This is a genomic window from Brevundimonas sp. VNH65 (assembly GCF_049445955.1).
GTDB lineage: Bacteria > Pseudomonadota > Alphaproteobacteria > Caulobacterales > Caulobacteraceae > Brevundimonas.
The window spans coordinates 1-57,483 of the sequence record NZ_JBMSDX010000012.1; the positions used below are offsets into that span (position 1 = coordinate 1).

The 57,483-nt window shown below is 69.3% G+C and carries 48 protein-coding genes and 1 tRNA gene (1 of these 49 only partly in view); 25 read left to right on the forward strand and 24 right to left on the reverse strand.

The window, feature by feature from the left end; all coding sequences use genetic code 11:
* Positions 1–156: 156 nt before the first annotated feature.
* Positions 157–438, forward strand: coding sequence for a hypothetical protein (locus ACO2Q1_RS15445; protein WP_423330382.1), 282 nt, complete (start codon positions 157–159; stop codon positions 436–438).
* 2 nt (positions 439–440) lie between these two features.
* On the opposite strand, the gene ACO2Q1_RS15450 is transcribed toward ACO2Q1_RS15445, so the two are convergent.
* From ACO2Q1_RS15450 to ACO2Q1_RS15460, 3 genes are all read right to left on the reverse strand, one after another.
* A complete protein-coding gene (locus ACO2Q1_RS15450) occupies positions 441–2,243 on the reverse strand; it encodes a 2-oxo acid dehydrogenase subunit E2 (protein WP_423330383.1) in 1,803 nt (600 codons plus the stop codon).
* Between the two features lies 1 nt (position 2,244).
* Positions 2,245–3,318, reverse strand: coding sequence for an alpha-ketoacid dehydrogenase subunit beta (locus ACO2Q1_RS15455; protein ID WP_423330428.1), 1,074 nt, complete (start codon positions 3,316–3,318; stop codon positions 2,245–2,247).
* 226 nt (positions 3,319–3,544) lie between these two features.
* Complete coding sequence (locus ACO2Q1_RS15460; RefSeq protein WP_423330384.1) at positions 3,545–4,792, reverse strand: 3-methyl-2-oxobutanoate dehydrogenase (2-methylpropanoyl-transferring) subunit alpha; 1,248 nt, start codon at positions 4,790–4,792, stop codon at positions 3,545–3,547.
* Between the two features lie 167 nt (positions 4,793–4,959).
* Here ACO2Q1_RS15460 and ACO2Q1_RS15465 point away from each other — a divergent pair, with 167 nt between their 5' ends.
* The 16 genes from ACO2Q1_RS15465 to ACO2Q1_RS15540 all read left to right on the forward strand — a co-directional run bounded on the left by ACO2Q1_RS15465 (position 4,960) and on the right by ACO2Q1_RS15540 (position 20,966).
* On the forward strand, positions 4,960–5,448 hold the full coding sequence (locus ACO2Q1_RS15465; protein WP_423330385.1) for an Lrp/AsnC family transcriptional regulator: 489 nt from the start codon (positions 4,960–4,962) through the stop codon (positions 5,446–5,448).
* An 8-nt stretch (positions 5,449–5,456) separates the two neighbouring features.
* Positions 5,457–6,776 (forward strand): hypothetical protein, encoded by a 1,320-nt coding sequence (locus tag ACO2Q1_RS15470; protein ID WP_423330386.1) that lies wholly within the window; start codon positions 5,457–5,459, stop codon positions 6,774–6,776.
* Between the two features lie 10 nt (positions 6,777–6,786).
* Entirely contained in the window at positions 6,787–7,725 is a 939-nt protein-coding gene (locus ACO2Q1_RS15475; RefSeq protein WP_423330387.1) for a pirin family protein, read from the forward strand.
* Positions 7,726–7,773: 48 nt separating this feature from the next.
* Positions 7,774–8,103: a YerC/YecD family TrpR-related protein gene (locus tag ACO2Q1_RS15480; protein ID WP_423330388.1), complete on the forward strand. Its 330-nt coding sequence runs from the start codon at positions 7,774–7,776 to the stop codon at positions 8,101–8,103.
* Positions 8,100–8,981 carry an ATP phosphoribosyltransferase gene (gene hisG, locus ACO2Q1_RS15485; protein WP_423330389.1) on the forward strand — a complete coding sequence of 294 codons (882 nt, stop codon included), beginning with the start codon at positions 8,100–8,102 and terminating at the stop codon, positions 8,979–8,981. The genes ACO2Q1_RS15480 and hisG overlap by 4 nt, the downstream gene beginning before the upstream one ends.
* Entirely contained in the window at positions 8,981–10,315 is a 1,335-nt protein-coding gene (gene hisD / locus ACO2Q1_RS15490) for a histidinol dehydrogenase (protein WP_423330390.1), read from the forward strand. The genes hisG and hisD overlap by 1 nt, the downstream gene beginning before the upstream one ends.
* Positions 10,316–10,484: 169 nt before the next feature.
* Entirely contained in the window at positions 10,485–11,918 is a 1,434-nt protein-coding gene (gene hisB / locus ACO2Q1_RS15495; protein ID WP_423330391.1) for an imidazoleglycerol-phosphate dehydratase HisB, read from the forward strand.
* 163 nt (positions 11,919–12,081) lie between these two features.
* Entirely contained in the window at positions 12,082–12,690 is a 609-nt protein-coding gene (gene hisH, locus ACO2Q1_RS15500) for an imidazole glycerol phosphate synthase subunit HisH (protein WP_423330392.1), read from the forward strand.
* Positions 12,684–13,409 carry a 1-(5-phosphoribosyl)-5-[(5-phosphoribosylamino)methylideneamino] imidazole-4-carboxamide isomerase gene (locus ACO2Q1_RS15505; protein ID WP_423330393.1) on the forward strand — a complete coding sequence of 242 codons (726 nt, stop codon included), beginning with the start codon at positions 12,684–12,686 and terminating at the stop codon, positions 13,407–13,409. Before hisH ends, ACO2Q1_RS15505 begins: the two co-directional genes overlap by 7 nt.
* Positions 13,410–13,608: 199 nt before the next feature.
* Entirely contained in the window at positions 13,609–14,376 is a 768-nt protein-coding gene (gene hisF / locus ACO2Q1_RS15510) for an imidazole glycerol phosphate synthase subunit HisF (protein WP_423330394.1), read from the forward strand.
* 163 nt (positions 14,377–14,539) lie between these two features.
* A complete protein-coding gene (hisIE, locus tag ACO2Q1_RS15515) occupies positions 14,540–15,166 on the forward strand; it encodes a bifunctional phosphoribosyl-AMP cyclohydrolase/phosphoribosyl-ATP diphosphatase HisIE (RefSeq protein ID WP_423330395.1) in 627 nt (208 codons plus the stop codon).
* Between the two features lie 41 nt (positions 15,167–15,207).
* Positions 15,208–16,668, forward strand: a complete 1,461-nt coding sequence (gene zwf, locus ACO2Q1_RS15520) for a glucose-6-phosphate dehydrogenase (RefSeq protein ID WP_423330396.1) — start codon at positions 15,208–15,210, stop codon at positions 16,666–16,668.
* Between the two features lie 174 nt (positions 16,669–16,842).
* Positions 16,843–17,547 (forward strand): 6-phosphogluconolactonase, encoded by a 705-nt coding sequence (pgl, locus tag ACO2Q1_RS15525; RefSeq protein ID WP_423330397.1) that lies wholly within the window; start codon positions 16,843–16,845, stop codon positions 17,545–17,547.
* Between the two features lie 3 nt (positions 17,548–17,550).
* Positions 17,551–19,455 carry a phosphogluconate dehydratase gene (gene edd / locus ACO2Q1_RS15530; protein WP_423330398.1) on the forward strand — a complete coding sequence of 635 codons (1,905 nt, stop codon included), beginning with the start codon at positions 17,551–17,553 and terminating at the stop codon, positions 19,453–19,455.
* A 193-nt stretch (positions 19,456–19,648) separates the two neighbouring features.
* Entirely contained in the window at positions 19,649–20,629 is a 981-nt protein-coding gene (gene glk, locus ACO2Q1_RS15535; protein WP_423330399.1) for a glucokinase, read from the forward strand.
* Positions 20,630–20,702: 73 nt separating this feature from the next.
* Positions 20,703–20,966, forward strand: coding sequence for a hypothetical protein (locus tag ACO2Q1_RS15540; protein WP_423330400.1), 264 nt, complete (start codon positions 20,703–20,705; stop codon positions 20,964–20,966).
* Between the two features lie 320 nt (positions 20,967–21,286).
* Here the strand turns inward: ACO2Q1_RS15540 and ACO2Q1_RS15545 are convergent, their stop codons facing one another.
* The 7 genes from ACO2Q1_RS15545 to ACO2Q1_RS15575 all read right to left on the reverse strand — a co-directional run bounded on the left by ACO2Q1_RS15545 (position 21,287) and on the right by ACO2Q1_RS15575 (position 29,336).
* Complete coding sequence (locus tag ACO2Q1_RS15545) at positions 21,287–21,658, reverse strand: hypothetical protein (RefSeq protein WP_423330401.1); 372 nt, start codon at positions 21,656–21,658, stop codon at positions 21,287–21,289.
* Between the two features lie 181 nt (positions 21,659–21,839).
* The gene (gene hmgA, locus ACO2Q1_RS15550; RefSeq protein ID WP_423330402.1) at positions 21,840–23,135 is read right to left on the reverse strand and encodes a homogentisate 1,2-dioxygenase; all 1,296 of its coding nucleotides are present in this window, start codon (positions 23,133–23,135) and stop codon (positions 21,840–21,842) included.
* 313 nt (positions 23,136–23,448) lie between these two features.
* Positions 23,449–24,786 (reverse strand): N-succinylarginine dihydrolase, encoded by a 1,338-nt coding sequence (gene astB, locus ACO2Q1_RS15555; protein ID WP_423330403.1) that lies wholly within the window; start codon positions 24,784–24,786, stop codon positions 23,449–23,451.
* Between the two features lie 211 nt (positions 24,787–24,997).
* Positions 24,998–25,273 carry a hypothetical protein gene (locus tag ACO2Q1_RS15560; protein WP_423330404.1) on the reverse strand — a complete coding sequence of 92 codons (276 nt, stop codon included), beginning with the start codon at positions 25,271–25,273 and terminating at the stop codon, positions 24,998–25,000.
* A 47-nt stretch (positions 25,274–25,320) separates the two neighbouring features.
* Positions 25,321–26,736: a succinylglutamate-semialdehyde dehydrogenase gene (astD, locus tag ACO2Q1_RS15565; RefSeq protein ID WP_423330405.1), complete on the reverse strand. Its 1,416-nt coding sequence runs from the start codon at positions 26,734–26,736 to the stop codon at positions 25,321–25,323.
* A gap of 172 nt (positions 26,737–26,908) precedes the next feature.
* On the reverse strand, positions 26,909–27,916 hold the full coding sequence (locus ACO2Q1_RS15570; protein ID WP_423330406.1) for an arginine N-succinyltransferase: 1,008 nt from the start codon (positions 27,914–27,916) through the stop codon (positions 26,909–26,911).
* Positions 27,917–28,079: 163 nt separating this feature from the next.
* Positions 28,080–29,336 (reverse strand): hydrolase, encoded by a 1,257-nt coding sequence (locus ACO2Q1_RS15575; protein ID WP_423330407.1) that lies wholly within the window; start codon positions 29,334–29,336, stop codon positions 28,080–28,082.
* Between the two features lie 118 nt (positions 29,337–29,454).
* Between ACO2Q1_RS15575 and ACO2Q1_RS15580 the strand changes: the two genes are divergently transcribed.
* Together ACO2Q1_RS15580 and arsC are read left to right on the forward strand one after the other, a co-directional pair.
* The gene (locus tag ACO2Q1_RS15580) at positions 29,455–29,937 is read left to right on the forward strand and encodes a hypothetical protein (protein WP_423330408.1); all 483 of its coding nucleotides are present in this window, start codon (positions 29,455–29,457) and stop codon (positions 29,935–29,937) included.
* A complete protein-coding gene (gene arsC / locus ACO2Q1_RS15585) occupies positions 29,937–30,278 on the forward strand; it encodes an arsenate reductase (glutaredoxin) (protein ID WP_423330409.1) in 342 nt (113 codons plus the stop codon). The genes ACO2Q1_RS15580 and arsC overlap by 1 nt, the downstream gene beginning before the upstream one ends.
* A gap of 291 nt (positions 30,279–30,569) precedes the next feature.
* On the opposite strand, the gene ACO2Q1_RS15590 is transcribed toward arsC, so the two are convergent.
* The 3 genes from ACO2Q1_RS15590 to ACO2Q1_RS15600 form a co-directional block, all read right to left on the reverse strand.
* Complete coding sequence (locus tag ACO2Q1_RS15590) at positions 30,570–34,826, reverse strand: translocation/assembly module TamB domain-containing protein (RefSeq protein ID WP_423330410.1); 4,257 nt, start codon at positions 34,824–34,826, stop codon at positions 30,570–30,572.
* On the reverse strand, positions 34,823–36,583 hold the full coding sequence (locus ACO2Q1_RS15595; RefSeq protein WP_423330429.1) for an autotransporter assembly complex protein TamA: 1,761 nt from the start codon (positions 36,581–36,583) through the stop codon (positions 34,823–34,825). The genes ACO2Q1_RS15590 and ACO2Q1_RS15595 overlap by 4 nt, the downstream gene beginning before the upstream one ends.
* 205 nt (positions 36,584–36,788) lie before the next feature.
* Positions 36,789–37,025 (reverse strand): hypothetical protein, encoded by a 237-nt coding sequence (locus tag ACO2Q1_RS15600; protein ID WP_423330411.1) that lies wholly within the window; start codon positions 37,023–37,025, stop codon positions 36,789–36,791.
* Positions 37,026–37,182: 157 nt separating this feature from the next.
* Between ACO2Q1_RS15600 and ACO2Q1_RS15605 the strand changes: the two genes are divergently transcribed.
* Positions 37,183–38,940: an ATP-binding protein gene (locus ACO2Q1_RS15605; protein ID WP_423330412.1), complete on the forward strand. Its 1,758-nt coding sequence runs from the start codon at positions 37,183–37,185 to the stop codon at positions 38,938–38,940.
* Between the two features lie 72 nt (positions 38,941–39,012).
* A tRNA-Lys gene (locus tag ACO2Q1_RS15610) sits at positions 39,013–39,089 on the forward strand.
* A gap of 164 nt (positions 39,090–39,253) precedes the next feature.
* Here the strand turns inward: ACO2Q1_RS15610 and ACO2Q1_RS15615 are convergent.
* From ACO2Q1_RS15615 to ACO2Q1_RS15645, 7 genes are all read right to left on the reverse strand, one after another.
* Positions 39,254–39,979, reverse strand: coding sequence for a TetR/AcrR family transcriptional regulator (locus ACO2Q1_RS15615; RefSeq protein ID WP_423330413.1), 726 nt, complete (start codon positions 39,977–39,979; stop codon positions 39,254–39,256).
* Positions 39,966–41,555 (reverse strand): AMP-binding protein, encoded by a 1,590-nt coding sequence (locus ACO2Q1_RS15620; protein ID WP_423330414.1) that lies wholly within the window; start codon positions 41,553–41,555, stop codon positions 39,966–39,968. The genes ACO2Q1_RS15615 and ACO2Q1_RS15620 overlap by 14 nt, the downstream gene beginning before the upstream one ends.
* Entirely contained in the window at positions 41,552–43,237 is a 1,686-nt protein-coding gene (locus ACO2Q1_RS15625; protein ID WP_423330415.1) for a carboxylesterase/lipase family protein, read from the reverse strand. Before ACO2Q1_RS15625 ends, ACO2Q1_RS15620 begins: the two co-directional genes overlap by 4 nt.
* Complete coding sequence (locus ACO2Q1_RS15630; protein ID WP_423330416.1) at positions 43,234–44,574, reverse strand: spinster family MFS transporter; 1,341 nt, start codon at positions 44,572–44,574, stop codon at positions 43,234–43,236. The genes ACO2Q1_RS15625 and ACO2Q1_RS15630 overlap by 4 nt, the downstream gene beginning before the upstream one ends.
* A 4-nt stretch (positions 44,575–44,578) precedes the next feature.
* Entirely contained in the window at positions 44,579–46,864 is a 2,286-nt protein-coding gene (locus ACO2Q1_RS15635; protein ID WP_423330417.1) for a TonB-dependent receptor, read from the reverse strand.
* A gap of 213 nt (positions 46,865–47,077) precedes the next feature.
* Positions 47,078–47,746 carry a thiamine phosphate synthase gene (gene thiE, locus ACO2Q1_RS15640; protein ID WP_423330418.1) on the reverse strand — a complete coding sequence of 223 codons (669 nt, stop codon included), beginning with the start codon at positions 47,744–47,746 and terminating at the stop codon, positions 47,078–47,080.
* A gap of 31 nt (positions 47,747–47,777) precedes the next feature.
* Complete coding sequence (locus ACO2Q1_RS15645; protein WP_423330419.1) at positions 47,778–49,673, reverse strand: beta-propeller domain-containing protein; 1,896 nt, start codon at positions 49,671–49,673, stop codon at positions 47,778–47,780.
* Between the two features lie 142 nt (positions 49,674–49,815).
* Here ACO2Q1_RS15645 and ACO2Q1_RS15650 point away from each other — a divergent pair, with 142 nt between their 5' ends.
* Complete coding sequence (locus ACO2Q1_RS15650) at positions 49,816–50,001, forward strand: (2Fe-2S)-binding protein (protein WP_423330430.1); 186 nt, start codon at positions 49,816–49,818, stop codon at positions 49,999–50,001.
* A 165-nt stretch (positions 50,002–50,166) separates the two neighbouring features.
* Positions 50,167–50,652 carry a bacterioferritin gene (gene bfr, locus ACO2Q1_RS15655; RefSeq protein ID WP_423330420.1) on the forward strand — a complete coding sequence of 162 codons (486 nt, stop codon included), beginning with the start codon at positions 50,167–50,169 and terminating at the stop codon, positions 50,650–50,652.
* Between the two features lie 78 nt (positions 50,653–50,730).
* On the opposite strand, the gene ACO2Q1_RS15660 is transcribed toward bfr, so the two are convergent.
* From ACO2Q1_RS15660 to ACO2Q1_RS15675, 4 genes are all read right to left on the reverse strand, one after another.
* A complete protein-coding gene (locus tag ACO2Q1_RS15660) occupies positions 50,731–52,425 on the reverse strand; it encodes an alkaline phosphatase D family protein (RefSeq protein WP_423330421.1) in 1,695 nt (564 codons plus the stop codon).
* Between the two features lie 11 nt (positions 52,426–52,436).
* The gene (locus tag ACO2Q1_RS15665) at positions 52,437–54,962 is read right to left on the reverse strand and encodes a TonB-dependent receptor (RefSeq protein WP_423330422.1); all 2,526 of its coding nucleotides are present in this window, start codon (positions 54,960–54,962) and stop codon (positions 52,437–52,439) included.
* 122 nt (positions 54,963–55,084) lie between these two features.
* Entirely contained in the window at positions 55,085–55,807 is a 723-nt protein-coding gene (locus tag ACO2Q1_RS15670; protein ID WP_423330423.1) for an ABC transporter permease, read from the reverse strand.
* The gene (locus tag ACO2Q1_RS15675) at positions 55,807–56,760 is read right to left on the reverse strand and encodes an ATP-binding cassette domain-containing protein (protein WP_423330424.1); all 954 of its coding nucleotides are present in this window, start codon (positions 56,758–56,760) and stop codon (positions 55,807–55,809) included. Before ACO2Q1_RS15675 ends, ACO2Q1_RS15670 begins: the two co-directional genes overlap by 1 nt.
* Before the next feature lie 92 nt (positions 56,761–56,852).
* Here ACO2Q1_RS15675 and ACO2Q1_RS15680 point away from each other — a divergent pair, with 92 nt between their 5' ends.
* Together ACO2Q1_RS15680 and ACO2Q1_RS15685 are read left to right on the forward strand one after the other, a co-directional pair.
* A complete protein-coding gene (locus ACO2Q1_RS15680) occupies positions 56,853–57,371 on the forward strand; it encodes a DUF2975 domain-containing protein (protein WP_423330425.1) in 519 nt (172 codons plus the stop codon).
* Positions 57,371–57,483: the 5' end (the start) of a helix-turn-helix domain-containing protein gene (locus ACO2Q1_RS15685; RefSeq protein WP_423330426.1), read on the forward strand. It continues 139 nt past the right edge of the window; only the first 113 of its 252 coding nucleotides appear in the window; it begins with the start codon at positions 57,371–57,373; the stop codon falls past the right edge of the window. Before ACO2Q1_RS15680 ends, ACO2Q1_RS15685 begins: the two co-directional genes overlap by 1 nt.

Below are 57,483 nucleotides of genomic sequence, written 5' to 3' on the forward strand. Positions count from 1 at the left end.
CAGATCGGCCGGCCTGCTGCGCTGGTTGATGGCTGCGCAGACCGGCCTCTTGCCAACCCCAACAACCCCAGCTCAGATCAACGACGGACTCTTGTTATGGCTGGATGAGAAACGGGGGTCACGTCACCCTACAAGTCGCGGCCCAAGTTGAAGACCATGCTCGCATCGATGACAGGCTCGATCCAAGACGCTGAAGCCAATGCTGCCAGGATCGTTGATGAGCACAACGCGCTCGTCCACGCCGACCCCGTTGGCGCTTTTCGCCACGCGTCGTTGATTAATAGACGCCTTAGTTTCAGCCCTTCGAAATCGATTGGTGAGCCGGAGCGCTGCGACCGACTGAGTCTGGAAGCTGCGAGCTGGCTTGCCGTTCTCACGGCTCGCGCTTCTGCGATCTTCCCCAACGCTTCCGACTTCAGCGAAGAACTCAGCAGCTAACATCACCCCATCCACAACGTCGCGGGATGCTCGAGCAGGCCCTTGATCCGCTGCACGAACACCGCCGCGTCATGCCCGTCGACGATGCGGTGATCGAAGCTGGACGACAGGTTCATCATCTTCCGCACGACCATCTGGCCGTTCCGCACCACGACCCGCTCCTCGATCTTGTTGGGACCGACGATGGCGACCTCGGGGTGGTTGATGATCGGGGTGTGAACCACCCCGCCCAGGGTCCCCAGCGAGGTGATGGTGATGGTCGAGCCGCTCAGTTCCTCGCGTTTGGCCGAACCATCCTTGGCCGCGCCCGACACCCGCGCGATTTCGGCGGCGGTGTCGTAGGGGTCGCGCGCCTCGGCGTGGCGGACCACCGGCACCATCAGCCCGTTCGGCGTCTGGGCGGCGATGCCCAGATGGACCGCATTGTGTTGCGTCAGGACGCCGGCCTCGTCGTCATAGGTGGCGTTGATCTGCGGCTGGTCGCGCAGGGCCACGACGATAGCGCGGGCGATGAAGGGCAGGACGTTGAGCTTGGGCTTGCCCGTCGTCTTGGCCTGGGCGTTCAGATGGGCGCGCAGTTCCTCCAGCGCCGTCATGTCGATGTCCTCGACATAGGTGATGTGCGGGATGCGCCGGACGCTCTCGGCCATCTTCTCCGCGATCTTGCGGCGCAGGCCGATGATGCGGACCTCGGTGGTTCCCTCGGCCGGGGCGTAGAGGCCGCCGGTCGTCGTCGGCGCCGAACCCTGCGACGGCGCCCCGCCCCGCGCGATCCAGGCGTCCAGGTCCTCATGACCGATGCGACCCGCCGGACCCGAACCCGGCACGAAGGTCAGATCCACGCCCAGATCTCGCGCGCGGTTGCGCACCGCAGGCGAGGCCAGCGGCCGCTCCCCGGCGGCGCGGCCGGTGAGGGCGGGGACGCTCAAGCCCTTCCCCCTTGATGGGGGAAGGGTTGGGATGGGGGTGACGGCGGTGGGAGCCGCAGGCGCCGAGGGCGATGCGGCCGTGATCGCTCCGCTGACGGCGTTCTGACGGCCAGCGCTGTCACCCCCAACCCCAGCCCTCCCCCCATCAAGGGGGAAGGGGGCCGATTGTGCGGCGGGAGCGACATTCCCCGTCCCCTCGACCCGGAACGACACCAGCGGCCCGCCCACGGCGACCTGTTTGCCGGGCTCCCCGTGCAGGGCCACGACCACGCCCGACACCGGCGAGGTCATCTCCACGGTGGCCTTGTCGGTCATGACCTCGGCCAGCAACTGGTCCTCTTCGACGACGTCGCCGACCGCCACCTTCCAGCCGACCAGCTCCGCCTCGGCCGTGCCCTCGCCCACGTCAGGCAGTTTGAAGACGTAGTTGGCGGCGGCTGCCGCAGCGGAGCCCTCCCCCTTGATGGGGGAGGGTTGGGTGGGGGTGACGGTGGCAGAAGCAAGGGATTCGTCCGACGACACGGGACCGGCGGCGTCCTGATGGCCGGCGCCTTCACCCCCATCCCCGGCCCTTCCCCCCTCAAGGGGGAAGGGAGAAGAGTCTTTGGCCTCGCCCCCATCCGCATTCCCCTCCCCCTCGACCTCGAACACGATCAGGTCGCCGCGCACCGCGGCCATCTGTCCGGGCTCGCCGTGCAGGGAGAGGACCACGCCCGCGACCGGGCTGGTCAGTTCGACGGTGGCCTTGTCGGTCATCACGTCGGCGACGATCTGGTCTTCCTCGACCCGGTCGCCGACCGCGACGTGCCAGGCGACCAGTTCCGCCTCGGCCGTGCCCTCGCCCACGTCGGGCAGTTTGAAGACGTAACGGCCCATCTCAGCGCCCCCCCGTCATGACCGATTTCAGCGCATCCGCGACCCGTTCGGGGCCGGGGAAATATTCCCACTCGAAGGCGTGCGGATAGGGGGTGTCCCAGCCGGTCACCCGCGCGATCGGCGCCTCCAGATGATAGAAGCACCGCTCCTGCACCAGGGCCGACAGCTCCGCGCCATAGCCCGACGTCTTCGGCGCCTCATGCACGATGACGCAGCGGCCGGTCTTCTTCACGCTGGCCTCGATCGTGGCGATGTCCAGCGGCACCAGGGTGCGCAGGTCGATGACCTCGGCGTCCACGCCCGCATGTTCGGCGCCCGCCAGCGACACCCAGACCATGGTGCCATAGGCCAGGATGGTCACATCGGCGCCCTCACGCACGACATTGGCCTGTCCCAGCGGGATCGAATATTTGCCGGTCGGCACCTGGGCCTGGTCTTGCGCCTTCCACGGGCTGACCGGCTTCTGGTGCCAGCCGTCGAAGGGCCCGTTGTAGAGCCGCTTGGGCTCGAAGAAGATGACCGGATCGTCGTCCTCGATCGCCGCCGTCAGCAGGCCCTTGGCGTCATAGGGGCTGGACGGAATGACCACCTTCAGCCCGGCGATATGGGTGAACAGGCTTTCGGGGCTCTGGCTGTGGGTCTGGCCGCCGAAGATGCCCCCGCCGTAGGGAGACCGCACCACCATCGGCACGGTGAACTGCCCGCCCGAGCGGTAGCGCATCTTGGCCGCTTCCGAGACCAGCTGATCATAGGCCGGATAGATGTAGTCGGCGAACTGGATCTCGACGACCGGACGCAGGCCGTAGGTGGCCATGCCGATGGCGGCGCCGACGATGCCGGTCTCCGAGATCGGGGCGTCGAAACTGCGGGTCAGGCCGTGCTTCTTCTGCAGCTTGTCGGTGACGCGGAAGACGCCGCCGAAATAGCCCGCGTCCTCGCCGAAGCTGAGCACCGTCGGGTCCTCGCCCATCTTGACGTCCAGGGCCGAGTTCAGCGCCTGGATCATGTTCATGGGCGCGGTGGCCGGCGCCTCGGGCGCCTCGGCGGCCGGGGTGTTGTCGACGCGATCGGCCATGTCGGGCTCGACGCCGTCGGTGCGATCGGAATTCGAAAAGGTGTCGGTCATCAGGAAACACCCTTCAAACTCACCGTCACCCTCGGGCTTGTCCCGAGGGCCCATGGCGGCGTCAATTGCGAGCGAGAGACGTCAGACCTCAGCGGCCGAACGATCTCTTCCATTTTCGCGGGGCGGATGAATGGGTCCTCGGGACAAGCCCGAGGATGACGGAGTTGGAAAGACATCAGATTCCCACCTCGCGACGCTGTTCCAGCAGACGCCAGTCCTCGGTCGCATAGACCTCCTCGAACATCTCCTTCACCGACGGGCGCGACTGACCCAGGGTGCCGATGGCCTCGGACTCCTTGCCGGCGGCGCGCACCTGTTCGACCGCGTCCTTCAGGGCGGCCTGATGGCGCTCGTCGTCCCATTCGCCGATGACGGTCAGATGCTGGCGCAGACGTTCGATCGGATCGCCCAGCGGCCATTTCTCGTGCTCGTCGGCCGGGCGATAGGCGCTGGGGTCGTCCGACGTCGAATGCGGCGCGCCGCGATAGGTGAACAGCTCGATCACCGTCGCGCCGAGGTTGGACCGCGCCCGCTCCTCGGCCCACTGGGTCGCGGCCCAGACGGCCAGGAAGTCGTTGCCGTCCACCCGCAGCGCCGGCAGGCCGTAGCCCACGGCCTTGGACGCGAAGGTGGTCTCCAGCCCGCCCGCGATGCCCTGGAAGGACGAAATGGCCCACTGGTTGTTGACGACGTTCAGGATCACCGGCGCCCGATAGACGCTGGCGAAGGTCAGGGCCGAGTGGAAGTCGCTCTCGGCCGTCGAGCCGTCGCCGATCCAGGTGATGGCCAACTTGTCGTCGCCGCGATAGGCCGACGCCATGGCCCAACCCACGGCCTGCGGATACTGGGTGCCCAGATTGCCCGAGATGGTGAAGAAGCCATAGTCCTTGGCCGAATACATGATCGGCAGCTGGCGGCCTTTGATCGGGTCGGCGGCGTTGGAATAGATCTGGTTCATCATCGTCGCCAACGGATAGCCGCGCGCGATCAGAAGCCCTTGCTGGCGATAGGTCGGAAAGCCCATGTCCTCGCGGCTCAGGATCAGCCCCTGGGCCACGGCGATCGCCTCCTCGCCCGTGCACTTCATATAGAAGCTGGTCTTGCCCTGGCGGTGGGCGCGGTGCATCCGGTCATCGAACGCCCGCGTCAGGATCATGGCCTGCAGGCCGCGCCGCAGGGTGTCGGGATCGAGACGCGGATTCCACGGCCCGACCGCATTCCCCTCTTCGTCCAGAACGCGGATCAGGCGGAAAGCCAGGTCCATCATGCGCACCGGCTGGCTGTCGACGGGCGGCCGTTCCACCGCGCCGGGCGCATCCAGCTTCAGGTGGCTGAAGTCCGGCGCGTCGCCGGGCCGGCCCGAAGGCTCGGGCACGCGCAGCGACAACGGCCGGGAATTGCGGCTTTCGGCCTTCCTGGTCACCTCTGAACCTCCGGATGAGGGAGCCAGTCGGTTCGGCTGGCCCGTCCGACTTTTCTTGTGTAACTCCCTGATAGCAGACCGACCGGGCCAAGGCTTGTGCAAATCCGCCTTGCTTTCTTCGGTTTTCGGCTATTTTATTGCGCGATAACGACCACGGGAGAAACGCATTGGCCGACGAACTTGATCCTATCGACGCCCGCATACTGGACATCCTGCAACAGGACGCCGGGCTGTCGGTCGCCGAGGTCGCCGATCGCGTGGGCCTTTCGGCCTCGCCCTGCTGGCGCCGGATCAAGAGACTGGAGGACTCGGGCCTGATCCGCAAGCGGGTCACCCTGCTGGACGCCACCCTGCTGGGCCTGGACTTCGAGGTCTACGCCATCGTCAAGCTGAACCTGCCGTCCAGCGACAATCTCAAGATGTTCGAGGCCGCCGTCGAGGGATGGCCCGAGGTGGTCCAGTGCGCCACCATCACCGGCCGCGAGGACTATGTGCTGCGCATCGTCACCAGCGACATGCACGCCTTCGACCTGTTCCTGCGCGAGAAACTGCTGACCCTGGGCATCGTCTCGGACTGCGAAAGCCACATCGTCACGCGCGGGGTGAAGAACGTCACCACCCTGCCGCTCGGCATCATCACGCCCCACATCCGATAGGGCGGAACATGGGTTTCGGCCACCTCGCCCTCGCACTGGTCCTGTCCGCCGCCGAGCCCGCTCCCCATTCCCCGCCATCCCGGCCTGTCGCGGCGCCTGCAGCGCCCGAGACGGACCTCGCCGCCTTCGGGCGGCTCAGGGCCGAAGGCGTGGCCGCCTATCGGGCCGGAGACCTTCCCACCGCCGCCGCGCGTCTGGCGGAGGCGGAACGACATCTGCCCAACCATCCGGGCGTGATGCGGCTGCGGTCGCGAATCGCGGCGGCGCGGGGCGACCTGCCCGAGGCCCTGGCGCAGCTGGATCGCTACGCCCGCGCGGGCTTGACCCTGGACGTCGCGGCCGAACCCGTCCTCGCCGCCGCGGCCGACACGCCCGGCCATGCAGAGGTGCTGGCGCGGCTACAGGCGAACACCGCCCCCGTCGGGGCCGATCGCCTGTCGGTCGTCGCGGCCGTGCCGGGATCAGGCCTGGTGGAAAGCCTCGTGCGCGACACGAGCCGGGGCCGCTGGCTTGTGTCCCGTGTCGCCGGCCGTGACATTCAGGCGCTCGACGACACAGGTCGCCTGACCGCCTTCCTGACGCCCTCTCCTGCAATCGAGGGCGTCTTCGGCCTGGCGCTGGATGCATCAGCCGCGCTGATCTGGGCGGCGACCAATCCCGCTCCGCCCGCCGCCCATGGCCGCGAGACGCCGGGACCCGCCGCCGTTCTGGCGATCGACGCCCGCACCGGCGAGGTGCGCTCCACTGTCCCCTTGCCCCCGAGCGAGAGACCCCGCGGCGTCGGCGACATTCTTCGCACGCGCGACGGCCGGCTCTATGTGTCGGACGGGCTGACGGGCGAAGTGTTCGACCTCGATCCGACATCCGGAGCCTTAGGTCTCTTCATCGCGCCCGGCGTCCTGGGGTCGCCCCAGGGTCTGATCGAGACCCCCGACGGGCGGAACCTCATCATCGCCGACTATTCGTCCGGCCTCTGGCTCGTGCCGCGATCAGGCGAGGCGCCGCGACGGCTCGTCGCTCCGGACACGGCGGTCCTGATCGGCATCGACGGCCTGATCACCGACGGGACCGCCGTCTACACCCTGCAGAACGGCGTCGCGCCGCAACGGGTGCTCAAGCTGGTCCTGGACGAGACATGGACCCGCATCGACCGTGTCGAGGTCCTCGCCGCCAATCTGCCCGAACTGGACGAGCCGACGACCGGCGTGATCTTCGAGAACGACCTGGTCTTCGTGGCCCGTTCCCAGTGGAGCGATTTCGAATCCGATGGCAAGCTGAAGACACAGGAACCGGCGGCGGCCCTCGTCGCCCGGCTGCGACTGAATTGAGGACGCCCAGATGATCGAGATGGTGATCGACGCCCGTCGCAAGGATCTGGGCGGGTTCGAGGTCGGGCGGGTCCTGCCCTTCCATTCCCGTCGCATGGTCGGCCCGTTCATCTTCCTGGACCAGATGGGGCCGGCGGAGTTCGCGCCGGGATCGAACGCGATCGACGTGCGCCCGCATCCGCATATCGGCCTGTCGACCCTCACCTATCTGTTCGAGGGCGAGATCATGCACCGCGACAACCTGGGCTACACCCAGGCCATCCGTCCGGGCGAGGTCAACTGGATGACCGCCGGCAAGGGCATCGTCCATTCCGAGCGCACCGATCCGCTGAAGAAGTCGCAAGGCGGCCCCATGCACGGCATGCAGGCCTGGATCGCCCTGCCGACCGAGGCGGAGGAGGCCGACCCCGCCTTCTATCACCATGCGGAGGCCGCCCTGCCGTCCTATGAATCGGGCGGCCTGTTCGCACGGCTGGTGGCGGGCGAGGCCTACGGCGCCTCCGCCGACGTCAAGATCTCCTCGCCCCTGTTCTATGTGCATTGGGAACTGAAAGAGGGCGTCCGCACCGCCCCGCCTCCGGGCCGGGGGCAGGGCGGCATGAGCGAGCGCGCCCTCTATGTCGCCAAGGGCGGGATCGAGATCGCCGGCCGCGAATATCACGCCGGCCAGATGATCATTCTGGAGCCCGACGCCGAACCGACCCTGAAGGCCCTGACCCAGTCCACCGTCATGGCCCTGGGCGGCGAACCGGTCGGCGAACGTCTGATCTGGTGGAACTTCGTCGCCTCGTCCCAGGACCGCATCGATCAGGCCAAGGCCGACTGGAAGGCCGGGCGGATGAACCTGCCGAGCGAGGACGATCTGGAGTTCATTCCCCTGCCCGACGACCCGGCGCCGGCCCGCGCCGCCCCCGCGCCGGTCGAGCCCAAGCCGACCGATCCGGTCTGACGTCGACCCTATTGACCGTTCCATCGTTACAGCATAGTGGAACGCGCCATGAGCAATGGCGCGACACGAACGGGTATTGAAAAGGCGGCGGCGGACCGCCTCGCCCTGTATGACGCCCTGCTGACGCTGCGCACCCCTGACGAGGTCGACGCCTTCCTGGCCGACCTCTGCACGCCCTCCGAACTGCGCGCCTTCGCCGAACGCTGGGCCGTCGCGCGCCTGCTGGACCAGCAGGACCTGTCCTATCGCGAGATCGGCGCCGAGGCCGGCGCCAGCCCCACCACCGTCGTGCGCGTCGCGCGCTTCCTCAAGGACATGGACAACCGGGGCTATCGCCTCGTGCTGGACCGACTGAAGACCAGGAAGACCCGATCATGAGCACTGTTCAGGGGCGGCTGCGTATCGCCGTCCAGAAATCCGGCCGCCTGTCCGAGCGCAGCCTCGACCTCGTCCGCGACGCCGGCCTGCGCGTGGTCAAGGGGAACAACGACCTCCTCTACCGGGTCGAGAACTATCCCATCGACCTGCTGCGCGTGCGCGACGACGACATCCCGACCTTCGTCGCCGACGGCGTCTGCGATCTCGGCATCGTCGGCGAGAACGTGCTGGAGGAGGTCCGCAACGGCGGCCCCAACGCCGAGGTCGTCATGCCCCTGGGTTTCGGTCGCTGCACCCTGAAACTCGCCATCCCCCCGACCCTCGCCTACGACGGTCCGGCCTCGCTGGAGGGGCTGCGGATCGCGACCTCCTATCCGAAGATCCTGCGTCGCTTTCTGGATGAGCGCGGCGTCTCCGCCGACATCGTCACCATGCGCGGCGCCGTCGAGGTCGCCCCCCGGCTCAAGCTGGCCGCCGCCATCTGCGACCTCGTCTCCACGGGCGCGACACTCGAGGCCAACGGACTTCAGGCGCGCGAGACCGTGCTGGACAGCCAGGCCGTGCTGGTCCGCTCGCCCGTGGCCCCTGAGCCAGGCCTGCAACACCTGCTGGACTCCATCATCGAGCGGATGTCGGGCGTCGTGTCCTCCCAGGGCGCCAAATACGTCATGCTGAACGCCCCTCTGGCGACGCTGGACCGCATCACCGCCCTGCTGCCCGGCGCCGGATCGCCGACCGTCATGCCCCTTTCGGGTCGCGACGACGCCGTGGCCGTCCACGCCGTCTGCCAGGAGGCCGTGTTCTGGGAGACCCTGGAGAAGCTCAAGGCCGAGGGCGCCTCCGCCATCCTCGTCCTGCCCATCGAGAAGATGATGTGATGGCCGCCGCCGCTTTCAAACGCATCGACTGGGCGTCGCTCGACGACGCCGGAAAGCGCGAGGCCCTGGCGCGTCCGGCCCAGCGCACCGCCGCCGATGTCTCCGACGTCGTGCGCGCCATCCTCGACGACGTGCGTGCGCGCGGCGGCGCGGCGGTGACGGACTGGTGCCTGAAACTGGACAAGGCCCCGCCCCGGCGCATCGCCATCACCCCGGCGACCGTGGCGGACGCCCGCGCCGCCCTGCCCCCCGCCGACGCCCGCGCCCTGACGATCGCGGCCGAGAACATCCGCATCTTCCACCAGGCGACCCGGCCGGAAGACACGCCCTTCATCGAGACCACCCCCGGCGTGCGGTCGAAACGGGTCTGGCGGCCGATCCGCTCGGCCGGCCTCTATGTGCCCGGCGGCACGGCGCCGCTGTTCTCCTCCCTGCTCATGCTGGCCATTCCGGCGCAGGTGGCCGGTGTGGGATCGCGTGTCGCCGTCACCCCGCCGTCGAAGGATCCGGCCCACGCCCTCGGCGTTCACCCGGCCATGATCGTGGCGGCGGCCGAGGCGGGCCTCGACGCCCTCTGGCTCATCGGCGGGGCCCAGGCCATCGCCGCCCTGACCTTCGGGGTCGAGCTTGAGGACGGGATCATCCCGGCCTGCGACAAGCTGTTCGGCCCCGGCAACGCCTGGGTCGCCGAGGCCAAGAAACAGGCGAACGCCCTGCCGGGCGGCCCCGCCGTGGACATGCCCGCCGGACCGTCCGAGCTGATGGTCATCGTCGACCGCGATTCCGCGCCCGAAATCGCCGCCGCCGACCTGCTCAGCCAGGCCGAGCACGACGCCGACGCCCAGGTGATCCTCGTCTCCACCAGCCGCGCGACGATCGACTACATCCTGACCGAGGTGGAGGCCCAGATCGCGACCCTGCCGCGCGAGGCGGTGGCCCGCGCCTCCCTGGCCGAGGCCCGCGCCGTGCTGGTGCGCGACCTCGACACGGCCTGCGAGGTCGCCAATCTCTATGCGCCGGAGCACCTGGCGATCCAGGTCGAATACGCCGACGAACTGGTCGATCAGATCCAGGCGGCCGGGGCGATCTTCGTCGGCCGCTGGGCCGCCGAGACCCTGGGCGACTACGCCGCCGGCCCCTCCCACGTCCTGCCCACCGACGGCGGCGCCCGCACCCTGGGCGGCGTCGCCACCGCCAGCTTCATGACCTCCATGTCGGTCCAGACCGTCACCGAGACCGGCGCCGCCCGCCTCGCCCCCATCGCCGCCCGCCTCGCCCGCCTCGAAGGCCTCGAAGCCCACGCCCGCGCGGCCGATCTGAGGGGGGAAGGATGATTCGCAATCTCTCCCTTCTCCCCTCGGGGGAGAAGGTGGCCCGTCAGGGTCGGATGAGGGGGCTGGTCCAGCATTTCCTCATCTCGACGACCGGCCTCGTATTCACCGCCCCCTCATCCGTCAGGCTCCGCCTGCCACCTTCTCCCCCGAGGGGAGAAGGGAGTTTCGCATGACCCTCCCCGCCCCCTTCCCGCCGCTGGTCGCCGGCGCCGACGGCCTCGACCGCTATCCGTCCGACCCGGCGGCCCTGGCCGCCCGCATGGCCGAAATCTATGGCGTCCCGGCCGACCATGTCCTGCCGGTGCGCGGCCTGACCCACGGGCTGGAGCTGGTCTGGCGCATCGCCGCGCGTGAGGGACAGTCGGTTCAGGCCCCCGACGCCGCCCCCTATACGGATCTCGCCGCCCTCTACGCCCGCCCCGGCGTGTCGGGACAGCCTGCCGCCATCGTCATCCGTGCCCTCGGCTCGCCCGAGGCCGTCGCCGAGATGGCCGGCCGCGTCGCCCCCGCCCTTCTGGTCGTCGATGAGGGCCTGATCGAGTTCGCCGACACCCCTTCGGCCGCGACGGTCCTCAACGAGGCCCCAAACCTCGTCGTCCTGCGCAGCCTGTCGCTGGCCTATGGGCTGGCGGGCGCCCGCGTCGGCGCGGCCCTCGCCCAGCCCGACGTCCTCGCCCGCCTCGCCTCGGCGCTTGAGCCCTACGCCCTGCCCGAGCCCCTGATCCGGCTGGCCCAGCAGGCGCTCGATCCGTCGCGCATGATCGAGACCGCCGAACGCATCGCCGGCGTCAAGCGCGAGCGCGCCCGCCTCGCCCGCGAGATCGGCCGCCTGATGCCGGTCGAACCCGGCGTCGGCCCGATCCTGATGACCCGGCCGGACGACCCCGAAGCCGTGACCGCCGAGCTGGCGAAATACGGCGTGCCCGCCGACCGTTCCGGCGACCGCCTGCGCCTGCCGGTCTCGCTCAGGCCCGAGGTCAACGACCGCCTTCTGGTCGCCCTCGGCCTCAACCCGCCCCGCGCCCGCCCGGCCCGCACCGGCCAGTCCGTGCGCGACACCAAGGAGACGCGGATCGTCTGCGCCGTCGATCTAGACGCGACCGCCCCGGTGAAGATCGAGACCGGCGTCGGCTTCTTCGACCACATGCTGGAGCAGATCGCGGCCCACGGCGGCTTCTCGATCCGCCTGTCCTGCGAGGGCGACCTGCACACCGACCCGCACCACACCATCGAGGACTCGGCCATCGCCCTCGGTCAGGCCCTGAAACAGGCCCTTGGCGAACGCCGCGGCATCGCCCGCTACGGCTTCGTCCTGGCCATGGACGAAGCCCAGGCGAATGTCGCCATCGACCTGTCGGGTCGCCCCTATCCCCTGTTCGAGGGAAGCTTCGCCACCCCCTACATCGGCGACTACCGCACCGACCTGACCGCCCACGTCTTCCGCTCCCTCGCCGAGGCCATGGGCGCCGCCGTCCACATCAAGGTCACCGGCGACGACGACCATCACAAGACCGAGGCCGCCTACAAGGGCTTCGGCCGCGCCCTGCGCCAGGCCATCCGCATCGAGGGCGACGCCGTGCCCTCGACCAAGGGGGTGTTGTGATGGGCGGCGCCGCTTCCCTTCTCCCCTCGGGGGAGAAGGTGGGCCCGAAGGGCTCGGATGAGGGGGCTCTGTCCGCCTCGCTAACGACAAGAAGGAGTCTGGGTCTGCCAGCCCCCTCATCCGTCAGGCTTCGCCTGCCACCTTCTCCCCCGGGGGGAGAAGGATGAAGGTCACCGTCCTCGCCTACGGCGCCGGCAACGTCGCCTCGGTCCAGTTCGCCCTGGAGCGCCTCGGCGCCGCCGTCCGCCTGACCGCCGACCCGGCCGAGGTCGCCGAGGCCGAGCGCCTGATCCTGCCCGGCGTCGGGGCGGCCGGTTACGCCATGCAGCGCCTCAACGACCTGGGCCTGTCCGGGCCCGTCCGCGCCTTCTCCCGCCCCCTGCTCGGCGTCTGCCTCGGCCAGCAGCTGCTGTTCGGGACCAGCGAGGAGGGTCAGCAGGCCGGCGATGTCGACCTGCTCGGCTTCATCCCCGGCGCCGTCCGCCCCTTCAACCTGCCCGCGACCCTCCCCGTCCCCCACATGGGCTGGAGCCGTCTGAACGACCTCGCCGACGACCCGTTGCTGGAGGGGGTCGAACCCGGTTCGTACGCCTATTTCGTCCACGGCTTCGTCTGCCCCGACGGCCCCGCCACCCTGGCCCGCGCCGACTACGGCGGTCCCGTCCCGGCCGTGGTCCGAAGCGAAAACCGCTGGGGTTGCCAGTTCCACCCCGAACGCTCCGCCGCGGCCGGGGCGCGCATCCTGCAGAACTTCCTGAGTCTTCCATGCTGATCTACCCCGCCATCGACCTGAAGCACGGCGCCTGCGTGCGCCTGCTGCACGGCCGGTTCGACGCCGTGACCCGCTACGACGACGCGCCCGCCCGCCGCCTCGCCCAGTTCGCCGCGGAGGGGGCTGAGTGGGTCCACATCGTCGATCTGGACGGCGCCGAGGCCGGTCGCGCCATCCAGCACGCCCTGATCGGCGAACTGGCCGCCAGCGTCGATGTGAATATCCAGTCCGGCGGCGGGGTCCGGTCGCGTACCGACGTGGACGCCCTGCTGGCCGCCGGGGTCAGCCGCGTGGTCGTCGGCTCCCTCGCCGTCACCGCCGCCGATCAGGTCGGCCAATGGCTGGCCGAGCTCGGCCCCGAGGCCCTGACGCTGGCCTTCGACATCAAGCTGGAGGACGGCGTTCCGGTCCCCGCTCTCAAGGGCTGGAGCCAGTCCTCAGGCGTCGACCTCTGGACGGCGCTGGACCGCTATCCGCCTGGAACCCTGACGCACGTTCTCATCACCGACGTCGGCCGCGACGGCGCCCTGACCGGCCCCAACCTCGACCTGCTGGCCGAGGCGCGCCGTCGCCGTCCCGATCTGAAAATCCAGGCCTCCGGCGGCGTCTCCTCGCTCGACGACCTGACCGCCTGTCGCGACTTCGGCTGCGACGGCGCCATCGTCGGTCGCGCCATCTACGAGGGCCGGTTCACTGTGACCGAGGCGGTGTCGTTGTGATGTTCCTCAAACCGCTCCTCCCCCACCGAGCATCCCGGCGAAGGCCGGGATCCAGATCCAAGTTCGGATATCTGAGTTTTGCCTCCCTCTGGTCTGGACCCGACTCCCTGAAATCGAGAATCGATCTGGATCCCGGCCTTCGCCGGGATGCTCGGACCTTGAGCTCGGGCGATCCGGTCATTCCCCAGAGCGCCGCCGCATGACCGCCCGTCGCATCATCCCCTGCCTCGACGTCAAGGACGGCCGGGTGGTCAAGGGCGTGAAGTTCGTCGGCCACACCGACATGGGCGACGCGGCCGAACTGGCCGCCCGCTATCGTGACGAAGGCGCCGACGAGCTGGTCTTCTACGACATCACCGCCAGCCCCGAGGGCCGCACCCTCGACTACGGCTGGGTCCGCGACATCGCCCGCCTGCTCGACATCCCCTTCTGCGTCGCGGGCGGCATCCGCAGCGTGGATCAGGCCGCCCGCTGTCTCGACAACGGCGCCGACAAGGTCTCGATCAACTCCCCGGCCCTCGAACGTCCCGAACTGATCGCCGAGATGGCCGAACGCCTCGGCGGCCAGTGCGTGGTCGTCGGAGTCGACAGCCGCCTCGAGGACGGCGACTGGGTCGTCCACAAATACACCGGCGATCCCGACGCCCGCCGCCGCGCCGGCAAACGCACCCTCGACTGGATCGAACAGGCCCAGGCCCTCGGCGCCGGCGAGATCGTCCTCAACTGCATCGACCAGGACGGCGTCCGCAAAGGCTATGACGTCGAACAGCTCGCCGCCGCCCGCGCCCGCCTGACCATTCCCCTCGTCGCCTCGGGCGGCGCCGGCGCCCCCGAGCATTTCAGCGACGTGTTCCAGCAGGCCGACGTCTCCGGCGCCCTGGCCGCCAGCGTCTTCCACACCGGCGCCATCGGCATCCCGGACCTCAAACGCTACCTCGCCGGGCAAGGTCAGGAGATGCGGATATGATGATCATGACTCACCTTCTCCCCTCGGGGGAGAAGGTGGCTCGCGCAGCGAGACGGATGAGGGGGCTGTTTCAACAGTCGCTCATCTCAACGGATGAATCCGTCTCTGGCAGCCCCCTCATCCGGCCCTTCGGACCACCTTCTCCCTCGAGGGGAGAAGGACAATGACCCTCGACCCCTCCACCCTCGACTTCGCCAAGGGCGACGGCCTGATCCCCGTCGTGGTTCAGGACGCCGACACCCTCCAGGTCCTGACCCTGGCCTATATGGACCGCGCCGCCCTGGACGAGACGATCGCATCAGGAGAGGCCACCTTCTTCTCCCGTTCGCGTGGCGGGCGCTGGAGGAAGGGCGAGACCTCGGGCAACCGTCAGACGGTCGTCTCCATCGCCCCCGACTGCGACGGCGACGCCCTGGTCCTGGCCGTCCGCCCCATGGGCCCGGCCTGTCATCTGGGCACGACGTCCTGCTTCGGCGACGCCGACGCCCCGGGCCTCGGCCGGATCGCCGCGCTGGAGCGCACCATCGCCGCCCGCGCCTCCGAGGATCCCTCGGTCAGCTACACCGCCCGCATGATCGCAGAAGGCCCCAAACGCCTGGCCCAGAAGGTGGGAGAGGAAGGCGTCGAGACCGCCCTCGCCGGCGTCGCCGGGCCGGACACGGAACTGGCCAGCGAGGCTGCGGATTTGATCTATCACCTGCTGGTTCTGTTACGCTCGCGTCACTTGTCGTTTCAGGCGGTGCTGGACGTGTTGGCGGAACGCGCGCGACCGGCCAAAGACACGCGGTAAAAGGGGTCTTCTGATCCCGCATGATGGGAAGAGGAGCGAGCATGGCGGCCTTGGTGCTGTTCGGCGGCGGCGGCGATCTGGCCATGCGGATGCTGCTGCCCTCGCTCTACTTCCTCGACCATGAGGGCCGTCTCGCCGACGGTCTGAAGATCATCGGCGCCGCCCGCTCGGACGAAAGCCGCGACGAATATGTCGAGAAGGTCCGCGCCGCCTGCCGGTCCAAGGCGGAACCCGACGGCGTCTGGGACGCCACGACCTGGGCCCGGATGGAGGCCCGCCTCGACTATCTGGCCGTCGACGCCACCAGCCCCGAGAGCCTGAAGCCCCTCAAGGACAAGGTCGGCGACGGTCCGATCACCTCCTTCCTCGCCGTCTCCCCCTCCCTCTACGCCCGCATCGTCTCGGCCATGAAGGCGGCGGGTCTGGCCGAGGACAATTGCCGCGTGGTGCTGGAAAAGCCGGTCGGCCGCGACCTGAAATCCTTCCTGGAGATCGACGACGCCGTCGCCGACGCCTTCGACGAGGATCAGGTCTTCCGCATCGACCACTACCTCGGCAAGGAGACGGTCCAGAACCTGATCGCCCTGCGCTTCGGCAACACGGTGTTCGAGCCCCTGTGGAACGCCCAGAACATCGACCACGTCCAGATCACCATCGGCGAAACGGTCGGGGTCGGCGACCGCTGGCCCTACTATGACGAATACGGCGCCCTGCGGGACATGCTGCAGAACCACATGCTCCAGCTGCTCTGCCTGGTCGCCATGGAGCCGCCCTCCGACCTCGACCCCGAGTCCGTCCGCAACGAAAAGGTCAAGGTTCTCCGGTCGCTCCGCCCCATCACCTTCGAGGAGGCCGAACGCGTCACCGTACGCGGCCAGTATGTCGGCGGACCGTTCGAGGGCGGGACCGTCAAGGGCTATGACGAGGAGCGCGGCCTGGATTCCGACACCGAGACCTTCGTCGCCATCCGCGCCGACATCGACAACTGGCGCTGGGCGGGCGTGCCCTTCTTCATGCGCACCGGCAAGCGGCTGCCGGAGAAGCGCACCGAAATCGTCATCCAGTTCAAACCCCTGCCCCACTCCATCTTCGACTCGGGCGACCGGGGCGAGGTCGAGGCCAACCGCATGGTCATCGAGCTTCAACCCGAAGAAGACATCTCCCTGACGGTGATGAACAAAAAGGCCGGTCTGGACGCCCGCATGCAGCTTCAGCCGATCAAGATGAGCCTGACCTGGGGTTTCCGCGGCAAGGACGAGACCCCGCCTCGCCGCCGCATCGCCTATGAGCGTCTTCTGCTCGACGCCCTGAACGGCGACTCCACCCTGTTCGTCCGCCGCGACGAGGCCGAGCAGGCGTGGAAATGGGTGGACGAGGTCTCCGAGGCCTGGACCGACGGCCACGTCAAACCCATCGAATACGCCCCCGGCTCCTGGGGCCCCACAGAGGCCGACTACCTGCTGGAACGCACCGGCCGCGCGTGGAACACGACCGATGCGTAGACTTCACGTTCTCCCTTCTCCCCTCGGGGGAGAAGGTGGCGGGCGAAGCCTGACGGATGAGGGGGCTGCCCAGTCAGGCCTCACTCGTCAGAATAGGACCAGGCTCAACCCGCCCCCTCATCCGGCCCTCCGGGCCACCTTCTCCCCCGAGGGGAGAAGGATCGGACGTATGCAATGACCGCCATCATCGCCCTCCCCACCCTCGACGCCTGGTCCGCTGACATCGCCGCCCGCCTGGGCGAGACCCTGGCCGCCGCCGTCACCGACACCGGCCGCGCGGTGTTCGCCGGCGCCGGCGGCACGACCCCCGCCCCCATCTACGCCCGCCTGTCACAGGCCGATCTCGACTGGTCGAAGGTGACCGCCACCCTGGTCGATGAACGCTACGTCCCCGAGACGTCCCCGCACTCCAACGCGGCGGCGATGAAGCGCGACCTGCTGACCGGCCCGGCCTCGGCGGCGACCTTCATTCCGCTCTATACGCCGCAGGTCACCGTCGACCGCGCCGCCGCCGTCGCCGCCCAGGCCCTGGCCGGAGCTGGGGGGCGTTTCGACGCGGTCCTTCTCGGCATGGGGGAGGATGGCCATATCTGTTCCATGTTCCCCGAAAGCCCAACCCTGAAGACCCTGCTGACCCCGACGCTTCAACCGACCGTGCTCGGCGTCCCCCACGGTCGTGACGGCATGGCGCCGACGATCGAGCGGCTGTCGATCAACCTGCCGTATCTGGCGCAGGCAGGCCGGGTGATCCTGGCCCTCAAGGGCGCCGCCAAGCGCGCCGTCTTCGAACGCGAGGCCCAGGGCGATCCGGCCATCCAGCCCATCGCCGCCCTGCTGGCCGCCGAAGTCCCCCTCGAAGTCGTCTGGACGGAGGCCTAACCCATGGCCCAGTTGCATCCGACCGTCGCCGCCGTCACCGCCCGCATCGTTGAGCGGTCCCGTACGACACGCGCCGACTACCTCCGGCGCATGGACGCCGCCCGTGACAGCGGCGCCGGACGCGCCAAACTGTCCTGCGCCAACTGGGCCCACGCCTTCGCCGGCCAGACCCTGGCCGACAAGCTGACGTCGATGGACGGATCCAAACCCAACGTCGGCATCGTCACCGCCTATAACGACATGCTCTCGGCCCATCAGCCGTTCGAACGCTATCCCGGCGTGGTGCGCCAAGCCGTGCGCGAGGTCGGCGCCACGGCCCAGGTCGCGGGCGGCACCCCCGCCATGTGCGACGGCGTCACCCAGGGCCGCCCCGGCATGGAGCTCAGCCTGTTCAGCCGCGACGTCATCGCCATGTCGGTCGGGGTCGCCCTGACCCATGACGCCTTCGACGCCGGTCTGATGCTGGGCGTCTGCGACAAGATCGTGCCGGGCCTCTTCATGGGCGCCCTGGCCTTCGGCCATCTGCCGGTCGTCTTCGCCCCCGCCGGTCCCATGCCCTCGGGCATCCCCAATGCGGAAAAGGCCCGCGTCCGCGCCGAGTTCGCGCAAGGGCTGGTCGGCCGCGATGTCCTTCTGGCCTCGGAGATCGGCTCCTACCACTCGCCCGGCACCTGCACCTTCTACGGCACCGCCAACTCCAACCAGATGATGATGGAGCTGGGCGGTCTGCACCTGCCCTCCACCGCCTTCGCCCATCCGGACACCGGCCTGCGCGACGCCCTGACCAGCGCCGCCGCCAAACGCGCCGTCGAACTGGCCCGCTCGGGCGAGGCCCGGATGGCCGACGTCGTGGACGAGAAGTCGATCGTCAACATGATCGTGGCCCTGCTGGCCACCGGCGGCTCGACCAACCACGCCATCCATCTGGTCGCCATGGCCCGTGCCGCGGGCGTCCTGATCGACTGGACCGACATGGACGAGCTGTCGGCCGTGACCCCGCTTCTGGCCCGCGTCTATCCCAACGGCTCGGCCGATGTGAACGCCTTCCAGGCCGCCGGCGGGGTCGCCTTCGTGGCCCGCGAGCTGGCCGAGGCCGGCCACATCCACTCCGACGTGATGACCGTCGCCGGCCCCGGCATCCACCACTACTTCCAGGAGCCGTCCCTGATCGACGGCGAACTGGTCTGGCGCGACGGCGTCGCCGAAAGCCTCGACACCACCATCCTGCGCCCCGCCTCCGACCCGTTCGATCGCGAGGGCGGCCTGCGTCTGGTCAAGGGCGACCTCGGCCGGGCCGTCATCAAGGTCTCGGCGGTCAAGCCCGAGAACCGCATCGTCCAGGCCCCCGCCGCCGTCTTCGAGGCCCAGGAAGACGTCCTCGCCGCCTTCAAGGCCGGACAGCTGGACGGCGACGTCGTCATCGTCCTGCGCTTCCAGGGGCCGAAGGCCAACGGCATGCCCGAACTCCACTCCCTCTCCCCGGCCCTCAGCGTGCTTCAGGACAAGGGGTTCAAGGTCGCCCTCGTCACCGACGGCCGCATGTCCGGCGCCTCGGGCAAGACGCCCGCCGCCATTCACGTGTCGCCCGAGGCCCTCGCCGGCGGCCCCCTGGCCCATGTGCGCGACGGCGACATCGTCCGTCTCGACGCCGAGGCCGGGGTCCTGACGACGATCGACGCCGGCGACATCGCGACCCGCCCGGCCGCGCAACGCTCCACCGTCCACGCCGAGGGTTCGTCCTGGGGTTACGGCCGCGAGCTGTTCGGGTCCTTCCGTCAGGTGGTCACCACCGCCGAGGAAGGCGCCACCGTCTGCTTCCCGCCGCTCAGCGACATCAACACCGGCGCCGCCCGCCACGACGACACCCCGCCCAATCCCAATATCGTTGACCGGACCGTGGACGCATGAGAACAGCGCCGAATCTTCCTTCTCCCCTCGGGGGAGAAGGTGGCGGGCGAAGCCTGACGGATGAGGGGGTTGTGTCTTCGCGCCTTGAATCAGCCGCCGAGCCCGACTTCAACCGCCCCCTCATCCGAGCCCTCCGGGCCCATCTTCTCCCCCGAGGGGAGAAGGGCCGTCTCATCCTCAGTAAGGTTCAACCATGACCATCGCCTGGGACAAGACCCTTCTCGTCGGCGACGTCGGCGGCACCAACGCCCGCTTCGCCCTGGCCCATATGGCCAACGGAAAGCCGACGCTCGAGCATCACGACAGCTTCCCCGCCGAGACCTATCCGACCTTCCTCGAGGGGGTGAAGGCCTTCATCGACGGCTGCGAGGTCAAGCCGACCGGCGGCGTCATCGCCGTGGCCGGCCCGGTCACCGACGGCGAGATCGACCTGACCAACTCCCCCTGGCGCGTGTCCGAAAGCGAGCTCCAGACCCTGGGCCTCAACCCCGTGCGCCTCATCAACGACTTCGAGGCCCTGGCCTGGGGCGCGCCTGTCGTCGGCGCCGACCAGCTGGGCGATCTGGGCGGCCCCGAAGAAGGCGACCCTGACAGCGCCATCGCCGTCCTCGGCCCGGGCACCGGCTTCGGCGTGTCCGCCCTGGTCCGCGACGGGCGCGGCGGCGAGATGGCCATGCCCAGCGAGGGCGGCCACGCCTGCTTCCCCCCCGGCGACGAGGTCGAGGACGAGATCCTGCGCATCCTGCGCCGCCGCTATGACCGGGTCTCGATCGAACGCCTGATCTGCGGCCCCGGCCTGCTCAACATGCACCGCGCCCTGGCCGAGATCGACGGGCGCGAGACCCATATCGACGACCCGGCCGAAATCACCAAGACGGCGCTGGCCGACCCCGACAGCCCCTGCGGCCACACCCTCGCCCGCTTCTGCGCCATCCTCGGCGCCGTGGCCGGGGACATCGCCCTGACCACCGGCGCGCGCGGCGGGGTCTATATCGCCGGGGGCATCGCCCCGCGCATCCTGCCCTTCCTCCAGGCCAGCCCCTTCCGCCGCCGCTTCGAGCGCAAGGGCCGGTTCCAGGAATACATGCAGGCCATCCCCACCCGGGTCATCCTGCACAAGCACGCGGCCCTGCTCGGCGCCGCGCGCGTGGCCTTCGCGGACATCGGCGGGTAACGCCGTCGTCACGACGGCGTGAACCCTTTGGGCGCGACGGCGTTTCCTCTCCACGCAACAAGGAGGAAACCAGATGCGTAAAGTGATCATCGCCGCCGCCGCCACCTTCGCCTTCGCCGGCCTGGCCGCCTGCGGCGAAAGCGCCGCCGACAAGGCCGCCGAGCAACAGGCCGACGCGCTGGAGGCCCAGGCCGCCGCGACCCCGAACGAGGCCGAGGAGAAGGCCCTCAATGAGAAGGCCGACATGATCGAGCAACAGGCCGGCAACGCCGACGGCGGCATGACCACCTCCAATACGCCGAACACCTCGCCCAGCCAGACGCCGCCGACCCAGTAAGGTCACCGTCCGAACGACAGAGCCCCCGCCGAGCAATCGACGGGGGCTTTTTCATGGGGTTTGCATTTTTTGCAGGGCCTACGCCCGCCCCTCCCTCTCCCGGTTGGGAGAGGGACTGAGCGCACGGCGGCGCAGCCGTCGTCCTGGCGCTCAAGGGTGAGGGGACAATCGCTGCAGTCGGCGAAGCCGTGTCACCGTCCGTGCGACGACTTCGCCGACGGCTGGACCGTCCCCTCGTCCGGCCCTGCGGGCCACCTTCTCCCGACCGGGAGAAGGGAAGACGTCCACGCGCCCAACCGTTCCGGCGAGCGCCGCCCCGCTCAATCCACGCAGATCGCCGGGGTCGCCTTGCCGTTCTCGACCCGGGCGTAGCAGCCGAAGGGACGGCTGTCGGCCTGGCATTGGCCCACGGCCGCCGCCCCGGCTTCCGGGAAGGGCGCCTGTTCGACACGGCAGTCTCCCGCGCAGTCGGAACCCGTCATGCAGCGCTTGCCGGCGTCGGCGTAGCGCACCACGCACTGCATCGTCTGCGCCCGACCGACCGGCTGCATCGTCCCGCCCCGCGCCGCGCAGTCGGCGGCGGTCGGAGTCTGGACGGCGGTCTCCGCATCCGTCTCCACGGTCTTCGGCGCGCAGGCGACCAGAGACAAGGCCAGAGACAGGCTCAGCGCCGCCGTCAGAGCCCGTTTCATTCCGGTGTTCCCCGACATTCTATCTCTCGCTCCGTCACCCTCGGGCTTGTCCCGAGGGCCCATTGTTCAATCCCAAGGGCGTAAGGCCGGAGGCTGCGCCTACAGTCCCTCACCGATCACCGCCCGCCATGGGCCCTCGGGACAAGCCCGAGGGTGACGCACGGGAAAACCTGACCCTGCCCTAAACCGACCCCTTGTCGAAGCCGGTCCAGACGTCGTCGTAGTCCAGCTGCATCGTCGGGCTGGATTGCGCCCATTCCGTGGTGCGGATCGGCATGCGGGTCTCGAACATGAAGGCCAGGGTGTCGGTGATCTTCACCGACTTCAGGTCGGCCTTGACCGCCTTGTCATAGCTGGCCTGATCGGGCCCGTGGCCGCTCATGCAGTTGTGCAGGGAGGCGCCGCCCGGCGCGAACCCGCCGCCGTCCTTGGCGTCGTATTCGCCGAAGATCAGCCCCATGAACTCGCTCATCACGTTCCGGTGGAACCACGGCGGGCGGAAGGTGTCCTCCGCCACCATCCAGCGCGGCGGGAAGATGACGAAATCGCAGTTGGCCGTCCCAGGCGTGTCGCTGGGCGAGGTCAGGACCGTGAAGATCGACGGGTCCGGATGGTCGAAACTGACCGTGCCGATCGTGTTGAACTTCGCCGTGTCATAGCGGCAGGGCGCCAGGTTGCCGTGCCACCCCACCACGTCCAGCGGCGAGTGATCGAAGGTCGTGGTCCACAGCCGCCCGCCGTATTTCTGCACGCACTCGGTCGGTCGATCCACGTCCTCGAAGGCGGCGACGGGCGTCTCGAAATCCCGCGGATTGGCCAGGCCGTTGGACCCGATCGGCCCCAGGTCCGGCAGACGGAACGGCGCGCCGTAGTTCTCGCAGACATAGCCGCGAATGGCCCCGTCGCACTCCACCCGGAACCGCACCCCGCGCGGAATGACCACGACATGGCCGGGCGCCGCCTCGATCCGCCCCATCTCGGTCACGAACACCTGATCCCCCTGCTGCGGCACGATCAGCAGTTCGCCGTCCGCGCAGTAGAAGACCCGGTCCGTCATCGGCCGGTTGGCCGCATACAGGTGGATGCCTGTCCCGACGCCCGCCTCAGGATCGCCGTTCCCGCCATAGGTGACCAGCCCCTCGACCCAGTCGGTCGGCTGATCCGGCAGGGGCAGCGGGTCCCAGCGCATCCGGTTCGGGTTCGGCGGCGCCTCGGTGAACGGCCCGGACCGCACGCGCCCCTGGTTGAACGGGCGATAGGCCGGATGCTGGGCCGAGGGCCTCAGCCGGTACAGCCAAGACCGCCGGTTCTCCACGCGCGGCGCGGTGAAGGCCGTCCCCGACAGCTGTTCGGCGTACAGCCCCTTGGCATGCCGCTGCGGCGAGTTCCGTCCCTCCGGCAGGGCCCCGGGCGCCGCCTCCGTGGCGAAATGATTGCCGAACCCGGTCATATACAGCGGCGCATTGGCTCGCGTCATGTGCGTCTCCCGTCCGCCTGTTTCTTGTGGCGAGGTTTAGCGGGCCAGGCCCCGGGGTGCCAGCCCGACATCGCGGCGATAGGGAAGCGGGCTTTCATTGTCCCTTCTCCCGGTTGGGAGAAGGTGGCTCGCGTAGCGAGACGGATGAGGGGACGGTCTGGAAGTCGGCGACAGCCGCCGCATCGCCTGCGCTACGGCTCACGCCGACTGCACCGCCCGTCCCCTCACCCTTGAGCGCCAGGACGACGGCTCCGCCGCCGTGCGCTCAATCCCTCTCCCAACCGGGAGAGGGAAGTTGAGAACGTCAGGTCCGTCAAAAGCCCTCCCGCTGGAACGGATAAAAACCGCCGCCCAGATCCAGGATGGCGGCCAGACTGTCCAGCGCCTCGCGCGTCTCGATCAACAGGGCCGGATCGGCCAGGTCGGCGGGGAACAACCGGTCGCGATAGTGCCGCCCGGCCCAGTCGGTCAGGACGGCGAACAGGTCATCGTTCATCCGCATCGGATCATAGACGGCGTCCAGCTCCGCCTCGGTCAGCACGACGCGCAGACGCAGACAGGCCGGCCCGCCGCCGTTCCGCATCGACTGGCGCACATCCACATATCGCACCACCCCGATCGGGCCGTTGGACGCGACCAGTCCCTCGGCCACCGCCCGGCTGCGGTCGTTCTCCTGCGTCTCCACCGGACAGATCAGGCTCAGCCGATCCTCGCCCGGAACCTGGATCAGCATGGAGTTGAACAGATAGCTGCCGATGGCGTCGCCCAGCGGCAGGTCGGCGGCCGACACCTCCACGAACACCGGCTCAAAGCCCCTGGCCGCCGCCCGGATCGCCGCCTGGGTCGCCGCCGTGTCCTCGAACGCCATCTCGTGGAAGAACAGGGTGTCCAGAGCCCCGACGCAGACCACGTCGTTGTGGAACGTCCCGCCCGCGATGGCCGCCCGCCCCTGCCGCGCCAGGACCGCACCCGATGCTTCATGCCGGCGCATGATCGCGTCCGACGCCTCGCGCGTCTGGCGCGCGGGAAACGCCCCGTCCCAGGCCTCGAACGCCTCGCGGCCCCAGACCATCAGATTGACTCCCGGCGCCCCGTGTTCAGCGCACAGCCGCACATGATTGGCCGCCCCCTCGTCCGCCAGATGGCCGACGGACGGCAGGGCGTCATGGACGGCGAACAGGTCCGGGTCGGGAAACAGGGCGCGCAGCGACCTCTGCGTCTGCCGGTGCTCCAGCGAGCGATGCAGGTTGGTGGTCAGGTTCGCCGGGGTGAAATGCACCCGCCCGTCGGCGCTGTCGGCGCCGGGCGTCACCGTCGCCGCATTGGCCGCCCACATGGCCGAAGCGGAACAGGCGGCGGCGGCGAAGCTGGGCGCCTCCTTCCACGCCCGCTCCAGCACGGCGGCGTCGCTCCCGGCGAACCCCAGCGACCTCAGGAACGGAATATCCGGCCGCTCCTGCGGCGGCAGCACGAACTGCGGCAGCCCCAGATCGGCCAGGGCCTTCATCTTCTCCAGCCCCTGGATCACCGCCGCCCGCGGATTCGACGCCTCCCCCTTGTTGCGCCCCGACGCCAGATTCCCCGGCGACAACCCCGCATAGGAATGCGTCGGCCCGATCAGACCGTCCACGTTGGCTTCAATGGCTTTCACGCGCCCTCCCCCTGGAGGGGGGAGGGTTGGGTGGGGGTGGAAGCGCGGTGCTCGGAGGTCGTCGCGTTCACCCGGTCTTGTGGCGCCTGGGCGGAGTCTCTTGGGGTCGCCGTCAACATCGCGCCTCCACCCCATCCCCCGACCCCTTCCCCCTCGAGGGGAAGGGGAGCTTTCTGGGTCGGCATATAGATCTTGGTTTCAACGGCGAGAGTCACCAAGGGAACGCCCCGCTACCAGCCAACATTCGCTCGACCTCACCTCTAGCCATGAGACCCACAACCATGCTGGCGATGCTCAAGCCGAGCAGAACAGACAGCGCCACCATCCGTCTGGTCTGAAAAAGATCCCAAGCCCACGCCAGCACATTGCCCAGTTGGACAGTGATCCAGACGACAAAAAGCACCCCTGCGCTCCAACCAAGCAGCGCAAGACCGACCGCCACGATCAGGAAGCCAATCAGGCCTCCCAGCCAGATCCTGACCGCCAACCAGAGTTGACTGCTAAGTCTAGAGGGAGAGCTCTGGGGCCGAGACGTCACCCCCTCACCCCCCTCATCTCGCCCTCGATATTCCGCACCGCCCCCGCCTCGAAACTCGCCACCGGATAGGCGCAATAGTCGGCCGCGTACCAGGCGCTGGGCCGGTGGTTGCCGCTGGCGCCCAGGCCGCCGAACGGCATGTCGCCCGCCGCCCCGGTCGTCGGCCGGTTGAAGTTGACCACCCCGGCGCGAATGCGGCTGACGAACCGGTCCCAGTTCGCCGGATCGTCGCTGACCAGCCCGGCCGACAGGCCGTATTTGGTCGCATTGGCGGCCGCGATCGCCGCCTCGAACGTGGGGACTCGGATCACCTGCAGGAACGGGGCGAACATCTCCTCGTCCAGCACGTTCAGGCCGGTCACATCGATCACGGCCGGCTTGACGAAGGCCGGCGACAGGCCGTCGATCAGGCCCGAGGCGCGCACCACCTTCGCCCCCAGGTCGATCCGCTGCTGCAGGGCCTGCAAGGCCGCCTGCGCCGCCGCCGCCGAGATCAGCGGCCCGGCATAGGGCTCCGGCGTCGAATCCCACGGCGCGAAATTCAGTCGGTCCGACAGGGCCGCGACCGCCTCAACGATCGCATCCCCGGCCGCGCCCTCCGGCACGATCAGCCGCCGCGCGCAGGAGCACCGCTGGCCGGTGGTGACGAACGCGGACTGCACCACAATCCCGGCCACGGCCTCCACGTCCGCCGCATCCCAGACCACCAGCGGATTGTTGCCGCCCAGCTCCAGCGCCAGGATGATGTGCGGATCGTCGGCGAACTTGCGCCGGAAGTACGCCCCCGCCGCGCCCGAGCCGGTGAACATCAGGGCGTCGATCGGCTGGTCCAGCAGGGCCGCGCCGACATCCCGTCCGCCCTGGATCAGGTTGAACACCCCCTCCGGCAGGTCGGCCTCGGCCAGGCATTCGGCCATCAGCGCCCCGGTCCAGGGCGTTTCCTCCGACGGCTTGAACACCACCGTGTCTCCGGCCAGCAGGGCCGGCACGATATGTCCATTGGGCAGGTGGCCCGGAAAGTTGAACGGCCCCAGCACCGCCGCCACCCCATGCGGCCGGTGGCGCAGCACCGCCCGGCCGAACGCCGTGTCGCTGGTCCGCTCGCCCGTCCGCTCGTCATAGGCGCGGATCGAGATGTCGACCTTGCCCGCCATGGCGCCCAGCTCGGCCGTCGTCTCCCACAGGGCCTTGCCGGTCTCCTTCGAGATCGCCTCGGCGATTTCCGGCGCGCGGCGCTTCAGGATCGCCTGATAGCGTCTGACCGCGTCGATCCGGTCCTGCCTCGGCCGATCGGCCCAGTCGGGAAAAGCGGCGCGCGCGGCCGCCACGGCGGCGGCGACCTGATCGCCGGTGGAGACAGCGCCTTCCCAGACGGCCTGGCCGGTGGCGGGGTCGATGGATTTCAGGGTCATGACAATACTCCCCTTCTCCCCTCGGGGGAGAAGGTGGCTCGCGAAGCGAGACGGATGAGGGGGCGGCCGAAAGCGGAATAAACAAGGGACATGGGGATCTGCGGATTCAGCCCCCTCATCCGACCCTGCCGGGCCACCTTCTCCCCCGAGGGGAGAAGGAGAAAGAAGCTGGTCACGACTTCACCCTCACCACATCGCCCGCCTTCACCTTCAGCGCCGCCGCCGTCTCGGCGTTGATCACCGCCGTCTCGCCCTCGACGGCGACCTTCTGGCGAACGGCCCGAAACGCGGCGACGCTGGCGGTGGAGATCAGGCCGGGCAGTTCCGCCTCCACCTCGGACGCGATCTGAACCTTCAGGGCGCGGGCGTCGCGGACGGTGCGGATATTGTCCCGCTGGCAGGTCACGGTCGGCCCGGCGTCGAAGATGTCGATCAGACCGTTGGGGCGGAACCCCTCGCTTTCCAGCAGGGCCATGGCCGGCACCCCCTGCGGATGCACCTTGCCGATCACGGCGCGGGCCGGCTCGGGCAGCAGGTTCACATAGATCGGGTGGCGCGGCGCCAGGTCCAGGATGAACTGCTTGTCGGTCGAGCCGGTCATATAGTCGGCCTGATCGAATTCCATCGGAAAGAATTTGTGCGCCACATGGTCCCAGAACGGACAGGCCCCGTCCGGCGTGAACACCCCGCGCAGTTCGGCCAGCACCGTATCGGCGAACAGGTCCGGCTGGGCGCCGATCAGCATGTAGCGCGACTGGGACAACAACCGCCCCGCCCCGCCCTTCCTCCGGTCCGCCTTCAGAAACAGCGAGCCCACCTCGGTCCAGCCCGTGCATTCATTGACCAGCACCAGGGTCTGATGCTCCAGCCGGATATCCAGCGACGGCGACGACTGGGCGTTGTTCACCACGCGAAAGCTGAAGAAGGGCCGCTTCAGCCCCACCGTCGCCTTCACCGAGCCGATGCCGTCGATGTCGCCGGTGTCGGTCTCCTCCAGCATCAGGGTGTACCAGGCGTCCTGGACCTGGGCCTGGCCGGTGAAGCTGGCCCTGCTCAGTTCCAGCCGATCCGCCAGGGCGTCCGGGTCCTCCGGCAGGCTGGTGAACCCGGGCCCCGACAGGATGGCCAGCTCCAGCAGATGATCCAGGTCCCCGGGACCGGCGGGACGAACGACCAGCATCAGAGACCGCTTTCGACAAATCCTCCCCCGCAGGGGGAGGTGGCTCCGAGCCGGGCGAGGAGACGGAGGGGGCAGGCCGGACGACGGATGGCGCGAACAGCCCCCTCCACCGCTTCGCGGTCCCCCTCCCCCGTTGGGGGAGGATTGCTGTCCGCCGCTCTCATCACATCGACTCCATACGCAACTGCTTCAGCTTCGCCGCGTCGATCTCGCCCGACGCGACCTTGCACAGGATCAGGGCCGACAGCTGCGCCCGCTCGACGAAACTGTCGGGCCAGGCGAACTCGGCCTCGGAATGGATGTCGCCGCCGCGCACCCCCAGGGTGTCGATATTGGGCAGACCCGCCGCATGCAGGTTGTTGCCCTCGCACACCCCGCCCGACGGCTTCCAGGCGATCTCCTGACCCAGCAGGGCGCCGGCCGTCTTCACCGCCTCGAACAGGGCGGTCTGGGCCTTGTCCATCGGCTTGGGCGCACGCGTCATTCCGCCGTGCAGATCCAGGCTCAACCCCTCGAACGGCGGCCCGGCCGTGATCTCGCCGATCTTCTCCATGATCCAGTCGGCGGACGCCGCGTCCGGCACGCGCACATTGAACCGCACCACCGCATTGTCGGCCACGACGTTCAGCGGACCGCCCCCGGCGATGCGCGCCACATTGACCGTCACCCCGTCCCTCTGGCCGTTCAGCCCGTGCAGGGCCGCCGCGATCATCGCCGCCCCGGCCACCGCATTGCGTCCCTCCTCGAAGGCGCGGCCCGCATGGGCGGCCTGACCCGAGACGATCAGGTGGAAATTGCCGCTGCCCTTCCTCGCCCCGGCCAGGGTCCCGTCCGCCAGCGCCGGCTCATAGGTCAGGCCCAGATGCCCCCGCGCGCCCAGATGCGCCAGCAGGGGCGCCGACCCCGGCGAGCCGATCTCCTCGTCCGGGCTCAACAGCACCGTCCAGCCGACGCCCGCCTTTTCAGGATGGGTCTCGAACGCCTCCAGCGCCGCCAGCATGACGCTGATCCCGCCCTTCATGTCGGCGATCCCCGGCCCGTTCAGGGCGCCGTCGGCCCGGTCGCGCACGACCTGGAACCGGCTCTCGGCCGGATAGACGGTGTCATAGTGGCCGGTCAGCACGACCTGGATCGCCGCCTCCGGCCGCACCGAAATCCGCAGGGCGGGGGCATAGGTCTCGGCGCGCGTCGATCCGTCGTCGCCGACGCTGACCGAATCGGCGGTCGTGACCCGTTCGGCCAGGGCGTGCGGCAGGGCGGCCGCCACCTCTCCCTCCAGCGCCGCCAGCACGGTCATCAGCCCGGCGGTGTTGCGGCTGCCCGAGTTCTGGTCGGACCAGTCGCGCGCCCGCCTGATGATCGACAGACGCCGCGCCGCCACATGGTCCAGCACGGCCTGGTCGGGAACTGAAATCCGCATCGCCGGGAACCTAGACGCCTCCGGTCGAAAGGTGAAGGTGGGGCGCCGAGGGCCGGTCGGGGGTTCTCGTTTGCGCCGCCGCCCTCTAGGCTGGCGGTCTCATCTGGAGGAGGAACCCATGAGCGCCTGGCTGAACGCGATGAACCCGACCGCCCCGATCACCAGCGAGGCCGAGGCCCAGAAGGCCGCGCGCTCCAGCGCCGTCTCCATCTTCATCGGCGTCGTGGCGGGGATCGTCGGAATCATCTGGTCGTTCATGATCGCCGACGAACTGGCCGCCGCAGCGGCGGCCGGCGCCCAGGCGGGCATCTGGCTCGGCGTCGGCCTGACCGTGGTGCAACTGGTCTTCGCCCTTATCCAGTGGCGCGACCCGAAGAAATTCATCGCCTGGCTGTTCCTGGCCCTGATCGCCCTCGGCTTCGTGGGCACCCTGGCCACGCCGCTGATGGCCGACGCCGTGGCTGCGGCCGGCGTTCCCCCCACGCCGATGTGGCAGATCGTCCTGTCGCTGGTGACCCTGGTCATCCAGGCCGTTCTGCATGTCGCGGGCCTGCGCGGCATGAAGCGGCTGGACGACATTCAGATGTCCGCCGCCCGCTGATGGCGGTCGTCCTCTATCACAACCCGCGCTGCTCCACCTCGCGCAACGCCCTGGCCCTGCTGCGGGACCAGGGCGTCGAGCCCGAGGTGGTCGAATATCTGAAGACCGGCTGGGACCCGGCGACGCTTCGGCGTCTGGCCGCCGCCACGGGCCTCGGCCTGCGCGGTCTGCTGCGAACCAAAGAGGAGGCCGCCAAGGCCCTGATCGCCCGCAACGCCTCCGACGACGACATCCTCGCCGCCGCCGTCGCCGACCCCATCCTGATCGAACGCCCCATCGTCGAAACGCCCAAAGGCGCCCGCATCGGCCGTCCGGTGGATCGAGTCCTCGACGTGATCTGATCCCCCTCCGGATCGTCACACTCCACACCGCGAACCGACCCGGCGCAAGCCGGGCTCCGGGTCCGCCCAGACCATCACGCGCCCGGGTTCATCACAAAGCACATGACGAAAGCCACAACGGGCACGACGGCAACCGCTCTCTCACCGCCGTCGTCGTGTTCGTCGTGATGACCATTGTGCGCGTTGTGATCCCTTGCCTTCGCTTCCGCACCTTCCGGTCTTGGGCAGCCCCCAGCGTCCGGAGCCCCAAGCCTGCATCGGCATCCCGGCGCGAGAGGCTGCCTAAGCGCCCTACTCCCGCCTCTGGTTCGCGTTCGGCCGGTTGTCGGGTCCCCGCGCCCCCGGCGGGCGTGAGGCGCGCCGCCAGCGGATCGACAGGGTGGCGTCGCCGGTCCCGCCGAACTTTGAGCTGATCGCCAGGTTGCGGCGCACCTGCCACTCGACATTGACCGCCGCCCCGCCCTCGCCGCCGCCGATGATCTCCAGATAGACGTCGTCGGTGATGTAGCGGCCGCCCGCCACCGTCAGGGCCGAGGCCTCGCCGCCGAACGACAGCCGGTCCAGCCCCGCCAGCTCCCTCAGATTCCCGATCACGTCGAAGCCGCCGCCGCCCGCCAGGGCCGCCACCCCGGCCGCCAGCTGCGCCGCCTCGAAGCCGGACAGCTGGGACGCCGACCGCCCGAACAGCACCTGGGAAAGGATCTCGTCCTGCGGCAGCTGCGGACTGGAGGTCAGCTCGATCTTGGGCGACACCGCCGTGCCGGTGACGTTGATCGTCGCGGTCAGGGCCGGATCCTCCCGCACGGCCGTCAGGTTCAGCCGGATCAGGTTCGGATCGGTCGACAGGCTAACCGTGCCCCGGTCGTCGAACACGAACCGCTTGCCCGCGAACTCATAGTCGCCGCGCACGACCCGCGCCGTCCCGGTCAGCTGCGGCTGGGCGATGGTGCCGCTGACCCGCGCATTGACGTTCAGCTCGACATTCAGCCCGCGCCCGACCACCCGCACGTCGCCGCCCGGCGAGCGCAGCTGGATGTCCAGACCGAACTGGGGACCGCGCTGTCGGGTCTGGTCTTCTTCGGGGAGGTCGCCGCCCGGTTTGTTGATCTCGATGACGTCCATCGACACCACCCCGTTCGATCCCGGCGGATTGGCCTGTATCCGCGCCTCGTCGACGTCGATCCGGCCGGTCAGCTGGATATTGCCGTCCGTCCCCCGCACCACGGTGATCGGGCCGGACGCCCGCGCCTCGGCCAGGTCATTGTCGATGATGCGGAACCGTCTCAGCTCCAGCTCGAAGTTCGAACCCGACCCCTCGCGCAGGCCGATCCGCCCGTCGCCGCTGACCGTGCCGCCGGCGCCGTCATTGGCCGCGAAGCTCTGGATCAGGGCCGTGGTGCCGTCGAACCGGCTGTCTAGGTTCAGCGCATTCAGCCTCAGGCCCGTGGCCGTGTCGCGGAACGACCCGTCCTTGACCGTCAGGGTGCCGTCGATGCGCGGGTCCGCCAGGCTGCCGCCCAGCCGCGCCTGCCCGTCCACCTGCCCGGCCAGCGACCGCTCTCCGCCCAGGAACAGGTCCCAGATCGGCTGGATCTGGCCGGCGATCGAAACCTGGCCCGACATGTTGCGCGTCCGCGCGACGGCCAGCCTCAGCGGCGCCGCCGAGGCCTCGACCGGCAGGGTCAGATCGGCCGCCGCCCGCACATTGCCGTCGTCATCCGCCTGGGCGCGGATTCTCAGGGTGTCGTCGTCCAGCGTCGCCTCGATCGTCCCGTCCACGGCCAGGCCGCGCGGCCCGTCCAGACTGCGCAGCTGGCTGAGCGCCACATTGGCCGACCCTGTCAGCTGCTCGCCCTGGCCGCGCAGGGCGACCCGGCCCGTCACCTGACCGCGGATGTCCTGCACGATCGACCCCAGATCGACGGCGGTCAGATTGGCGTCGATCGCCGCCACCGCGTCGTCCAGCCGCGCTTCGCCGGTCAGGACCCCGCCGCCGACGGTCAGGTCCAGCCGCGCCACCTTGCCGTCGCCTGCCATGGCCAGCACAGCCGGACTGCGGGTGGTGAAGGCGACCTCGCGCACCCGTCCGCCGCCTCTCAGGGTCAGGCTGTGGTTCTCGTCCGCGCGGGCATAGACGCCCGAGCCGTTGAACTGCACCGGATTCGGCCCGCCGACGTCCACCGCCAGCGTCATCGGCAACCGGTCCAGCGTGCCCCGGCCGTCCACGTCCAGGCTCCGCACCACCCAGTCCGCCCCCGCCAGCCGCAGGTTGCGCGCGGTCAGGTCCAGCACCGCCGCCTCCGGCCCGCCCCCGTCCGTCAGCTGCACCCGCCCCTCGGCGCTGCCCGAGGCGAAGAAGGCGCCGGGCCGGACGCTGAACGCCAGGTCGGCGCTGGATGGGATCTGGTTCGACAGGGCGATCGCCCCCTGCGCCTTCACCCCGCCCGCATCCAGATCGACCTCGCTCAGCCGGATCGCCGGTCCGCCCAGGAAGAAGTTCCCCGCCGCCCGCGCCGGTCCGTAGTTCGACCCCGAAGTGACGACGATCCGTCCGTCGGAGGCGTCGGCGCCCTTGCGGAAGCTCAGCACCAGATTCGTCTGCGTCAGGGTCAGCGGCCCCGCCGCCACCTTGTCGAAGGCGGCCGTCAGGTCGGCGCGCGGCTCGGCCAGGGTGCCGGTCAGGGCGCCTTCGCCGGTCATGGCCCCGTCTATGGCCACCGGGCCGACGCCGAACGGCCCGCGCGCATCCCAGTCCAGCGCCAGCCGCAACCGGCCGTCCGCCTCGATCAGGCCCTTGGCGTCGGCCCGGCCCGCCGCGCCGGTCAGGCGCGCCGTCTCCACCGCGATCCGCCCGTCGTCCAGCCCGCCCGCCAGTTGCAGGCGCGGCGTCTGGCCCAGCAGACGATCCAGCTCCTCCATCCCGACCCGCAGACCGTTTCCGCGCCCGTCGAACCTCAGGGCCCAGGGCGCCCCCGCCCGGGGGCTGGACGCCGTGATCGGTCCGCCGAACGTCCCGCGCGCGCCCGGCCGGATGCGGCCGACGTCGGTCACGGCCGCATTGCCCCGGAAGTTCAGTCCGCCCAGCAGGTTCCTGCCGCCGGAGCCCGTGGCCTTCAGCGCCTGTCCGGTGGCGTCGATCCGGCGGACCAGGATCGCGCCGTCCTTCTCTCTCGCCGCGCTCAGCACCACATGCGGCGTCGCGCCCAACAGGGCGCCGACGATGCCCTCGGCGCGGCCGCCCGCACCGCGAATGTCGGCGTCCAGCGTCAGCCGACCGTCCCGCCACCCGGCGTTCAGCGGTCCGGCGATCCTCTGGGCGCGATAGCTGGCCAGATGGGCGTCCGCCATCGCCGCCTGCCCTTTCAGGGTGAAGCTTTCCGGCCCGCCCTCGAACACCCCGGTCCAGGACGTCGCCCCGCCGACCGTCGTTCCCGCCAGCCGGCTCAGATTGGGCGTGGCGATCTCCAGCCTGATGCCGTCCGGCGCCGACCGGTCCGAGACCTTCAGCACGCCCATCGCATGGCTTTCGACATTGTCGGCGTACAGCCGCCAGGCCACGCCCTGGAAGCCCTCGCGCCGATCCGGCACGGCGGCGAAACCGAATCGCGCCGTGCGGCCGATGCGGTCGATGAAGGGCTTGAACAGGTCCGATCCGCTGAAGTCGGCATAGCCGGACACCCGCGCCCCGGCCTTGCCGTACCGCCCCTGCACCGACAGGGGGACGAAGTCGCCGGTCCGCACCACGGCGTTGATGACCTCGCCGTTCACCAGGGCCACCGCCGAAAACGGGCGATCCGGCGAATAGCCCATCGCCCCCGCCAGCGGCCCGCCCCGCGCCTCATTGGCCCGCAGGTCGACCCTCAGATCATCCAGCTTGCCGCCGAACGTCGCCGCCAGTTTCAGAAAGTCGCCCGGCCGGTTCAGGCTGGCGGCGTCCAGGGTCGCGGTCTTGGCCCCCCGCCGCGGCATTTCCACCGCCCCGCCCAGGTCCCAGCGGCCGTATTCCTTTGAGAACCCCTCCAGCAGTTCGACGCGCGCCTGAAACCGGTCGATGTCGACATCGATCGGCTGGGGGCTGGGCGGACGGCCGTCCGGCGGATCGATCTCGGGCCGCCGGATCAGGCGGATCACGTCGGCGCTGATCGTCTCGGCATGGAACCGCCGCGTCAGCAGGGGCAGGTAGGACCAGTCCACGCGCACGTTGCGCGCCTCCAGCCACACCCCGTTCCGATCGGTGATCGTCACCCGGTCCAGGGTGAAGTCGTCGAACAGGTCACCTCTCAGCCCCTCGACATTGATCCGGCCGTAGCGGCTGATCTTCTTGCCGGCGACGAAGCTGGTCACCAGGCCGCGCCCGGAATCGGACAGCAGATAGGTCCGCCCGCCGATCAGCCCGACCAGCAGCAGGGCGACCAGGCCGCCGAGGACGCAGCCCAGGACGAAGCCGATCGTCTGCAGCCGCGTCCGCTTGCGCCGCGCGGCCTTCGCGGGCGTGTCAGCGGCGGGCGCTTCGGGCGTCTCATCTTGCGGGGTCGGGTCGTCGCTCAAAACGCCTGACCTATGCTGATGTAGACCTGGAAGGCGGCGTCGCCGTCACGCTTGTTCAACGGCATGGCGATGTCGGCGCGCACCGGTCCGAACGGCAGCTTGTACCGGGCCCCCACCCCGACCGCATACCGGGTGTTGTTCAGATTGGGCGTCTCCTGGAAGCCCACGGCGCCGGCGTCCAGAAAGGCTACCGCCCCGAAGCTCTTGCCGATGTCGCGCCGCACCTCCAGCGAGGCCTCAAACAGCGACAGGCCCCCGCGCGGCGTGCCGTCGGGCAGACGCGGCGAGACCGCCTGATACTCATAGCCCCGCACCGAACCGCCGCCGCCCGAATAGAACAGCCGGTCCGACGGCACGCTCAGTTCGTTCCCGCCGATGATCGACCCCAGCCTCAACCGGCCTGCGAACACCGTCCCGCCGCCATCCGTCAGGGGGATGTAGGTCGTGCCCTGGGCCTCGGTCCGCAGGAACAGGATGTTGTCCTCGCCCGTCACGGCCGTTGGCTGGACATTCAGGGTCAGGCGATAGCCCTTGCGCGGATCCAGCGGATCGTCGGACCGGTCCAGATAGGCCCCGCCCCTCAGGGTCACCAGGGCCAGGTCCCGGTCGAAGGTGATCGGCATGGCCGTCACCGGATCGAAGCGGGTGTATTCGTACCGGCCCGCGTCCAGCCCCACGCCATAGCTGTAGTAGGAGGTCCTCCCGATGCGCTGCTGCAGGTCCGCCGCCGCCGTGAAGGCCGTGCGCAGATAGGCGTCGGTGTCCTCGTTCACCACCGCCGTGGACAGCTTCAGCGTCCGTCCGGGCTTGCGCCAGTGCGGCAGAGACAGATCCGCGCCGATGCGGCTGTCGATGTCCGCGACCCGGAACTCGAAGGCCAGGGTGTCGGCGCGGCCGAAGCGGTTGCGCCAGGTCCAGACGGCGTCCAGACCCGTCCCCTCGGCGGTGGACCAACTGGCCCCCACTTCCAGCAGGCGCCGCGATCGATCCGCCAGGCTGACCACCACCGGACGATTGCCGTCCGCCAGGGTCTGGTCCGCCGGGGCCAGGGCCACGGACACGCTGTCATAGATGCCGGTCTCGGTCAGCCGTCGCTCCAGCTCGGCCACCTGCTCGGGGTCGAACACGTCGCCTTCCGCCCAGGGCGCCAGGCCCGCCACCCAGTCCGGATTGGTCGGCCCGGCGGTCTCCAGCCGCACCCCATCCAGCCGCACCAGCCGGCCGGAGGCGATGTTGTAGGTCGGGGCGACGGTGAAGGCGGCGTGGTCGACCACCACCCGGCGCGGCTCCGCCCTGGCGTCCGCATAGCCCCGGCGCGTCAGCCCCGCGATGATCCGCCCCTCGGCGGCGATGACGTCGACGGCCCGGCCCGGTTCCCCCGCCTTCAGCCCGATCTCGCCCCGCACCGCCTCGGCGGCCTCGGCCCCCGGCTCCGGCGCGGCCCAGCGAATGGCGGGTTCGGTCAGCAGGAAGCGCGGCCCCGGAATCACCTCGACGATGGCGACCGGATTGTCCTCGCCCTCGACCTGATCCTCGACCGTCGGCTGATAGAAGCCTTCCGATCGCAGCAGGGCCGTCGCCGCCTCCACCGCGCTTCGGGCCCGCCGTCGCGCCTCGAACCGGTTGGACGGCGGCCCGTCGGCCTCGCCGATGGCCAGTTGCAGCTGCTGCCTCAGTTCGCCCGTCGCCTCGCCGCGCACCTGGGCCTTGGGCTCGGCCCGCACCGCCCCGGCGCCGGCCCAGCACGCCAGACCCAACAGGGACGTCAGCCAGACCGCGCCGATGCGCGCTCCGCCGCCTGCCTGGCTTCTGGGTGACCTCAAACCCTGTCCTTCGATCGTCGGGCGACCGCACCGCTCGGCGCTGTCTGGTTTCTGGAAGACGTCGGCCCCCTGACGTCGCGCGAGTCAAATCTGCGCCCGTGGCGACCTGATGGCGGCCGGCGACGATTCGACCGGGTTCTCAATAGAACAGGGTTTCGCTTTCCGGCTTCACCGTCTCCTCCGACGCCCGCTGGTCCGGCGGCAGGGTGGAGTTGTCAGACGGCGTCTCGGTCTGGGCCGGAGCCTCAGGCTCGACGGTCTCGGGCACGGCCTCGACAGGCGGTTGGGCGGTCTCGACTTCGGCCGGGGCGGGCTCCTCGCATCCGCTCAGCACGGCCGCCGAACCCAGCAGGGCGGCCACGATCAGTCGTTTCATCTCAGTTCTCCCCGGACGGGCCCAGAACGCCCCGCCCTTCGCTCCGTTCCATACCGCCGGACGCCCGACGGGTCACCCCCGCTCCCGCCTCCCGCGCTTGAAAAGGGTTTGTTGGGCTTTGCCGTCTACACTGCCGCCCGTGGGGACTATCCGAAACATGACGACCAGCAACTACGCCATCGTCTCGCAGATCCGGCGCCGGGAACTGAAGAGCCGCCTCGCGCTCGCGGCCTTCATCGGCGTCGTCGCCTTCACCTTCGCGCCGTCGATCTGGCCGGTGGTCTGGTTCGCCGCCGTGCTGGCCACCCAGGCGATCGACTGGGCGGTGGCCCGCTCCCTGCTGAAATCCCCCGAGGTCCAGCCCTCGCGCGGGCTCAAGATCGCGGCCTGCGCCTGCATGGCCCTGACCGTCGCGGTCTATTCGGCCATGAGCGGCTATGTCTGGTTCGCCGGCGGCGTCACCGGTCGCGTCTTCGCCATGATCCTCAGCGCCGGCGGCCTGCTGCACGTCAGCCTGCACATGCACCAGTCGCGCAGCCTGCTGATGGCCGCCGTCATTCCGCATGCCCTGTGGTTCCTCGGCCTGCCGATCGTCTCGGCGGTGATCGACGGACGTCCGGGCGATCTTCTGGTCGCGGTCGGATGCCTGCTCTACCTCGCCCATCTGGTCGTCGCCGTGCGCCAGAGCTCCTCCACCACCCGTATCCTGCGCGAGGCCAACGACACGGCCCGCGAGGAACGCCGCAAGGCCGAGATCGCCAGCGCCGCCAAGTCCGACTTCCTCGCCGTCATCAGCCACGAGATCCGCACCCCGATGAACGCGGTCATCTCGGCCGCCAACCTCCTGCGCCGCACCCGGCTGGACCGGGAACAGCGCGAACACGTGTCGATGCTGCTCGACGCCGGCGACGTCCTGCTCGGCCTGCTGAACGACGTCCTCGACTTCTCCAAGATCGAGGCCGGCAAGATGGAGCTGGAATCGACCCCGACGAACGTGCGCGACAAGCTCGCCGCCCTGGACCGGCTGTGGCGGCCCCGCGCCGCCGCCAACGGCGTCCGCCTTCGACTGACGATCGCCGATGACGTGCCGCCCGCCATCCTGACCGACCCCCTGCGCCTGCAGCAGATCCTGTTCAACCTGCTGTCCAACGCGGTGAAGTTCACCACCGAAGGCGAGATTTCGGTGGCCACCGAATGGGACGCCGCCCGCAACCGGATCACCTTCCAGGTCCGTGATTCCGGCTGCGGCATCGCCCCGGACCGACTGGCGCGCATTTTCGACAGTTTCGAACAGGCCGAGGCCGGCACCACCCGCCGCTATGGCGGCACAGGCCTGGGCCTGGCGATCAGCCGCCGCCTCGCCGAACTGATGGGCGGCGCCCTGACGGCCGAGAGCCGGATCGACGAGGGCTCGGTCTTCACCCTGGTCCTGCCCGCCCGCGTGGTCGGCGCGGCGGCGCAGAGCCGTCCCGATCCGTCCGCCGCCCCGGCCCCCGACGCCCTTCAGGGCGTCGAACTGCTGGTCGCCGACGACCATGAGGTCAACCGCAAGATCATCTCCCTGCTCCTGGCCCCCACCGGCGCACGCCTGACCCTGGTCGCCAACGGGCTGGAGGCGGTCGAGGCGGCGACGGCCCAGGCGTTCGACGCCGTCCTGATGGACATGCAGATGCCGGTGATGGACGGGCTGGAGGCGGCCCGCGCCATCCGCGCCAGGTCCGGCCCCAACCGCCGGACCCCGCTGATCGCCCTGACGGCCAACGCCATGGATGTGCACCGCGCCGCCTGGGACGAGGTCGGCGCCGACGCCTTCCTGACCAAGCCGATCGATCCCGCCCTGCTCATCCGCACCGTCGCCGCCCTGGTCGCGGCGCACGACCCGGCGCACGCCTCCGACCTGGCCGACATCGCCTGATCCGCTTTCAGGACTTGACCCGCCGGGCCCGATGCAACAGAAGGCGGGTCGCTTCGGCGGGATGCGTCTCGTGCGTCCTTAGCTCAGTTGGTTAGAGCATCTGACTTTTAATCAGAGGGTCCTCGGTTCGAGCCCGAGAGGACGTACCAACGCTTCCCGATGAAGACAGCGCGTCAGCGGCGGCGGTGACCCGGTCACCCCGCCCCTGACCACCCTCCTCATAGGATGTTCATGGCGGCCGCCGGCTAAGGGGTGGCCGGCCACGCGATGATCCGAACCGCCATCCGGGGCGGCCGGTCGGAAGGCCGACGATCTAGCCGCGCCGGCATATCCTTTCGAACCCTGCGGCCATGAAAGACGCCATGCGCGCCTTCACCGCCTCGAAGTCATCGGAATCGCACAGGCCGCCGGACAGCCGGTTGATGCGTCCGGTCCGCGCCAGCGTCAGCATCAGGCCCCCCGTCACGAAGTGATAGCCCCAGAAGATGTCCTCCTCGGCGCAATCCGGCAGGGCCTTCTTGAGCAGGCTGATCAGCTTCAGCACGACGGGATCGAAGTGAAAATCGAACAGTTCGGCGCCGTAGGGGGTGTTCGACACCTGGGCTCCCAGGGCGCCGTAGTTCTTCCAGTTCTCGCCGCCCTGGCCATAGAGATCCAGGTCCGTGTCGAGAAAGGCGCGCAGCGCGCCCTCCACCGTCGGCTTGCCGTTCGACGCCGCCTCATAGTCGTTCAGCGCCTGCATCCGCAGGTCGATAGTCACGCCCGCCCGGCGCGCGATGACCGCGTCGAACAGCTTCTTCTTGTCGGTGAAATAGTAGTTCAGCAGGGTGTGATGGACTCCGACCCGCTGAGCCACGTCCTTCAGCGTCACTCCATACAAACCATGGACGGAGAACAGCAGCTCGGCCGCGTCGAGGATCTGCTCCATCTTGTCGGCGCGCTGCTCGACCTTGGTGCGACGACGACGGGGCTTGGGCGGATCGCCCTCGGGCCGGGGGACCGCCTCCTGGATATCCGAACGCTTTTCAACCGCCGCCATAGTCAACTCTCAGACGCATCTTGTCGATCTTGCCCGTCGCGGCCAGGGGCATCTGGTCGACACGCACGACGGCGTCCGGAATCCACCACGGAGCGACCCGGCCGCGCAATGGCGACAATATCTCTTCATCCGATAAATCGACCGAACGTCGCGTCTGAACCACCAGAAGCGGCCGCTCCCCCCATTTCGGATCGTCCCGACCGATCACGGCGGCCAGCGACACCTCGGGGTGCTCGTTGACGACGGTTTCGATCTCGACCGGGTTGATCCATTCGCCCCCGGACTTGATCAGGTCCTTGGCCCGGCCGGTGATGATCAGGTCGCCTCCGGCGTCCAGCCGCGCCAGATCTCCCGTCGCGAACCATCCGTCCGCATCGGTCGCGCGTTCCGTCTGGCCCAGATATCGGGCCGCCACGGCCGCGCCGCGCACCCGCAGATGTCCCTCGACGCCCCGCTGTTCCGGCAGGGGGACGCCCGCCGCATCTGTCAGCAGCAGGTCGATGCCGAAGGCGGGCCGTCCCGCGACCAGCGCCGTTCGATCGGGGTCAAACGGCGGCGCGCAGACGCCCAGCGGCGACAGCTCGGTCATGCCCCAGCTGGTCTGGATGGCGGCGCCCAGGCACGCCTCGATCCGCGCCATCAGCGCCGGCGCCAACGGTGCCCCGCCGACGATGATCCGCTTCAGGCTCGGCGTGGCGCCGCCGGTCGCCTCAAGGTGCTCGACCAGTCCCAGCCAGACGGTGGCGATCCCGACGGCGACGGTCACCCCCTCCCCGTTGATCAGCCGCTCCAGGCTGGCGCCGTCCAGATCGCGGCCGGGCAGAACCAGCCGGGCCCCCGCCGCCGCAGCCGCGAACGGCAGGCCCCAGGCGTTGGCGTGAAACATCGGAACCGCCGCCAGCACCCGTTCGGACGCCGTGATCGCCATCACGTCGGCGGCGAGCAGCCTCAGTGTGTGGAGATAGTTCGAGCGATGGGTGTAGGTGACGCCCTTGGGCGCGCCCGTGGTGCCCGAGGTGAAGCACAGGCCGGCCGGGCGCGTTTCGTCGAAGTCGCCCCAGACCACGTCCTCCCGCGCCTCGATCAGCCGCGGCTCCAGCGCTTCGCACGGCGTTCCGGGCCCGCCGGACGCCGCCTCAACCTCTCCGCCGATCGTGAGGATGCGCTGGATCGTCGACGCCCGCGCCGCGATCCGCCGCGCCAGCGGCGCCAGGTCGGCGCTCGCGATCAGGAGCCGGGCCTGGGACTGGCCGATCATCTCCGCCAGCTGGGCCTCGGTGAGGCGCGGGTTCAGGGTGTGGCAGACCGCGCCCATGCCCATGATCGCGTACCAGACCTCGACATGTTCGGCGGTGTTCCAGGCCAGGGTGGCGACATGGTCGCCCAGGCTCACCCCCAGGTCGGCCAGAACGCCGGACACGCGGCGCGCTCTGATCCTCAACCCGGCATAGCCGATCCGACGGACCGCGCCGCCGCCGTCCGCCGTCACCACCTCGGCGTCCGGGCTCCACTTGGCGGCATGGTCGAGGAACTTGTCCAGCGTCAGGGCGTGGCCCTGCATCTCTCCATAGATCATGAGCAGGCCGGCGCCTCGGGCGGCAGCGGCGGCGACAGCACCCCGAAATTCCAGTTCCAGGGAATCCCGCCGGCGGCGCGGCGCCGGCAGACCACCGTCTCATGCAACTCATACATGCCCGGCATCAGCTCCCGGCGGGCCGTGGGCCGCGCCTCGAACGCCATATATCCACGGTCCTCGCCATAGGCCGGCCAGTCCGCCTGTCCCGGCGCGGTCGGGGCCCCGTCGCGCGCGAAACTGGCCCAATAGGCCATCATGGCCGCCGACAACGCCTGCTCTTCCGCCGTGTCGGGGATGGCCGGCCAACGCGGCGGCGTCTGATCCGAGGTTCCGAACACATAGGGAATCTCGGCCGCATGAAACGCATGCAGGTTCGCCGCGTCGGCCGCCGGATAGGCGTGATCGAAAAAGTACAGATAGCCCGGCTGCCCGGTTCTGGCCTGACGGCGGACCAGCCGCTCCGACGTCCAGCCGTACAGGCCGTCGCGCGGGGTCGCCAGATAGCTCTCCTTCAGATCGCTCGACGGATAGAGTTTGAGGAACAGGTCCGACAGCACCCCGTATTTCTCGCGAATGGCCTGCTCATAGGCTGCGGCGTCCGTCGGCGGCGCCGGCGGCAGCAGGATCGGCAGGGACCGTATCTCTCCGGCGTTGAACCCGGTCAGCAGGGGCACAGGCGCCTGACGGCCGCGATCGAAGATCTCCACCAGCTGTTCCGGCAACACCTCGCCGTCGATCGTGCCCCACGGCGAATATCCCTTGGCCAGGGCGGTCGTCGTCAGGGTCTGGGCGTCCATGCCGCGTAGTCCGGCGAGGTCCGCCTGCCCCATCTGCGCCTGGACCCACAGGCCGACCGTTTCGGCGGCGAAATCGCCGTGGCGGCTGGACCGCAACTCCGGCGTGGAGATCATATAGGCGCTCTGGGCGATGGCCCTGTGGAACAGGCCGCGCGCCTGGGGCGCCGCCATCAGATACATGACGCTCAGCGCGCCCGCCGACTCGCCCGCGATGGTCACCTTTCCGGCGTCGCCGCCGAAAGCCTCGATGTTGGCCTTGACCCATTCCAGCGCCGCGATCTGGTCCAGCAGACCATAGTTGCCCGACACCTTGCGACGCGATTCCGCGCTCAGTTCCGGATGCGCCAGATAGCCCAGCACGCCGAGGCGATAGTTGATGCTGACCACCACCATGCCATGCGCAGCGGCCATCCTGGCCCCGTCATACATGGCCTCGCTGCTCGACCCGGTCGTCAGGGCGCCCCCGTGGATCCAGACGAAGACCGGCGCCTTGCGGGCGTCTGCGGGGGCCCAGATGTTGAGGAACAGGCAGTCCTCGCTCATCGTCGGCGTATCCCCGGCGTAGATGCTCTGCCCCCGCGCCACGGGCTGATGGCAGGCCGCCCCGAACCGGGTCGCGTCACGGATTTCCCGCCAGGGCGGCATCTCGGCCGGAGCGCGCCAGCGCCGCCAGCCCGTCGGCGGCAGGGCGTAGGGCACGCCGCGGAAGACGTTGATCCCGTCCGCCGCCTCTCCCCGCACAGGCCCCGCCGGCGCCTGGACGACCGGCGCCTCGCGCGGTTGCGCCGCCGCGACGCACGGCACGACAAGGGCGAGCGCGGCGGTCAGCCCGCCCAACGCCCTTTTCACGCCCGGCCACGGCTTCATCGACGTCTGACGGATCATGGGCGAACCTCCGTGGCGGATTGCTTGCGGATCTTGGCGGCGAGTCCGAGGAACATCACGATCGCCAGGCCGTAGAACGGCAGCAGGGTGTAGAAGGCCATCTGCAGCGAGTTGTCGGGATGGCTGGCCCGGAAGAAGTCGCTGGCCGCGCCGAGATAGGTCGGTCCCAGGCCGAGACCGATCAGGTTCATGACCAGCAGCAGCAGCGCCCCGGACAGCACCCTCTGATCCGGCCTCACCTCCTCCTGCACCAGCGTCACGGCCGGCGACAGATAGAAGTAGTTCAGGCCCATCGGCAGGGCCAACAAGGCCAACGCCAGCGGCCAGTCCGGCGCCCAGATGAAGCCCGCGAACAGGGGGGCCGCGATGGCCAGTCCGATCGCCGGCAACCAGGCGTAGGCGGCCTTGGACCGCTTCGCCAGCCGATCGATCAGCCGCCCGGACACGAACATGCCCAGTCCCACGGGCACCCCGACCACCAGGGCGTACCAGACCGCCACCTCCTGCAGGGTCATGCCCTTCTCCCGCATCAGGAACAGGGTGGCGAAGTTCAGCAGGGCGTAGGTGACGAACTGGGTCGCGCCACAGGCCAGGGCCATGCCGCGCAACACGGGGTTGGCGAAGAACATCCGGCAGGTCGCCCAGAACCCCGCCCGCGCCACCGGCTTCGCCTCCTGCGCCGGGACGGCTTCCGGCTCCGCCGCCGGGGTCGGGGCCGTATCCAGCCCGCCCTTCTTCGGCTCCCGCACGAAGGTCCAGACGACCACGGCGGCGAGCACGCCCACGATCCCCACCCAGATGAAGGCGTCGCGCCAGGAATAGGCCGCCGCGATCGACGCGCCGAACGCGACCCCCAGCGCCTGGCCGATGGGCGGCCCGAGGTTGAACAGGCTCAACGCCGTGCCGCGCGTGCCCGACGGGAAATAATCCGAGATGATGGCGTAGGACGGCGGCACGCCGCCCGCCTCCCCCACCCCGACCGCCATGCGCGCGGCGGCCAGCTGGGGATAGGACTGCGCCAGGCCGCAGGCGGCGGTCGCCGCACTCCACAGGGCGCAGGCCAGGGCCAGCACACGCGCCCGGTTGGTCCGGTCCGCCAGCCAGCCGACGGGGATGGCCAGCACGCAGTAGAACACCGCGAAATACAGGCCGGAAATCAGCCCCAGCTGACCGTCGGTCACCCCGAGATCGTCCTGGATGGGCTTGGCCAGGATCGACAGCAGCTGCCGATCCAGGAAGTTCAGCACATAGACGAAACAAAGTATGCCCAGCACGGCCCAGGCGCGCGGCGCCGGGCGCGCGACCGGCGCGCCCGGGGTGGAGGGAGAGGCCGCCACCGGCTCAGAACTCGTAGCCGACGCGCACCCCGACCGTGCGCGGCCTCAGCCGGCCGTAGCGACCGTCGATGAAGGCCTCCGGGTGGACGTAGTTGACCGAATGATCGTCGAACAGGTTCTCGACATAGGCGCCGACAGTCACCTTCTCGAAGGCGAAGGCCAGGTTGGCGTTCACGAAGGTGTAGCTGTCCGTATAGTCGAACGTCGGCAGGGGCACGAGCGGCCGCCCCGGCGTGTTGGGGAAGGCGTTGGGGAAGCTGCCGACATGCGAGACGGCGACCGAGGCGTTGGCCATGACGCCCGACATCGGCTCCCACTCATAGTTGACCCGCAGCGAGCCCTGCACCTTCGGACCTGCCAGGCGGGCGTCCATCACGGCGCCCGAGAAGGCGGCCTCCTGCAGGCTCAGGTCATCGACCTTGGCCTCGTTCCACGAGCCGGTCAGGGCCACGGTCCAGCCGGCGGCCGGCAGGGCGACCAGCGACACCTCGACCCCCTTGCTGGTGGCGCCGCCGATGTTGGTCGCGAACTGCACCGAATCCGACACCCGGTTCGCCTGGACCTGAATGTCGTTCCAGTCGATCAGATACACCGCCGCGTCCGCGAACAGCTTGTTGTCGAACCACCGCCCCTTCACCCCGACCTCATAGTTGATCAGGTTGTCGGAGGTCGCCCCGTAGGGAATGACGATGTCGTTCGGGTCCAGGGTGCTGACGGCGCCGGCGCGCGCATTGACGATCGGCGGCCGGAATCCGGTCGAGACCGCCGCATAGGTCGTGACCGCCGGGTTCGGCCGCCAGGACAGGCTGAGGCGATAGGACGGCCCGTCCTCCTCCGCCTTGACCCCCTCCGCTGCGGCCACCGGGGTCAGCGTGACGGGCACGCCGCTCAGGCCGAAGAAGGCCAGGGTCAGATAGTTGGAGTTATAGCCCCCCGCCTCGGTGAACCCCTGGGCGTCGGTCTTGCCGTACCGCAGGCCGCCGCTCAGCCAGAGGTCGGGCGTGAAGCGATAGGTCAGCTGTCCGAAGGCCGCCACCTCATGACTGATGAAGTGCGAACCGAACTTCTGATAGTACTCGTCGGGAAGCCCCGTGATCCGCCTCGCCGCCAAAAATTCCGGCGTCGAACGATAGTTGTAGTCGACGTCCCGCCGCTTGCGGAAATAGAAGCTCCCCACCGACCAGTCGAACTTGCCGCCCGCGTCGGACACCAGCCGCGTCTCCTGCACCAGGGTCTCGTCCCAGGCGTCGGCGTCGAGGGCGAACGGGAACAGCTGGCCGTAGGCCCCGGCCAGGTCGACGTAGAACAGCCCGGTATAGTCCGAATAGGTGGTCGAGCTGGTCAGGCGCGCCCCGTCGAACTGATATTCGAACGTGGCGTTGTAGTTCGTCATGTCGCTCTGGAACTTGTCCGGCCGGTCGGTGAGCCGGACGTATTCGCCGAGCAGCGGATTGGTCAGGGACGCATCGTGCGGATTGCTGATCTCCTTGGACACCATCAGCCGCGCCGAAAAGCGGTCCGTCGGCTCCCACTGCAGGATCGCCCGGCCGCCGTACTGAACCAGGGAGTTGGCCTTGTCGATGCCGGTCCCGACGTTGTCGACCCAGCCCTCTTCATGGCGCGAGAATCCGACGACCCGCAGGGCCAGCTGATCCTGGATCAGCGGCACGTTGACCATGGCGTTATAGCGTTGGCGCAGTCCGCCGCCGCTCATCGTGCCCAGATCGACCAAAGCCGAGGCATCGAAGCCGGACGCGTCCGGATCATGGGTCAGGATACGCAGGGCGCCGGCCAGGGACCCCGAACCGAACAGCGTGCCCTGCGGCCCGCGCAGGAACTCGATCCGCTCGACGTCATAGAGGCTGGGATCCAGGATGGTCGAGTTGCCGTTCGACGAGATCGGCAGCTCATCGATGTAGATGGCGACCGTGCTCTGCAGATTGGCGCCGTAGCCGTTGGTGGCCACGCCGCGCGCGGTGAAGTTGTTGAAGTTGGCCGAGGCCCGGTTCAGCGTGACCCCGGGCGTCGCCGTGGCCAGGCCGTCATAGTTGACGATGCCCCGCTCGTTCAGTTGCTCCTGCGACAGGGTGGTGATGCTGACCGGAACATCCTGGATGCGTTCCGCCCGACGCGTGGCCGTGACGATCACGTCCTCGACCTCGGTGCTCTGGCGGTCGTCGTTGCGCGAGGCCTGGGGCTGCGTGTTCGCGGCCTGGGCTGCGGCTGCGGCCGGAATCAATGCGGACAGGTGAGCGGCCGCGCAGGCGGTCGCGAGCAAAGTCGCCTTCATATGGTTTCCCTCCCGGGGCGCAGATCATGGATCGTCCGCGCTCCCTGACCGGATTGGCGCACGAGCCGACGCCCCTGTCAACATTCCCTCTCACGAGCGTGAATGTTTTCCGCGTCGCTCGCCGTCCGGCCGAGGACGGATGGGATCGGCGCCCGCGCAGTTGGCCGAACCGTCACGCGAGCTCGACCGCGCCCGGACCCTGAATCCGTCGGCTCAGGCCGCGACCGACGCTGTCGCCAGGGCGGCGTTCAGGGCGCGAACGCCCGCCGCCGGTCCCTCGGGGTGACGCCAGACGGCGGCGCTGACCGCCACGAAATCGGCCCCGGCCCGCGCCAGCTCGCCGGCGGTCTCGGCCGTGATCCCGCCGATGGCGACGCACGGAACCTCGACCGTCTCCTGCCAGATGGTCAGAATCTCCGGGTCGGGCCTGTGGGTCGTCGCCTTGGTGTCGGTCGCAAAGAAGGCGCCGAAGGCGACATAGTCGGCCCCCGCCTCTGCCGCCTCCATGGCCAGGTCGCGGCTGTCGTGACAGGTGGCGCCGATCATGGCGTTCGCCCCCATGATCCGTCGCGCCGAGGCGACCGAGGCGTCCTCCTGCCCCACATGCACGCCGTCGCAGCCGGTCGCCTGCGCCAGGTCCGGCCGGTCGTTCAGGATCACCGCCACGCCCTGCGCCCGCGCGATCGGCGCCAGCCGCTCGACCGCCCGCACGATCGTCGCCTCGTCCGCCGGCTTCAGCCGGATCTGCAGCGCCGCCACATCCCCCGCCCCCAGCGCCGCCTCCAGCGCCGCCGCGAACGCCTCCAGGTCATCGATGACCGGCGGCGTGATCAGATACAGCCGCGCCGGCGGACGTTCAGGGATTTGCGGTTCTCGAGCCATGGACGGCAAGTGCGACGCGCCGCGCCGGGCGTCAATGGCGACCGGCGTGGGACGGAGAGAAATCCAGTCGGCCGATCTCGACGACCGCGTTTCCATCGCGCCGCCCCTCAACGAGTTCGTAGCCGAGCAGCGCGAACATCCGGTCACCGACGAAGATCGGTCGCGCATCGCCATACCAGTCCACGCAGGACACGATACAGCCGTCATCGTCCCCTTCTCTCGCCTCCGTCCCAAGGCCGCCGATACGTTCGAGTCTCGCGCCATCGCGACGTACAAAGACCATTTCGACCGCTTGGCGGACGCGCCGACTGACGACGTCAACTGCCCGGCGAAGGATCGGCAAGGCCATGATGCCCCTATCGCCGCCCGAGTTCGGTTCGCTCCGGAAAAAGAAGCCGTGGCTTCGGCTCTCGGCCTCTCCTTTACCGCCAATGTCCAGACGCATCTCCACCTGAGGGACGCCATCAAGGCTTATCAGGTTCAAGTTCGTCGTCTTGCCGCTGGTGACGACAAGGGCGTCGCGGCCGAGCGGCTCGATACGGCTGATCGCCTGATCGAAGGAAAGAGTCTTGGCCTGCCCCTTTCCGGTCGGCGCGATCAGAAGGACGCTCCGATGCCCGCCCTCTGAGCCGCCCTCATCCACATCTGCAGAGATCAGGACATGGTCGCCGACGAACCGGTTCTGGCGCATCCAACCGTTCGCCGGAATCGGCAGGTCGCGATAGTCGCCTTCGCGAAAAGGCCGGGAGCCGTCCCCAAATTTGGCCAACGGCAAATGAACCAGCCTCGTCCGTCCACGCGTCCCGATGCCGGCCCACAGGCCGTCGCCGCCCTGGTCCTGCACGACCACGTCCAGGGCGCCGTCCCGCTCTCGGAATGAAAACTGATCCAGGGGCGCGCCGCGCGCCTGCGCCGCAGTAGGACTGCGTCCATCAAGCGGCATCCGATAGACCGAAGCCGGCGGCGTGCGAGCCGCCCCCCGGCCGTAGTCGGAATAGGCGGCCGTCCAGAGATAGATCGCGTCCCGTGAGACATAGAAACTTCGAGATTGCGCGGCGATCACCCCTGTGGCGTCGCACCGCATCGGCGTCGCTCCCAGATCGCAACGAGAAACCGCGTGCAGAGTGTCCGCCTGCGTCGGATCGGCCCTAACCTGTGGTGCGACATGGATGTCGGTGGGCCGCGCGATCGGTTCATACGGGCTCGGCGCCCCGCGTCGCCAGGCCCGCATGCCCGGCATCGCAAGGTTCGGATCGTCAGCTCTGGCGCCCTGATCCAGGGGCAGCGGCGCATAAAGGATCAGGGTCTGACCGATAAGCCGTGAGGCGAAATTCTCGTTGGAGTAATAGTCGAACGACTTCAGTTCGTAAGCGTCCTCGAAGCTTAGCCGCCCCTCGGACGACAGGTGAAAGCGGACCACCTGGGTTCGCCCCCCACCCATGTCCCAACCATAGTCGTACTCGATGACGACCACCCGGTCGCCGACCACAAGCATCTCGTCATACCAGGCCGAATAGGGGTGATCAGGCATCGTGCCGGGTGGAAAGGCATCGATGTGGTCGACCGCCGTCAGACGCCCGCCGGCCGTAGAGATCGTGAACAGTCGACCACGCCGGAGCACGACCAGAAAATCACCTCTGGCCTTGACCAGCCCACCCTCGTCGACGCCGATCTCCTGAGTGTTGGTGACCGCGTCGGGAGAGGCCACCATCTCCAAGGCGACGGACTCATCGGTGAACGACGCTCTGAGCCGCTCGAGCGCCGATTTCCGGGCCTCGAAGAAGGCGGCGAACTCTGTCTCCGAGGCGAAGGCCTGTAGGGTTTCCGGAGGCTCGGTCGCCGTCAGCACAGCCGCCCCCGCGCCCAGACCGGCCGCGATCAGGAATCCTGCCAGCCATACCCTGATGGTCCAACCCCGGTCGAACATTGTCGCCTCCCTGTACCGTCGATCCATGGACGAGCGACGCCGTGGCGAATGAATGGCGCCGCGCCCACATGCGAACGACTTGCACTCTCCTTATCATCGCGATAGAGAATGATTATCAGTCAGCTTGAGAGCGTTCCTTCCCGTGTACGTCTGCAACTGCAACGGTCTTCGCCAGCGTGACGTCGCCTCGGCCATCGAGGCGGGAGCCTGTCGGCCGCGCGACGTCTTCGCCGCCCATCAGTGCCAGGCCCAGTGCGCCAAATGCGTGTGCGAGATGCGCGAGATGATCCAGGACAGCCGCGCCGCCTACGCCATGGCGGCCGAGTAATCCGGCCTTTCGCCAACGCCTCTGATAGTCGGTCTCAGGCCGAAATCGTTCGCAATATCAATGTGATGAAAAACACTCGCAAGAGCCCCGCTCGGCTTTTCGCGTGATAGTCTGCGCCTCGCATTCACGCGGCCCCGCCGCGACAGACGAGACAAGGACATGGCCATGAAGGGCGATCCCGCGATCATCCGCACCCTCAACGCGGTGCTGACCAACGAACTGACGGCTGTGAACCAGTATTTCCTGCACGCCCGCATGTTCGAGAGCTGGGGCCTGGCCCACCTCGGCAACGTCATCTACGAGGAATCGATCGGCGAGATGAAGCACGCCGACATGCTGATCAAGCGCATCCTCTTCCTCGACGGCCTGCCCAACCTCCAGGACCTGCACAAGCTCAAGGTCGGCGAGGATCCGATTGAATGCCTGGGGGCCGACCTGAAGCTGGAAATCGACAGCCGCGCCGCCACCGCCGCCGCCGTCACCCAGTGCGAGGAAGCCCGCGACTATGTCAGCCGCGACCTGCTGATGAAGATCCTGTCCGACACCGAGGAGCACATCGACTTCCTCGAGAACCAGCACAAGCTGATCGAACTGATGGGCGCCCAGAACTATCTGCAGTCGGCGATGAAGGAGATCGCCACCGGCGGCTGACGCTTCTCCTCCCCCTCCTGGGGGAGGTGGATCGACGGCGAAGCCGGAGAGACGGAGGGGGAGAGACGGAGGGGGAGCTCACCCCTCCAGCGCCAGCTCCAGCCCCTCGACGCCACGCGTCACCCGGCCGGTCTTCACCGTCCGCACGTCGAACGGCTTGGCCATGATGGTGGACACGGCGATCAGCTCGGCCGTCGCCGCCTCGGGCGTCAGGGTCAGCAGGGTGAAGCCCTTGGACCGCTGATCGCAGAACCGCACCTCGGGGTTGGTCGCCGTCAGGGCGGGGCCCAGCGGCAGGGCGTCGCCCAGAAAGTCGCCGGGCGACGGGCTGGAGATCGAACTCGTGCCGAACTCCACGCCGCGCGGGGTGCCCGACTGATCCTTCAGTTCGTTGATCCAGAAGGCGTGGCTGTCGCCGGCCAGGACGATCGGCTGCACCTCCGCCTCGGCGAACAGCGCATACAGCCGCTCGCGCGCGGTCGGATAGCCGTCCCAGGCGTCCAGGTTGAACGGCAGGCCCAGACGGAACAGTTCGACCGACATCGCCACCTGCGCCCGCACGCCTTCGGGCAGGGCGGCCAGGAACCCCTGCACCTGCTCCGGCGTCATCTGCGCCGCGACGTTCGGCCCGGCGACGCGCGCCATGACCACCTGGTTTCCCAGCACCTGCCACGGACGCCCGGCCGAACGCGAGGCGCGCAGTTCGTCCCTCAGCCAGGTCCGCTGCGCCTCAGCCATCAGGTCGCGCGACGCCTCGGTCCGCTTCGCCTCGAACGCCGCCACGTCCGGAACCGGCCGACCGTTTGGCCCCGCCGTGAAGCTCAGGTCCTTCGCATAGTCCAGTTGCTCGGACCGCCCGGTCAGCCGCGTCTCGACCATCATCAGACTGGCCAGATCGCCGAAATGGAAACTGCGGTTGATCCCCTCACGCACGGGCCGCTCGCGGATCGGCATCCATTCGTAATAGGCGCGCAGGGCCGTGGCCTTGCGGGCGGAATAGTCGCCCTCGGTCTCCGGCTGGTGGTTCTGGGCGCCGGACGCCCAGGCGTCGTTGGTCACCTCATGGTCGTCCCACACGCAGATAAAAGCCGCGCGGGCGTGGGCGGCCTGCAGGTCCGGGTCCGACTTGTACTGGGCGTGACGGCGGCGGTAGTCGTCCAGGCTGACGATCTCGTGCGCCGGCTCGGGCGTGCGGTTCAGCGCCGCGCCCGTGGCCATGCCGTAATCACCCGGCTCGGCCCCGTATTCATAGATGTAGTCGCCCAGGTGAACGACCGCATCCAGACGCTCCAGCCTCGCCATCGCCTCATAGGCGTTGAACAGGCCGCCGGGGTAGAGCTGGCAGGAGGCCACGGCCAGAACCACATCGGTCGTCGCGCCTTCGGGCAAGGTCTTCACCCGACCGACCGGCGACACGACCTCGCCGGCCACGAAGCGATAGAAATACTCCGTCCCGGGCTCCAGCCCCTGGCCGTCCAGGTCGTGCTTGACGGTGAAGTCGCGCGACGCCCGGGCGCGCAGGCCCTGGGCGCGCCGCACGATGTGGGCGAAGCCGGCGTCCGCCGCCACCTCCAGCGTCACCGGCACGTCGCCGGCCGTCGGATCGGCGGGCGTGACCCGCGTCCAGAACACGGCCGAGCGCGTGTCCGGATCGCCCGACGCCACCCCGTGCAGAAAGGCGACCGGGACGGCGGCCGACGCGGCCCCGGCCGCCGCCGGCGACGCCATCCCTGCGCCCAGAAGGCCCAGCAGGCCGCGACGGTTCATCCTCATCGCGACGCCCCTCAGTACCGCAGCGAGAAGCCGACGCCCCAGGTCGCGGGTCGTCCGGCGATGAAGGTCGGCATGCCCAGGGCGTCGCCCGTATTGCCGGCGTCCTTGATGTATTGCTCGTCCAGGATGTTGTCGCCGAACGCCTCCAGGCCCCAGTTCCCGGACGCCGGGGCGTAGCGCACCCGCAGGTTCAGCAGGCCGTAGCCGTCCTGGAACTCGTCGACGATCAGGTCCGGAACCAGGTTGCGCGCCTGCAGGTCGGTGCGGTCGTTGTCGTCGTCGAAGAACACCTTGGACTGCCAGGTGTAGGTCGGCTGCACGGCGATCTCGCCCCCCGCGACCGGCACGCGCCACACCGCCCCGATCGAGGCCATGTGATCCGGCGACAGGCGGAAGCGGTTGCCGTCGCGCGCGCCGGTGTCGAACCGCGAGTGGTTGTAGCCATAGGTCCCGAACACCTCGAACGTCGGGGTGACGTCAAAGGCGACCTGCCCCTCGAACCCATAGGCCGTCGCCTCTCCGGCGTTGACCGTGATGAAGTTCAGCCCCTGCTGTTCGGTCGTCTGGAAGTTCTCGTAGCTGTAGAAGAACACCGCCCCGTCCAGACGCAGGCGGCGATCCATCGCCACCGTCTTGCCGCCCACCTCGAAGCTGTCGACCGTCTCGGCGTCCACCACCGCGAACGTCGGCGCGCCCAGCGGAACCGACGGCCCGCTGACCGTCAGCACCTCGGGACGACGGCCCCGCGCATAGTTGGCGTACAGGCTGGCGTCGTCGGACAGGGCGTAGCGCGCCGTCAGACGCCAGGTCAGGCCGCTGTCGTCATGGTCGGCATAGACGAAGTCGCCGTTGTTGGCCGTCGGCTGCGAGATCAGGCCGAACGGCGGCAGCAGGGCCGACGCCGGCGCATTGACCACCCCCGGCGTCGCCAGGGCGGTCAGATAGGCCAGTTGCGCCGCCGCCGGGATGAGCGGCAGGGCCTGCACCGCCGCCAGCACCGACCGGCCGTTGGTGATGGAGGCGGCGTAGCCGGTCGTCTTCTCGTCGGTCGTCCAGCGCAGGCCGGCGGCGAACTCCCAGCGGTCCGACGGCCGCCAGGTCACGTCGCCGAACAGGTCATACGACGTCAGTTCGCTGCTGTTCGTCGATTCCTCGATGTGCGCCGACTTCAGATTGCCGACGATGCCCGGAACGAAGGGCGCCGGTATGCCCATGCTCGACAGCACCAGCCCCGCGATCGTCGGATAGGCTGCGGCCGGCAAGGTGTTGATCCCGACAACGCCCGGCTGGCCGTCCAGCAGGCTGCCCACCAGGGGGCTCGACGCCGCCAGCTGGGCCAGGGCGATGCGCTCGTCGTACTGGGTCGGCGCGCGCTGATAGCCCTCCTCGTGGAACACCCCCGCCCCGACGAAGGCCGACAGGGCGCCGCCGTTGTCGAAGTTCAGGCGGAACTCCTGGCTCCACTGTTCTCCATGGGTGTCTTCGGCGGCCGTCAGGATCGGCAGGGAGATCCCGTCCGGATCGAAGGTCTCGTAGTTGTCGAACTCGCGCCAGGCCGTGGTCGAGTTCAGCGTCAGGGCCGACCCCAGGTCGATCCGCGCCAGACCCGTCACCCCCCAGACCTCGCGGCTCAGGCCCAGCGACTTGCCGCCGTCGAAATCGGCCCCCGGCGTCAGGGCCGCCCCCTGCCAGGGATCGCGCCCCCCCAGCGGCCGCCCCGTCGCGGCCTCGGCCGGCTGATAGGCGATCGACTTGAACGAGGTGCCCGACGCCTGGTCGGCCTGATAGTTGGCGATCAGGTCGAACCGCATCGCGTCCGCCGGCGCCCAGGCGCCCGACAGACGCACGGCCCGCGTCTCGATCGAATTATAGTCCTCGCCGCCCAGCAGATTGTCGACGAATCCGTCGCGCGTCTTCAGCCGTCCGGCCAGGCGCAGGCCCGCCGTCTCGCCGACCGGCAGGTTCAACGCGCCCTCAACCATGACATAGCCCAGGTCCCCGGCCTCGATCCGGGCGTTGGCGCCGGTCTCGCCGACGCGGGCGCGGTTCTGCACCAGATTGACCGCCCCGATCAGGGCGCCCCGTCCGTACAGGGTCGATTGCGGTCCCTTGGCGATCTCGACCCGCTCCAGGTCGAACAGCTCCACATAGGACCCGCGCGACTTCGAGATCGACACCCCGTCCTGATAGACCGAGACGCGGGGTTCGGCCGTCGCCGCACCCGAATCCGAGGTGATGCCGCGCATCACGAAGCCCGGATTGTTCGGCGACTGGTTCTGCACCAGGAAACCCGGCGTGAAGGCCGACAGCTGGTCGAACTCCTGCACGCCCAGCTCTTCCAGCATCCGACCGGAATAGGCGGTCAGGGCGAAGGGCACCTCCACAGCGCTCTGTTCGCGCAGCTGGGCGGTGACGATGATGTCCTCCACCTGGCTGACCGACGGGTCCGGCGCGGTCTGCGCCATCGCCGCCAGGCTCAGCCCGCCCCAGGTCGCCAGCACCGTCGCGCCGCACAGGGCCGGTTTGAATCCACGCATGTTCGATCCCCTCGAATTCCGAAAGGCCGAGCTAGCGGGCGTCGGCGGCGCTCCGGCGACGGATCGGCGAAGGCGGCGTGAACCTCATCGGACGGGGATTTGACGTTTGCTCCGGGGTCCCCCTACCGCGCCTCGCGCCAGGCCAGGTGCGCCACCGCGGCGATCAGGGCCACGGTCCCCAGTCCGCCGCCCAGGGCCAGGGCCGTGTCGTGGCGCCAGCCCTCGCCCATGACGTTGACCGCCATCTGCCAGGGGAAGAACACCCCCTGTTTCGCCGCCGTCGCCACCACGGCGAAGAAGGTGCCGCCGATGCCCAGGGCCAGGGCCGGCACGAAACTGGCGAACCTCAGCGCCGCCCAGAACTGGATGGCGATCATCAACAGGGCCGCAGCCAGCACCTTGGCCAGCACCCATCCGGTTTGCAGCAGGGCCGGGTCGCCCGTCGGCCGGATCGCCGGCTTCACGACGGCGGCCAGCTGCACCGCCCCATAGGTGATCGCCAGGTTCAGCACCGACATGAAGACCACCAGCCCCAGCACGCAGAGGGCCTTGGCCGCATACAGCCGCCAGCGCGGAACGGGCAGGCCGCGCAGGTGATCCCACGACCGGGGCGCATGCTCCATCTGCCCGACCAGGGCCGTCAGCGCCGTCACGCTCATCGGCAGCATGAAGAAGGCCCACACCCCCACCGAGGTCAGCAGCCACCGATCCCAGGGCCCGGCCTGGTCGAACCGGGTGATGTTGAAAAAGGCGAACACCCCGATCAGGCACGGCGCCGTCACCGCCAGCAGCAGGGCCAGCGACCGGTTCAGCTTGCGGATTTCCACGCTCAGAACGGTCCACATCACGCGGCCTCCTCCGACGTCGCTTCCGCGTCGCGCGCGGTCACCTGGCGATAAAGTCCCTCCAGAGAGCGGCCCTCCGCCCCTATGGCGAACACCGCCAGCCCGGCCTCGACCAGCCTTCGGTTGGCCATGGCGCTGACGGCGTCGGCCGCCTCGCCCGGCCCCGGCCGCACCACCGCCTGACCGTCCTCGACGGCCGCGTCCATCCCGGCGGCGCTCAGCACCCCGGCCGCCCGCGCCGCATCGTCGGTCCGCGCCAGGATGCGCGGCGCCTGTTCGGCCTTCAGCCGCGCCAGCTCGCCCTCCAGCACCAGCCGCCCCTCATGGATGATCCCCACATGGGTCGCCGTCTGCTCGATCTCGCCCAGCAGATGGCTGGACAGCAGCACCGTCGCCCCGGTCCGTTCCGGCAGGGTCTTCAGGAAGCGCCGCATGTCGGCGATGCCGTCCGGGTCCAGCCCGTTGGTCGGCTCGTCCAGCATCAGCACCGGCGGCGCCCCCAGCATGGCCCGGGCCAGTCCCAGCCTCTGGCGCATGCCCAGCGAATAGTCCGACACCCGCCGCCCGGCGTGCTCGACCATCTCGACGGCCTCCAGCACGCGGTCGATCTCCGTCGCCGCCGGGCCCAGCAGCCGCCGCGTCAGGTCCAGGTTCTCCCGTCCCGACAGATGCCCGTAGAAGCCGTGCGCCTCCAGCAGGGCGCCGACCCTGCGCGCCGCCGCGATCCGGTCACGGGCCACGTCCACGCCCCCGACCCGCGCCTGGCCCGCCGTCGGCCGGATCAGCCCCGTCAGCATCCGCAGCGTCGTGGTCTTGCCCGCCCCGTTGCGTCCCAGAAAGCCGTACACCGCCCCGGCCGGCACGGTCATGCAGACCCCGTCGACAGCCGTCCGCCGCTCCCCCCGCCGTCCGCGAAACACCCGCGTCAGCCCCTCCGTCTCGATCGCCGCCACGCCGCGCCTCCGCTCCGAACTTTAAGTCTTGCCTAAAGACTGAGAACGCGCGATCTTTAAGTCAAGATTAAAGATCAGACAGGGTTCGCCCCATGCCTTCCCCCCAAGGCCCCGCCTCCTCCGACACCGCCCGCTTCCGCCTCATGTGCCGCCAGTTCCAGTGGCTCTCGATCTTCATGGTGTGCAGCGTCGGCGCCGTCATGGGCCTGACCTGGATCGGGGCGCCGGTCATCCTGTGGCTGCGCGAGGGGCGCGAGCTGTTCACCCCCGGCCACCTACGCGCCCTGGTCTGGTTCTCGCCGGTGGTCTTCTATCTGTTCGCGGTCTGGTCGATCGGCGCGGCCATGGGCCAGCTGGCCAGGGGGCGGCTGATCCAGCCCACCCTGTCGGCGGCCCTGCGGCGGGTCGGCCTGGCCCTCGGCCTGGGCGGGGTGATGAGCGTCTTCGTCGTCTCCAACCTCAGCCGCATCCTCGAGGCCGGGCGCGGCGGCTATCTGCATTTCGACGTGGCGGGCATGACCCTGGGCATGATCGGCGGGGCCCTGTTCCTGCTGGGCCGGGTCATGGACCAGGCGGGCCGCGTCCAGGCCGAGCTGGACGAGATGGTCTGATGCCGGTCCGCGTCACCCTGGACGCCCTGATCGTCCGCAAGGGCCTCAAGGCCCGCGACCTGGCCGCCCAGGTCGGCCTCAGCGAGACCCAGCTCTCCCTGTTCCGCTCGGG

Coding starts and splice junctions, on each gene's coding strand:
- ACO2Q1_RS15475 (WP_423330387.1), top strand. CDS start 6,787: ATGATCGAGATGGTGATCGACGCCCGTCGCAAGGATCTGGGCGGGTTC.
- zwf (WP_423330396.1), top strand. CDS start 15,208: ATGGCGGCCTTGGTGCTGTTCGGCGGCGGCGGCGATCTGGCCATGCGG.
- ACO2Q1_RS15445 (WP_423330382.1), top strand. CDS start 157: ATGCTCGCATCGATGACAGGCTCGATCCAAGACGCTGAAGCCAATGCT.
- ACO2Q1_RS15450 (WP_423330383.1), bottom strand. CDS start 2,243: ATGGGCCGTTACGTCTTCAAACTGCCCGACGTGGGCGAGGGCACGGCC.
- ACO2Q1_RS15480 (WP_423330388.1), top strand. CDS start 7,774: ATGAGCAATGGCGCGACACGAACGGGTATTGAAAAGGCGGCGGCGGAC.
- hisF (WP_423330394.1), top strand. CDS start 13,609: ATGACCGCCCGTCGCATCATCCCCTGCCTCGACGTCAAGGACGGCCGG.
- ACO2Q1_RS15645 (WP_423330419.1), bottom strand. CDS start 49,673: ATGTTCGACCGGGGTTGGACCATCAGGGTATGGCTGGCAGGATTCCTG.
- hisG (WP_423330389.1), top strand. CDS start 8,100: ATGAGCACTGTTCAGGGGCGGCTGCGTATCGCCGTCCAGAAATCCGGC.
- hisD (WP_423330390.1), top strand. CDS start 8,981: ATGGCCGCCGCCGCTTTCAAACGCATCGACTGGGCGTCGCTCGACGAC.
- ACO2Q1_RS15625 (WP_423330415.1), bottom strand. CDS start 43,237: ATGATCCGTCAGACGTCGATGAAGCCGTGGCCGGGCGTGAAAAGGGCG.
- ACO2Q1_RS15680 (WP_423330425.1), top strand. CDS start 56,853: ATGCCTTCCCCCCAAGGCCCCGCCTCCTCCGACACCGCCCGCTTCCGC.
- hisH (WP_423330392.1), top strand. CDS start 12,082: ATGAAGGTCACCGTCCTCGCCTACGGCGCCGGCAACGTCGCCTCGGTC.
- glk (WP_423330399.1), top strand. CDS start 19,649: ATGACCATCGCCTGGGACAAGACCCTTCTCGTCGGCGACGTCGGCGGC.
- ACO2Q1_RS15600 (WP_423330411.1), bottom strand. CDS start 37,025: ATGAAACGACTGATCGTGGCCGCCCTGCTGGGTTCGGCGGCCGTGCTG.
- ACO2Q1_RS15545 (WP_423330401.1), bottom strand. CDS start 21,658: ATGAAACGGGCTCTGACGGCGGCGCTGAGCCTGTCTCTGGCCTTGTCT.
- ACO2Q1_RS15505 (WP_423330393.1), top strand. CDS start 12,684: ATGCTGATCTACCCCGCCATCGACCTGAAGCACGGCGCCTGCGTGCGC.
- pgl (WP_423330397.1), top strand. CDS start 16,843: ATGACCGCCATCATCGCCCTCCCCACCCTCGACGCCTGGTCCGCTGAC.
- hisB (WP_423330391.1), top strand. CDS start 10,485: ATGACCCTCCCCGCCCCCTTCCCGCCGCTGGTCGCCGGCGCCGACGGC.
- ACO2Q1_RS15580 (WP_423330408.1), top strand. CDS start 29,455: ATGAGCGCCTGGCTGAACGCGATGAACCCGACCGCCCCGATCACCAGC.
- astD (WP_423330405.1), bottom strand. CDS start 26,736: ATGACCCTGAAATCCATCGACCCCGCCACCGGCCAGGCCGTCTGGGAA.
- ACO2Q1_RS15575 (WP_423330407.1), bottom strand. CDS start 29,336: ATGCGGATTTCAGTTCCCGACCAGGCCGTGCTGGACCATGTGGCGGCG.
- ACO2Q1_RS15670 (WP_423330423.1), bottom strand. CDS start 55,807: ATGTGGACCGTTCTGAGCGTGGAAATCCGCAAGCTGAACCGGTCGCTG.
- ACO2Q1_RS15605 (WP_423330412.1), top strand. CDS start 37,183: ATGACGACCAGCAACTACGCCATCGTCTCGCAGATCCGGCGCCGGGAA.
- hisIE (WP_423330395.1), top strand. CDS start 14,540: ATGACCCTCGACCCCTCCACCCTCGACTTCGCCAAGGGCGACGGCCTG.
- ACO2Q1_RS15615 (WP_423330413.1), bottom strand. CDS start 39,979: ATGGCGGCGGTTGAAAAGCGTTCGGATATCCAGGAGGCGGTCCCCCGG.
- hmgA (WP_423330402.1), bottom strand. CDS start 23,135: ATGACGCGAGCCAATGCGCCGCTGTATATGACCGGGTTCGGCAATCAT.
- ACO2Q1_RS15570 (WP_423330406.1), bottom strand. CDS start 27,916: ATGCTGGTCGTTCGTCCCGCCGGTCCCGGGGACCTGGATCATCTGCTG.
- ACO2Q1_RS15635 (WP_423330417.1), bottom strand. CDS start 46,864: ATGAAGGCGACTTTGCTCGCGACCGCCTGCGCGGCCGCTCACCTGTCC.
- ACO2Q1_RS15455 (WP_423330428.1), bottom strand. CDS start 3,318: ATGGCCGATCGCGTCGACAACACCCCGGCCGCCGAGGCGCCCGAGGCG.
- arsC (WP_423330409.1), top strand. CDS start 29,937: ATGGCGGTCGTCCTCTATCACAACCCGCGCTGCTCCACCTCGCGCAAC.
- ACO2Q1_RS15540 (WP_423330400.1), top strand. CDS start 20,703: ATGCGTAAAGTGATCATCGCCGCCGCCGCCACCTTCGCCTTCGCCGGC.
- ACO2Q1_RS15620 (WP_423330414.1), bottom strand. CDS start 41,555: ATGATCTATGGAGAGATGCAGGGCCACGCCCTGACGCTGGACAAGTTC.
- thiE (WP_423330418.1), bottom strand. CDS start 47,746: ATGGCTCGAGAACCGCAAATCCCTGAACGTCCGCCGGCGCGGCTGTAT.
- edd (WP_423330398.1), top strand. CDS start 17,551: ATGGCCCAGTTGCATCCGACCGTCGCCGCCGTCACCGCCCGCATCGTT.
- bfr (WP_423330420.1), top strand. CDS start 50,167: ATGAAGGGCGATCCCGCGATCATCCGCACCCTCAACGCGGTGCTGACC.
- ACO2Q1_RS15660 (WP_423330421.1), bottom strand. CDS start 52,425: ATGAGGATGAACCGTCGCGGCCTGCTGGGCCTTCTGGGCGCAGGGATG.
- ACO2Q1_RS15665 (WP_423330422.1), bottom strand. CDS start 54,962: ATGCGTGGATTCAAACCGGCCCTGTGCGGCGCGACGGTGCTGGCGACC.
- ACO2Q1_RS15470 (WP_423330386.1), top strand. CDS start 5,457: ATGGGTTTCGGCCACCTCGCCCTCGCACTGGTCCTGTCCGCCGCCGAG.